This window comes from Hyphomonas sp., assembly GCF_965284475.1.
Classification (GTDB): domain Bacteria; phylum Pseudomonadota; class Alphaproteobacteria; order Caulobacterales; family Hyphomonadaceae; genus Hyphomonas.
Window position 1 is genome coordinate 905,775 of sequence record NZ_OZ260087.1, and the last position, 55,643, is coordinate 961,417.

General features: G+C 62.3%; 53 protein-coding genes and 1 pseudogene (2 of these 54 cut by a window edge). 26 read left to right on the top strand and 28 right to left on the bottom strand.

Annotation, left to right across the window (positions count from 1 at the left end; genetic code table 11):
• The 7 genes from glyS to ACQ66M_RS04230 all read right to left on the bottom strand — a co-directional run.
• Positions 1-1,639, bottom strand: the 5' portion of a protein-coding gene (glyS, locus tag ACQ66M_RS04200) for a glycine--tRNA ligase subunit beta (protein ID WP_430402091.1). The gene continues 482 nt to the left of window position 1, outside the view; the window shows 1,639 of its 2,121 coding nt (coding positions 1-1,639); its start codon is at positions 1,637-1,639; the stop codon falls past the left edge of the window.
• 82 nt (positions 1,640-1,721) lie between these two features.
• Positions 1,722-2,267: a hypothetical protein gene (locus tag ACQ66M_RS04205; protein WP_430402093.1), complete on the bottom strand. Its 546-nt coding sequence runs from the start codon at positions 2,265-2,267 to the stop codon at positions 1,722-1,724.
• A gap of 88 nt (positions 2,268-2,355) precedes the next feature.
• Positions 2,356-3,258 (bottom strand): glycine--tRNA ligase subunit alpha, encoded by a 903-nt coding sequence (locus ACQ66M_RS04210; RefSeq protein ID WP_430402095.1) that lies wholly within the window; start codon positions 3,256-3,258, stop codon positions 2,356-2,358.
• A 62-nt stretch (positions 3,259-3,320) separates the two neighbouring features.
• The gene (locus ACQ66M_RS04215) at positions 3,321-3,455 is read right to left on the bottom strand and encodes a hypothetical protein (protein WP_350174276.1); all 135 of its coding nucleotides are present in this window, start codon (positions 3,453-3,455) and stop codon (positions 3,321-3,323) included.
• A gap of 119 nt (positions 3,456-3,574) precedes the next feature.
• Entirely contained in the window at positions 3,575-4,303 is a 729-nt protein-coding gene (locus ACQ66M_RS04220; protein ID WP_350174278.1) for a tRNA1(Val) (adenine(37)-N6)-methyltransferase, read from the bottom strand.
• On the bottom strand, positions 4,300-4,506 hold the full coding sequence (locus tag ACQ66M_RS04225; RefSeq protein WP_430402097.1) for a DUF2007 domain-containing protein: 207 nt from the start codon (positions 4,504-4,506) through the stop codon (positions 4,300-4,302). Before ACQ66M_RS04225 ends, ACQ66M_RS04220 begins: the two co-directional genes overlap by 4 nt.
• Positions 4,506-4,985 carry a CC0125/CC1285 family lipoprotein gene (locus ACQ66M_RS04230; RefSeq protein WP_430402099.1) on the bottom strand — a complete coding sequence of 160 codons (480 nt, stop codon included), beginning with the start codon at positions 4,983-4,985 and terminating at the stop codon, positions 4,506-4,508. Before ACQ66M_RS04230 ends, ACQ66M_RS04225 begins: the two co-directional genes overlap by 1 nt.
• Positions 4,986-5,156: 171 nt before the next feature.
• On the opposite strand from ACQ66M_RS04230, the gene ACQ66M_RS04235 reads away from it, so the two are divergent.
• On the top strand, positions 5,157-6,170 hold the full coding sequence (locus tag ACQ66M_RS04235) for a polyprenyl synthetase family protein (protein ID WP_430402101.1): 1,014 nt from the start codon (positions 5,157-5,159) through the stop codon (positions 6,168-6,170).
• Here the strand turns inward: ACQ66M_RS04235 and ACQ66M_RS04240 are convergent.
• The 5 genes and pseudogenes from ACQ66M_RS04240 to ACQ66M_RS04260 all read right to left on the bottom strand — a co-directional run bounded on the left by ACQ66M_RS04240 (position 6,167) and on the right by ACQ66M_RS04260 (position 11,121).
• Entirely contained in the window at positions 6,167-7,201 is a 1,035-nt protein-coding gene (locus ACQ66M_RS04240) for a glycosyltransferase family 4 protein (RefSeq protein ID WP_430402103.1), read from the bottom strand. The two genes, ACQ66M_RS04235 and ACQ66M_RS04240, sit on opposite strands and share 4 nt — an antisense overlap.
• Positions 7,201-8,085 (bottom strand): 4-(cytidine 5'-diphospho)-2-C-methyl-D-erythritol kinase, encoded by an 885-nt coding sequence (locus ACQ66M_RS04245; protein ID WP_430402105.1) that lies wholly within the window; start codon positions 8,083-8,085, stop codon positions 7,201-7,203. The genes ACQ66M_RS04240 and ACQ66M_RS04245 overlap by 1 nt, the downstream gene beginning before the upstream one ends.
• Positions 8,086-8,094: 9 nt before the next feature.
• Positions 8,095-9,849, bottom strand: a complete 1,755-nt coding sequence (locus tag ACQ66M_RS04250; RefSeq protein WP_430402107.1) for a tetratricopeptide repeat protein — start codon at positions 9,847-9,849, stop codon at positions 8,095-8,097.
• 7 nt (positions 9,850-9,856) lie between these two features.
• Positions 9,857-9,922 (bottom strand): annotated as a pseudogene (locus tag ACQ66M_RS04255) (SEC-C metal-binding domain-containing protein); the annotation flags it as partial.
• Positions 9,919-11,121 carry an N-acetylmuramoyl-L-alanine amidase family protein gene (locus ACQ66M_RS04260; RefSeq protein ID WP_430402109.1) on the bottom strand — a complete coding sequence of 401 codons (1,203 nt, stop codon included), beginning with the start codon at positions 11,119-11,121 and terminating at the stop codon, positions 9,919-9,921. The gene ACQ66M_RS04260 and the pseudogene ACQ66M_RS04255, both read right to left, overlap by 4 nt.
• A gap of 428 nt (positions 11,122-11,549) precedes the next feature.
• Between ACQ66M_RS04260 and ACQ66M_RS04265 the strand changes: the two genes are divergently transcribed.
• Positions 11,550-14,153, top strand: a complete 2,604-nt coding sequence (locus ACQ66M_RS04265) for an Rne/Rng family ribonuclease (RefSeq protein ID WP_430402111.1) — start codon at positions 11,550-11,552, stop codon at positions 14,151-14,153.
• A 73-nt stretch (positions 14,154-14,226) separates the two neighbouring features.
• Here the strand turns inward: ACQ66M_RS04265 and ACQ66M_RS04270 are convergent, their stop codons facing one another.
• The 6 genes from ACQ66M_RS04270 to ACQ66M_RS04295 all read right to left on the bottom strand — a co-directional run bounded on the left by ACQ66M_RS04270 (position 14,227) and on the right by ACQ66M_RS04295 (position 21,831).
• Positions 14,227-16,461, bottom strand: coding sequence for a 3-hydroxyacyl-CoA dehydrogenase NAD-binding domain-containing protein (locus ACQ66M_RS04270; RefSeq protein WP_430402113.1), 2,235 nt, complete (start codon positions 16,459-16,461; stop codon positions 14,227-14,229).
• A gap of 28 nt (positions 16,462-16,489) precedes the next feature.
• Positions 16,490-17,695, bottom strand: a complete 1,206-nt coding sequence (locus ACQ66M_RS04275) for an acetyl-CoA C-acetyltransferase (protein ID WP_430402115.1) — start codon at positions 17,693-17,695, stop codon at positions 16,490-16,492.
• Positions 17,696-17,722: 27 nt separating this feature from the next.
• The gene (locus tag ACQ66M_RS04280) at positions 17,723-18,151 is read right to left on the bottom strand and encodes a PaaI family thioesterase (protein WP_430402117.1); all 429 of its coding nucleotides are present in this window, start codon (positions 18,149-18,151) and stop codon (positions 17,723-17,725) included.
• Between the two features lie 6 nt (positions 18,152-18,157).
• Positions 18,158-19,324, bottom strand: coding sequence for an acyl-CoA dehydrogenase family protein (locus tag ACQ66M_RS04285; protein ID WP_350174302.1), 1,167 nt, complete (start codon positions 19,322-19,324; stop codon positions 18,158-18,160).
• A 140-nt stretch (positions 19,325-19,464) separates the two neighbouring features.
• Complete coding sequence (locus ACQ66M_RS04290; RefSeq protein ID WP_350174304.1) at positions 19,465-21,249, bottom strand: acyl-CoA dehydrogenase C-terminal domain-containing protein; 1,785 nt, start codon at positions 21,247-21,249, stop codon at positions 19,465-19,467.
• A gap of 102 nt (positions 21,250-21,351) precedes the next feature.
• The gene (locus ACQ66M_RS04295; protein WP_350174306.1) at positions 21,352-21,831 is read right to left on the bottom strand and encodes a MerR family transcriptional regulator; all 480 of its coding nucleotides are present in this window, start codon (positions 21,829-21,831) and stop codon (positions 21,352-21,354) included.
• Positions 21,832-22,056: 225 nt separating this feature from the next.
• On the opposite strand from ACQ66M_RS04295, the gene ACQ66M_RS04300 reads away from it, so the two are divergent.
• The 6 genes from ACQ66M_RS04300 (at position 22,057) to truA (ending at position 29,989) form a co-directional block, all read left to right on the top strand.
• Positions 22,057-25,647, top strand: a complete 3,591-nt coding sequence (locus ACQ66M_RS04300; RefSeq protein WP_430402119.1) for a peptidoglycan-binding protein — start codon at positions 22,057-22,059, stop codon at positions 25,645-25,647.
• Between the two features lie 80 nt (positions 25,648-25,727).
• Positions 25,728-27,059: a DNA recombination protein RmuC gene (locus ACQ66M_RS04305; RefSeq protein WP_430402121.1), complete on the top strand. Its 1,332-nt coding sequence runs from the start codon at positions 25,728-25,730 to the stop codon at positions 27,057-27,059.
• A 45-nt stretch (positions 27,060-27,104) separates the two neighbouring features.
• The gene (def, locus tag ACQ66M_RS04310) at positions 27,105-27,635 is read left to right on the top strand and encodes a peptide deformylase (RefSeq protein ID WP_350174312.1); all 531 of its coding nucleotides are present in this window, start codon (positions 27,105-27,107) and stop codon (positions 27,633-27,635) included.
• A 182-nt stretch (positions 27,636-27,817) separates the two neighbouring features.
• Entirely contained in the window at positions 27,818-28,762 is a 945-nt protein-coding gene (fmt, locus tag ACQ66M_RS04315) for a methionyl-tRNA formyltransferase (protein ID WP_430405118.1), read from the top strand.
• A complete protein-coding gene (locus ACQ66M_RS04320) occupies positions 28,759-29,247 on the top strand; it encodes a GNAT family N-acetyltransferase (protein ID WP_430402123.1) in 489 nt (162 codons plus the stop codon). Before fmt ends, ACQ66M_RS04320 begins: the two co-directional genes overlap by 4 nt.
• 4 nt (positions 29,248-29,251) lie before the next feature.
• Entirely contained in the window at positions 29,252-29,989 is a 738-nt protein-coding gene (gene truA, locus ACQ66M_RS04325) for a tRNA pseudouridine(38-40) synthase TruA (RefSeq protein ID WP_430402125.1), read from the top strand.
• Positions 29,990-30,333: 344 nt separating this feature from the next.
• Here the strand turns inward: truA and ACQ66M_RS04330 are convergent, their stop codons facing one another.
• Entirely contained in the window at positions 30,334-31,173 is an 840-nt protein-coding gene (locus ACQ66M_RS04330) for a class I SAM-dependent methyltransferase (protein WP_430402127.1), read from the bottom strand.
• A gap of 28 nt (positions 31,174-31,201) precedes the next feature.
• Complete coding sequence (locus ACQ66M_RS04335) at positions 31,202-31,687, bottom strand: CinA family protein (protein ID WP_430402129.1); 486 nt, start codon at positions 31,685-31,687, stop codon at positions 31,202-31,204.
• Between the two features lie 102 nt (positions 31,688-31,789).
• Here ACQ66M_RS04335 and ACQ66M_RS04340 point away from each other — a divergent pair, with 102 nt between their 5' ends.
• Genes ACQ66M_RS04340 through ACQ66M_RS04350 form a run of 3 tightly spaced genes read left to right on the top strand, consistent with a single transcriptional unit; the run spans position 31,790 to position 33,103 of the window.
• Entirely contained in the window at positions 31,790-32,143 is a 354-nt protein-coding gene (locus ACQ66M_RS04340; RefSeq protein WP_430402131.1) for an ArsR/SmtB family transcription factor, read from the top strand.
• A gap of 3 nt (positions 32,144-32,146) precedes the next feature.
• A complete protein-coding gene (locus tag ACQ66M_RS04345) occupies positions 32,147-32,626 on the top strand; it encodes an ArsI/CadI family heavy metal resistance metalloenzyme (RefSeq protein WP_430402133.1) in 480 nt (159 codons plus the stop codon).
• A 57-nt stretch (positions 32,627-32,683) separates the two neighbouring features.
• Entirely contained in the window at positions 32,684-33,103 is a 420-nt protein-coding gene (locus ACQ66M_RS04350; RefSeq protein WP_430402135.1) for an arsenate reductase family protein, read from the top strand.
• A 12-nt stretch (positions 33,104-33,115) separates the two neighbouring features.
• On the opposite strand, the gene ACQ66M_RS04355 is transcribed toward ACQ66M_RS04350, so the two are convergent.
• Positions 33,116-34,123, bottom strand: a complete 1,008-nt coding sequence (locus tag ACQ66M_RS04355) for an SDR family oxidoreductase (RefSeq protein WP_430402137.1) — start codon at positions 34,121-34,123, stop codon at positions 33,116-33,118.
• Positions 34,124-34,201: 78 nt separating this feature from the next.
• Positions 34,202-34,879, bottom strand: a complete 678-nt coding sequence (locus tag ACQ66M_RS04360) for a nitroreductase (protein ID WP_430402139.1) — start codon at positions 34,877-34,879, stop codon at positions 34,202-34,204.
• 138 nt (positions 34,880-35,017) lie between these two features.
• On the opposite strand from ACQ66M_RS04360, the gene ACQ66M_RS04365 reads away from it, so the two are divergent.
• Complete coding sequence (locus ACQ66M_RS04365; RefSeq protein ID WP_430402141.1) at positions 35,018-35,383, top strand: EthD domain-containing protein; 366 nt, start codon at positions 35,018-35,020, stop codon at positions 35,381-35,383.
• Between the two features lie 79 nt (positions 35,384-35,462).
• On the opposite strand, the gene ACQ66M_RS04370 is transcribed toward ACQ66M_RS04365, so the two are convergent.
• Positions 35,463-36,617 (bottom strand): peptidoglycan-binding domain-containing protein, encoded by a 1,155-nt coding sequence (locus tag ACQ66M_RS04370; RefSeq protein ID WP_430402143.1) that lies wholly within the window; start codon positions 36,615-36,617, stop codon positions 35,463-35,465.
• Between the two features lie 147 nt (positions 36,618-36,764).
• Here ACQ66M_RS04370 and ACQ66M_RS04375 point away from each other — a divergent pair, with 147 nt between their 5' ends.
• Positions 36,765-36,995 carry a hypothetical protein gene (locus ACQ66M_RS04375; RefSeq protein WP_430402145.1) on the top strand — a complete coding sequence of 77 codons (231 nt, stop codon included), beginning with the start codon at positions 36,765-36,767 and terminating at the stop codon, positions 36,993-36,995.
• Between the two features lie 217 nt (positions 36,996-37,212).
• On the opposite strand, the gene ACQ66M_RS04380 is transcribed toward ACQ66M_RS04375, so the two are convergent.
• Positions 37,213-38,415: a methionine gamma-lyase gene (locus ACQ66M_RS04380; protein WP_430402147.1), complete on the bottom strand. Its 1,203-nt coding sequence runs from the start codon at positions 38,413-38,415 to the stop codon at positions 37,213-37,215.
• A gap of 110 nt (positions 38,416-38,525) precedes the next feature.
• Between ACQ66M_RS04380 and ACQ66M_RS04385 the strand changes: the two genes are divergently transcribed.
• The 11 genes from ACQ66M_RS04385 to ACQ66M_RS04435 all read left to right on the top strand — a co-directional run bounded on the left by ACQ66M_RS04385 (position 38,526) and on the right by ACQ66M_RS04435 (position 49,175).
• Positions 38,526-38,993: an Lrp/AsnC family transcriptional regulator gene (locus tag ACQ66M_RS04385; RefSeq protein ID WP_430402149.1), complete on the top strand. Its 468-nt coding sequence runs from the start codon at positions 38,526-38,528 to the stop codon at positions 38,991-38,993.
• A gap of 34 nt (positions 38,994-39,027) precedes the next feature.
• Entirely contained in the window at positions 39,028-41,877 is a 2,850-nt protein-coding gene (locus ACQ66M_RS04390; protein WP_350174341.1) for a [protein-PII] uridylyltransferase, read from the top strand.
• 22 nt (positions 41,878-41,899) lie between these two features.
• The gene (gene murJ, locus ACQ66M_RS04395) at positions 41,900-43,456 is read left to right on the top strand and encodes a murein biosynthesis integral membrane protein MurJ (RefSeq protein ID WP_430402151.1); all 1,557 of its coding nucleotides are present in this window, start codon (positions 41,900-41,902) and stop codon (positions 43,454-43,456) included.
• A 24-nt stretch (positions 43,457-43,480) separates the two neighbouring features.
• On the top strand, positions 43,481-44,515 hold the full coding sequence (gene trpS / locus ACQ66M_RS04400; RefSeq protein WP_350174345.1) for a tryptophan--tRNA ligase: 1,035 nt from the start codon (positions 43,481-43,483) through the stop codon (positions 44,513-44,515).
• Positions 44,516-44,606: 91 nt separating this feature from the next.
• Positions 44,607-45,065 (top strand): copper chaperone PCu(A)C, encoded by a 459-nt coding sequence (locus tag ACQ66M_RS04405; protein WP_430402153.1) that lies wholly within the window; start codon positions 44,607-44,609, stop codon positions 45,063-45,065.
• Positions 45,066-45,244: 179 nt separating this feature from the next.
• Positions 45,245-46,303 carry a hypothetical protein gene (locus tag ACQ66M_RS04410; RefSeq protein WP_430402155.1) on the top strand — a complete coding sequence of 353 codons (1,059 nt, stop codon included), beginning with the start codon at positions 45,245-45,247 and terminating at the stop codon, positions 46,301-46,303.
• Between the two features lie 80 nt (positions 46,304-46,383).
• Positions 46,384-46,965 (top strand): NifU family protein, encoded by a 582-nt coding sequence (locus tag ACQ66M_RS04415; RefSeq protein WP_430402157.1) that lies wholly within the window; start codon positions 46,384-46,386, stop codon positions 46,963-46,965.
• Between the two features lie 39 nt (positions 46,966-47,004).
• Complete coding sequence (locus ACQ66M_RS04420; protein ID WP_430402159.1) at positions 47,005-47,604, top strand: malonic semialdehyde reductase; 600 nt, start codon at positions 47,005-47,007, stop codon at positions 47,602-47,604.
• 13 nt (positions 47,605-47,617) lie between these two features.
• Positions 47,618-48,262: a tRNA (adenosine(37)-N6)-threonylcarbamoyltransferase complex dimerization subunit type 1 TsaB gene (tsaB, locus tag ACQ66M_RS04425; RefSeq protein WP_430402161.1), complete on the top strand. Its 645-nt coding sequence runs from the start codon at positions 47,618-47,620 to the stop codon at positions 48,260-48,262.
• 2 nt (positions 48,263-48,264) lie between these two features.
• On the top strand, positions 48,265-48,714 hold the full coding sequence (gene rimI / locus ACQ66M_RS04430; protein ID WP_350174780.1) for a ribosomal protein S18-alanine N-acetyltransferase: 450 nt from the start codon (positions 48,265-48,267) through the stop codon (positions 48,712-48,714).
• A 47-nt stretch (positions 48,715-48,761) separates the two neighbouring features.
• Positions 48,762-49,175 carry a Fur family transcriptional regulator gene (locus tag ACQ66M_RS04435; protein WP_350174357.1) on the top strand — a complete coding sequence of 138 codons (414 nt, stop codon included), beginning with the start codon at positions 48,762-48,764 and terminating at the stop codon, positions 49,173-49,175.
• Positions 49,176-49,221: 46 nt separating this feature from the next.
• On the opposite strand, the gene ACQ66M_RS04440 is transcribed toward ACQ66M_RS04435, so the two are convergent.
• Together ACQ66M_RS04440 and ACQ66M_RS04445 are read right to left on the bottom strand one after the other, a co-directional pair.
• On the bottom strand, positions 49,222-50,199 hold the full coding sequence (locus ACQ66M_RS04440; RefSeq protein ID WP_430402162.1) for an NAD(P)H-dependent flavin oxidoreductase: 978 nt from the start codon (positions 50,197-50,199) through the stop codon (positions 49,222-49,224).
• 99 nt (positions 50,200-50,298) lie between these two features.
• Entirely contained in the window at positions 50,299-51,726 is a 1,428-nt protein-coding gene (locus tag ACQ66M_RS04445; protein ID WP_430402164.1) for a DEAD/DEAH box helicase, read from the bottom strand.
• A 376-nt stretch (positions 51,727-52,102) separates the two neighbouring features.
• On the opposite strand from ACQ66M_RS04445, the gene ACQ66M_RS04450 reads away from it, so the two are divergent.
• Positions 52,103-53,608: a flavin-containing monooxygenase gene (locus ACQ66M_RS04450; RefSeq protein WP_430402166.1), complete on the top strand. Its 1,506-nt coding sequence runs from the start codon at positions 52,103-52,105 to the stop codon at positions 53,606-53,608.
• A gap of 18 nt (positions 53,609-53,626) precedes the next feature.
• On the opposite strand, the gene ACQ66M_RS04455 is transcribed toward ACQ66M_RS04450, so the two are convergent.
• Both ACQ66M_RS04455 and ACQ66M_RS04460 read right to left on the bottom strand, forming a co-directional pair.
• The gene (locus tag ACQ66M_RS04455) at positions 53,627-54,064 is read right to left on the bottom strand and encodes a c-type cytochrome (RefSeq protein WP_350174365.1); all 438 of its coding nucleotides are present in this window, start codon (positions 54,062-54,064) and stop codon (positions 53,627-53,629) included.
• Positions 54,065-54,123: 59 nt separating this feature from the next.
• Positions 54,124-55,041, bottom strand: a complete 918-nt coding sequence (locus ACQ66M_RS04460; protein WP_430402168.1) for a fatty acid desaturase family protein — start codon at positions 55,039-55,041, stop codon at positions 54,124-54,126.
• Positions 55,042-55,110: 69 nt separating this feature from the next.
• Between ACQ66M_RS04460 and ACQ66M_RS04465 the strand changes: the two genes are divergently transcribed.
• Positions 55,111-55,643: the 5' portion of a hypothetical protein gene (locus tag ACQ66M_RS04465; protein WP_430402170.1), read on the top strand. 271 nt of this gene lie beyond the right edge of the window; the window shows 533 of its 804 coding nt (coding positions 1-533); its start codon is at positions 55,111-55,113; its stop codon lies beyond the right edge, outside the window.

Genomic DNA, 55,643 nt, shown 5'->3' on the forward strand with positions numbered 1-55,643 from the left:
GGAGGACTTGCTTGAGACGGTCGGCAAAGAACGAAAGCAGAGTCGGATCAACCACAGCATCAAATGCTTTTGAAACGGCCGCTTTGACTGTGGCGGCCTTGCCGTCAACCGGTTTCGATTTGACCGCCGATGGTGATGCCAGAATTGCATCCTTTAGCTTCAACCGAACCTCATTCTCCAACACGATCCGCACAACGCCCAGCGCAGCCCGGCGCAACGCAAACGGGTCCTTCGATCCCGTCGGCTTCTCGTCAATCGCCCAGAAGCCGACCAGCGTGTCGAGCTTGTCGGCCAGCGCCACGGTGATGCTCACCGGGTCTGTCGGCACGGCATCGCTCGGCCCCTGCGGCTTGTAATGGTCGCGGATGGCATCGGCGACGCGGGCAGGCTCGCCCGCCTCAAGCGCATAATACCGCCCCATAACGCCCTGCAATTCCGGGAATTCGCCAACCATTTCCGACACAAGGTCTGCCTTGCAAAGCCGCGCGGCGCGCTCGGCCAGATCAGGGTCCGCGCCCACGGCCGGGGCCAGTTCGCGCGCCAGGGCCGCCACGCGCTCCACCTTGTCGCCAAGGCTGCCCAGCTCTTCCTTGAACGCAATCGTCGACAGCTTCTTGGCCATCTCGTCCAGCGGCGTTGCCTTGTCCTTCTCCCAGAAGAACCGGCCATCCTCGAGCCGCGCCGAGAGCACCCGTGCATTGCCCGCTGCAATCTGTTTACCACCATCAGACGCGTCGATATTGGCCACCACGATAAAATGCGGCGCCAGCTTGCCGGTCTTTTTATCGGTTACCGCGAAATATTTCTGGTGCGTGCGCATCGACAGTGTGATCACTTCCGGCGGCAACTCCAGGAAATCCGGGTCCATGTCGCCCAGCACCACGACCGGCCATTCGGCAAGCCCCGTCACCTCTTCCAGCAGGCCCGGATCGTCCACCCATGTCAGCCCCGCCTTCGCGCATACGTCCGCAATGCCCCTGGCGATCACCTCGCGCCGCGCATCGCGCGTCAGGCGCACATGGCCCTTGCCTTCCAGCTGTTCTGAATAATCGGCCCAGCCCGTCACCGTGAATGGCCCGCGCCCGTGCACGCGGTGGCCCTCGGTCTCGTTGCCGCTGGCGAGGCCGTCCACATCAAACGGCACGATCTCGCCATCCAGAACGCAGACGATCCGCTGCAGCGGGCGCACCCAGCGCAGCTCGCCGGTGCCCCAGCGCATGCTTTTTGGCCAATGGAAGCCTCGAATGATCGCTGGCACTGCCTCGGCCACCACATCCGCCGTCAGGCGGCCAGGCCTGTCCAGCATGGCGACATAGAAGTCACCCTTCTTGGGGTCGCTGCGCACTTCGGCCTGGTCGATGGAGGTCAGCCCCGCGCCCTTCAGGAAGCCCGCAATCGCCTGCTCGGGCGAGCCGACCTTCGGCCCCTTGCGCTCTTCGGAGACATCCGCAGATCTCACCGGAAGGCCCGTCACATTCACCGACAGCCGGCGCGGCCCGGAGGCCGTCTCCAGCGCGTCAAACGCAAGGCCCGCTGCCTTCAGCGCATCGCCCAGCGCCTTGCCGAGATCGGCCTCGGCCTTGGCCTGCATGCGCGCAGGGATTTCCTCGCAAAAGATCTCGAGCAACAGGTCAGCCATAGGGGGTCCAGCCGTTTGGAATTGAACCAGCACGGCATAGACGCGCCTGCGCCGGGGTCAAGACTTGCGGGCCAGATCAGACCTAGACCCCGCACGTCCCCTTCACCGGCACCGGCGTGCCAAGCGCCGGGCGGGTCACCTGGATCGTGCCCTCATAATCCCTCGACTCAAACCCCTCGCCGACCTCGGTCAGGATCAGTTCAACACCAAAATCCCTGTCGGCATTCTCGTAGACCCATTTCTCGATACCGTCTCGGGCATCCTTGGACACCTGGTCCAGCGCCACTGTTTTGCCATTCAACGCGACCGCCGCAGGCGCAGGCACGCCGGCAATCTCGGTGATGAACAGAAGCTCGCCTGTCTCACCGGCCGCATCCGCTCCGCCATCATCGACCTTGCGCAAGTGGCAATAGATCTCGTTCGTCGCCGGTGTCAGAGGCGTCAGCTGCCAGGAGTCCGACGTGGCCGGATCGTCGACAGACATTGGCGTCTGCGTCATGGCCGGGGTTTCGGCCTCCTCCGTTGCCGGCGGGTTCATGGCGGCGTCATTCGGTTCGGGCGATTGTGGACCACAGGCCGCGAGACCTGCAGCGAAGACAAGGGCGAAAAGGGCGGGCATCGGTTTCATGGGAGAAGTCTCCTTCAACCTCACAAACGCCGGGTTGCCCCTTTGGTTCAATCCGCCCGCCCGGCGCGCTCAGGATGAGCCATTGGGCTCAGGCCCCGGCGTGCGCCTCTTCCTGCTCGGCCCACTGCGCGGCGGCGCCGCGCGCAAGGTCCCGAACGCGGGCAATATAGGCCTGCCGCTCGGTCGGGCTGATGGCGCCGCGTGCATCGATCAGGTTGAACGTGTGGCTGGCCTTCAGCGCATAATCATAGGCAGGCAGCGGCTTGCCCGCGTCGCGAAGCGCGTTCGACTGGCTCTCGCAATCGGCGAACCAGCGCTTCAGCATCTCGACATCGGAATGCTCGAAATTGAAGGCTGACTGCTGGCGCTCATTCTCCAGGAACACGTCGCCATAGGTCAGCGGCACGGCGCTGTCCGGGTCGTTGAACGGCAGGTCATACACATTGTCGACACCGAATACATACATGGCGAGGCGTTCGAGCCCATAGGTCAGCTCGCCCGAGACCGGGAACACATCAAGCCCTCCGACCTGCTGGAAATAGGTGTACTGGCTGACTTCCATCCCGTCGCACCAGACTTCCCAGCCAAGCCCCCAGGCGCCGACGGTCGGGTTCTCCCAATCGTCTTCCACGAAGCGGATATCGTGCACCATCGGGTCAATGCCGATCTTGTAGAGGCTCTCCAGATAGAGATCCAGCAGGTTGGCCGGATTGGGCTTCAGGATCACCTGGAACTGGTAATAGTGGCCGAGCCGGTTCGGGTTTTCGCCATAACGCGCATCCTTGGGGCGCCGCGACGGCTGCACATAGGCCGCCCGCCAGTTCTTCGGGCCAAGCGCGCGTAGCACGGTGCCAGGATGCAGCGTCCCGGCGCCGACTTCCATGTCATAGGGCTGCAGGATGGCGCAGCCTTGCGCGGACCAATAGGCCTGCAGGGTCAGGATCAGGTCCTGAAAGGATTTCGGCTTGGGCTGAGCTTTCGGCGCAGGCATGGGACACGTCCGGAAATTGAGGTTCGCCCGGAACTACAGGCCAGCGCCGTGCGGCGCAAGCATTAGAGACCTTTGGAGTCCCGATGGTCAGCCGATCCACTCCGCCGCCCGGTCAGCGCGCGGTAAAAGGCGGGATGTCCCAGCATCGCAATGCCGATCCCGAAAAGGGCAAACCCGAAAAAGATTACGCCGAACATGGTACAACAGACCCTTCCTGTGACTCAGTCTGTGTATTGGAAGTGGGGATGATGCCTGCGGTTTCAAGCGACCGGCACCCGGTTGCCACCCACGGCCCCGCACCGCCCCCACATTCACCCTACCACACCACGCCACCTCCCGTGGTCACCACCTCCCCCGTTTCCGACCGCTCTCCGCTGGCCTCGTGCAGGTGGATCGGCGCCAGCAACCGGACAGGCCCGCGCTTGAGGCCTTTACGCCCCCTCACCAGCACGCGCCGGGCTTCCTGGCCTGGCTTCGGTGCCACGGGCAGGACCGTGATGTCGCCGGTCTGCCTGTCCAGCGCGGCCAGGATACGGGCCAGTTCCGCTGCCCGGTGGACAAGCACGACAGGTGCGCGCGGCCGGGCAGCGAAAACCATCGCTTTGACCCAACCGGAAACGTCAAGCGATTCAAGGTAGGCTGCAGCTTTCCCCTCGCCCGGCTGGGAGATCCGTCCCGGCTCGAAATAAGGGGGGTTGGCGAAGACCAGATCGAACTGGTTCTCATGAGCTTTCACCCAGACTGAAGCGTCGCCCGCCTCGACCATTACGCGACCGTCAAAGCCGTTGGCCGCGACGCCCGCTTCTGCCAGCGCCGCCATGCCTGCGTCGATCTCCACACCTGTGAATCGCATTCCCGGCATCCGGAACGCTGCCGGCAGCAGGGCCCCGCCGCACCCGCACCCGAGTTCCAGAGCCGTCCCGCCAGCCTTTTCCGCCAGCGCCGCCGCCAGTAGCAGGGAATCGCTTCCGGCGCGGAATCCCTTCAATGGCTGCATCAGTTTCACCCGGCCCTGATAGACCGTGTCTTCGGTCGTCGCAGTCACCCGCGCTCAACCTCTGCCAGTACCAGTTCAGCTGCCCTGACAGCGTCTTGACGCACCATGACACGCCGCGGAAAAGCTCCGATATTGCCCTCGACAGCTGAGATATGCTGGTCTGCCACGAAATAGGCGATGCCCGCTTCATGCAGCAAATGTTCAATATAGGAGAGCTTCACCAGGTCGTTGGTGCGGAAAACTTCCTCCATCAGGGCGCATTGCCCCGAAGATTGATATCCACAGACCGCGCATCATAAACCGATGGCCTGTCCGGCTTCGGGTTCTTGCCCGTCACGATATCAATCACGGTTGTCACTTTCGCCCTGCTCGACCCGACCGGGATGCCGAAACCCAGACCAACGCCAACACCGCTGCCATAGGAACCACTCGATCCGCCGACACTGATCGAGGACCGGCTACCGGAACCGGCGCCCTCCTGATCCGTGTAGCCACCGGTGATTTCGAACCAGTCATTTCCGTCCTGAAGGGTCAGCTCAGCCGCCCGCAGCAGCGCCATGTCATGCGCCCGGCCGGCATCATTGTCCGTATAGGAGACCCGGTAACGGCCGGTTTCGATCTTCTGGTGCGTGTATCCCGCCGCGCCACTGGACTTGGCCGGACCATAAGGAGAGTGGCTGGCACAGGCAGTGACCAGGATGAGGGAGGCAAGGGAGATGAGCGTTTTCATAAACGCAATAAAGCCCAGTTTGGCGGAACGTTCCAGCATTTCAGGCACTCCAGCTATGGCGTACGCGCAACACTTCGCCCATATAGCTGCGGCCCGGTGCCGCGTCGTGCTTTGCGACCGTATGACATAAGCCTAAAGACTGATGGTTATCGATCCAACAGGAGTGACCACTTGACCCTCGCGCCGAGACCCAGATCAAAGGCGGCCATCGGTTCGATCGTCGAGCGCATGCAGACGCTTGTCGCAGGCGATCTTGCGGCGGTTGAAGTCCTGCTGGCCGAACGAGCAGCAAGCCCTGTCGCCGTCATCCCGGATCTCTCCGGCTATATTGTCTCTGCAGGCGGCAAGCGGCTTCGGCCCATGATCACCCTGATTGCAGCGCACGCCGTGGGCACAGCCAATTCGGCGACGCATGCGCTGGCGGCGGCCGTGGAATTCATCCACACCGCGACCCTCCTGCATGACGATGTTGTCGACGAGAGCGACCTGCGCCGGGGCCAGCCTGCAGCCAAGGCGATCTGGGGCAACAAGGCGTCGATCCTGGTCGGCGATTTCCTGTTCGCCCGCGCCTTCAACCTTCTCGTCGAAGCCAACAGTCTCGAAATCCTGAATCGCCTCGCAACCGCCTCGACCACGATTGCCGAAGGCGAGGTGCGCCAGCTGGCGGCCATGCAGGCGCGCGACCTGCCCACCGAGGACTATCTTGCCATTGTCGAAGCCAAGACCGGCGCCCTGTTCGAGGCAGCTGCCGAAACCGGCGCCATGTCGGCCGGCGGCGACCAGCATGCGGCAGCCCTGGCGACCTATGGCAAGAATCTCGGCCTCGCCTTCCAGATCATTGATGACGTGCTCGACTATGGCGGCACGACAACGGTGATTGGCAAATCGGTCGGCGACGATTTCCGCGAGTGCAAGATCACCCTGCCGGTCATCATCGCCCGGCGTCGCGGGTCGGACGAGGATCGCGCCTTCTGGGATCGCGCGCTGCACCCCGATACGCAGTCCGAGCAGGACCTTGCACATGCCGTGCACCTGATCCGTGCCACGGGGGCAGCCGAAGCCACCGTGCAGGAAGCCGAGGCCTACGCTGCCCTGGCCAAAGGGGCGCTGCGCAGCCTGCCTGCCAGCGCGTATCGTGACGCGCTTGAGGATCTGGCCGATTTCTGCGTGGAACGGGTTTACTAGAGGCCTTTGGCGGCCAGCTGGCGGCCGAGCGTGGCACGCTGCCAGACCCACAACCCTATCCCGAGCGCCAGCAGCACGAAAATGACCTCTGCGCCAAAGAGCGGTCCGAGGGCCAGCAGCGCGGCGCCGGATACAAGGGTCATCGCGGCCCAGAGCAGGGCGACCTTCCAGTGCGGCCAGCCGGCCCTCAGGAATAATTGATACGCATGATCACGATGCGCCTCAAACAGGTGGCGCCCGGCGCGGGCACGCCAGATCAGCGTCATGAAGACGTCCACCAGGAATGGCAGCATCAGGATAACGGGCTCCCATACGGTGAGGCGGCAGGCGACCACCAGGCCGGCCGCGCCCAGCAGGGCCCCCATGCCCAGCGAGCCTGTGTCACCGACAAAAAGCCGGCCGGCCACATTCCAGGCTAGGAATCCCAATGTCGCGGCCGCGACCAGAGCCGTGACGTTGCTCATGGCGCGCTCGAGCCCGGTGCCGGGGTCCGCAATTGCCAGCCAGTTGAGCAGGACGGACAGGGCAATGAGCATCAGCGTCGCGCTGCCCATCGCGAGGCCGTTGGAGCCGTCCATGAAATTGGTTGCATTGGCCATCACGAACAGCCAAAGCCCGACACCCGCGACAGAAAGCCAGACAGGGAGCGGGTATCCGTCGCCGGGTCCGAACGGCAAATGGAAGAAGCCGAGGCGGGGCCCGAATGCAGCTGCGAGAAGGGACGCTGTGGCAAGAAGCAGGAGTTTCAGCTTCGGATTCAGGCCAATGAAATCATCAACAAAGCCAATAATGACTGATGCCAAAACGAACAAGAGCAGCGCCGGAAGGCCGTTTTCGGTGGCGACTGGCAGGACACCAACCAGGAACAGGCCGAGGATGGCGGAAACGGCAATTGCAGCGCCTCCGGCGGTCGGCACAGGCGCGCTCTGGATCTTGCGACCACCATCGGGCGCGTCTTCTACACCAAGGCGGATGACCACAAAACAAAACAGGACTGACAACAAAGGCAGGCCCAGAAGAACAGGAAACATCACAGATCGGCGCCTCCCAGCAGGGTCGCACGCACCCACCAGTCGGGATGCGAAGCGCTCAGCAATTCGGCAGATTCCTGCGCGGCGGCAAGGGTGGGGTAGAGGGCGAGAAAGCTTGCGCCCGATCCACTCATGCGGGTGAGCATGGGGAGCGGCAAGGGGGCGAGCGCGCGGGTGGCCCGGCCGAGGGCGGGTATGAGGAGGCGGGCAGGCGCCGCGAGGTCATTACGCTGGCCCGCAAGCCAGGTGATCAGCGCGTTGCTGTCCGCGAGGGGCGGCAAAGGTCCGGTCTCGGTAAACCCTGTCCCACCCGAAGCCTTGTCGAAGGCCTCGAACACCGGACCGGTCGGACAGGCAATACCCGGATTGTACAACACGGCAGGCAATGGCGCCGGCAAGGTGACAGCCTCGACGCGCTCGCCCTCGCCGCGCATGAAAGCAGGTGTTCCAAGGAGTGCGACCGGCACGTCGCCGCCCAGCCCCGGCGCCACGCTGCGGGCATGATGAGGGTTAATCCCCCACAGACGGGTGAGCAGATGAAGCGCGGCGGCGGCATCGGCTGAACCGCCGCCGATACCAGCAGCAACCGGCAGGTTTTTCTCAAGATGCAGTGCGGCGCCGCTGGTGATCCCAGCTTCGGCGCGCAGGGCGCAGGCCGCCTTGAGAACCAGATTGTCCGGCCCGGCCCCGGCATCGACCGCGCAGGGGCCGGTGACTGACAGGGTGAGAATGTCGGATGGCTCGACGCTCAGCCGGTCGGCGGCTTCCGGTCCGGCAAACACGACCAGCGAGTCGAGGTCATGCCGCCCGTTCGGCTTGCGCGGCCCGACATGCAGGAACAGGTTTACCTTGGCCGGGGCAAGCGCGCTCAGAATCTGGTGCATGGGCGCGCGTCAGGGCTGACGGGCGACCGCAAGCGGGGCGGGAGCGTCCGACTCTGCCTGGGTCAGCACGGCGATATCCGGGCCAGACACCATCTTGGCCTCTATGCGCACCCTGTCGGACTCGCTCGGATCGAGTTTGAGGGCCCGCTGCCACTGGAAACGCGCTTCGATCTTGCGGCCAACCTGCCAATAGGCATCGCCGAGATGGTCATTGAGAAGAGAGACGCCCGGCGACAGTTCCACGGCCCGCTCAAGGAAACGGGTCGCGAGATCGTAGCGGCCCATCCGGTAGTGCGCCCAGCCGAGGCTGTCGACGATGTAGCCAGAGTGCGGCTCAAGCTCGACCGCGCGGCGGATCATGTCCAGCGCCGCCCCATAATTGAGGCCACGGTCGATATAGGCATAGCCGAGATAATTAAGGATCGAGGCGTTTGTCGGCTGCAGGGCGAGCGCCATTTTCAGGTCGGCCTCGGCTTCAGGCCAGCGGCCCGTCTGCTCACGCGCCGATCCACGCGCATAGATGATCCGCCAGTCCTGACGGCTGGCTTTCGCGTCTGCGTCAATGATTTCGCTCAGCAGGCGCTCGGCTTCGCCATAGCGGTCGAGCGACCGATAGAGGTCTGCCAGCTGGATCTTGAGGCCCCGGTCCGGCGCGTGGGCGAGCGCTTCAGCCGCGATGGCAAGGGATTCCTGATTGCGGCCTTCGCGGCGCAGGGCCCAGGCCATCTGGCCACGCGCCGTCGCATAGAATTCCGAGGATTCCGGTATGCGCGACAGGATGGAAATCGCCTCCTGGCGGCGCCCGGCATTGTCGAGCGACTGGCCCCAGAGCGAACGGGCGACATGGAGATCGGGATCGAGCGCCAGCGCGAGGACGAAATACACTCCCGACAGGTCGTCATCGGTCTGCAGCATCAGCGCGGCGGCGGGTACATAGACAGCCAGCGCGGCGCCTTCCCGAGTCGACAGGCGCGTCGGCCGGATGCGTTTTCCTGCGAGAATGTCGGCCCTCAGGCCGTCAATGGCGGCGTTCTGGCCGATTTCATCCCGGAAGGTCTCGAGGACTTCGACTGCCCGCGACTTCTGGCCCGCCGCAGCAAGCAGCTGGGCATGCGCGTGAACGCCAACGGCAAGACGCGCGCCGGAATCCCAGAGCGCATCGAAGGTCGCGAGCGCCGCTGCATCATGCCTGTCGGCCATTTGCAGCAGGCCCATCATGTAGAGCGTTGCACTATCCAGGTCGGCATCACCGGTCAGGCCACGGCTCAGGTAATCCTCGGCCGTGTCGGCGCCCTGATCCTCTGCAATGCGCCAGGCCGACAGGCCGCGGGCAATGACCCGGTTGAACGGGCCATACTCGGTTTCGTCGAGATATTTCGCGGCTTCGGAATCCTTGCCCCGGACGAGCGCATCAACGCCGAGCGTGAGACGGACCAGCGTGGCCGTGCTGCCGACCTGGCTGGCGCGCTGCGAGAGTTCGACCCCGGCCCGATAATCGCCCGCCAGAAGGGCGGCAAAAACAGCCCGTTCGGCGATGCCGGACTTTTCAGGGGCGGTATCGATCGCGGCGGCGTAATATTCGGCAGCGGTCTCGGGGTCATTGGTCATCGCGGCAAAGCGGGCGACGAGGAAATCACCATAGGCACGCGCATCTGCCGGGCGACCATTGGCAAACAGCGCCTCGCTGAGCGCGTCTTGCGAGGGCGCGCTGACGCATGACCCGACCAGCAGGATGGCGGAGAGCGCGCAAAGGGGCCGAAGCATGTTCATCATGGCAATCTTTCAGCAACTGCGCGCTGCCGCAAGGGCAAAGCAGCGGTGCCGACGGACGAATCAGTCAGATGCGACAAGGATTTCCTGCCGGTCGAAGAACTTGTCGATACCGCGCTTGACCGCCTGCATGGACTTGGCGCGGCCGGACTCTGACTGCAGGCGCCTGGCGTCATCGGCATTGGTCAGGAACCCCATCTCGAGCAACACAGCCGGGACATCCGGGGCCAGCAGGACATAAAAGCCCGCATTGCGGTGGGTACCGCGCAGAACAGGGCCCGCCGCCGCCAGTTCAGGCAGCAGGTCTTCGGCAAAGGCGGCTGAGTGGGATTTCGTCTCACGCTTGACGAGGTCTTCAAGAATGCTGCCGACAACCCGTGATCCGCTGGTTTCGATCGGGATTTTCCAGTTATTCCTGTCGGCTTCCTTGTCGATGCGGCGTTCGCCGCGTTCCGAGATCGTGTACACAGACGCGCCCGAAACATCCGGTGAGCCGGCCGCATCAGCATGGATCGATATGAAGAGGTCAGCGCCCCAGTTGCGCGCAAGGGTGACGCGGTCCTCAAGTTCGATGAACTTGTCACTGTCGCGGGTCAGACGCACCACGTAGCGGGCGTCTTTTTCCAGTATATCCTTCAGGTAAAGTGCCGCTTTCAAGGTAATATCGCGCTCAAGCAGGCCCCTGGTAGACTGGGTGCCCGGATCCTTGCCGCCATGACCGGCATCCACCACGATAACATATGTCCCGTTGCCCCCGCGCTCACGGGGGCGAAGTGGTTCGGTGGGCGTAATTTCTGCTGCAGCCATTGCTATTGTGGCTTTGCGGGCATCGGATTCGGCGCGGGCCAGGCGCTGCATGTCGCGCCGGGCCATACTGGCAAATCGGGCCGCCGAGACGGTCTGGAGGTCGATAATGATGCGCCAGGCCTGCTCGCTGCCGGTCGGCGGCAGGGACAGGACGCGGGAGACGACTAACGGCCGGTCAAGCGAGAAGCTGAGACGGCCGCCCGACAGCGCCCAGCCCTCGATCCCGCCTGTCCCGGTTCCAACCCTGGTGCCGGATTCACCACTGAGGGGAAGAATCAGGCTGCGCTGGCCGCCGGATTCGGCCAGAAATGCCTGTGCTTCCTGCGAAATATCGCTCCAGACCGTAATCCGGGTCGGCGCCCCGTCGCCCACGACCCGCACGTCGCGGATATCCGCATGGGCGGCAAAACCCATCAGAATACAAGCGCATACAAGGCAAAGCTGGCGAAAGAGGGTCATCGTGTCCGAATGGCAGGATTGGCCCGCCCGATGCGGGTTAGCTCGCCTTTTCCCTAACAGACTGAATATTAACCCAGCATTGACCGGGCTCAGGTCATTCAACTGTGGTCTGCGGAATTTCTCCCTTTCAATTGCCCCTGAAATTGGGCAGTATCCATGAAGTAGCCAAATAACTGGGCTATCCAACAAGTTTCCCAATGACGCGTCAGCGATCGCGCTTCACCGAAAAGGCAAGCGGGCGCCGCGCTCCGGAAAGCAAAGCAATATGTGCACGGGTGCCGTGGCCATCGTCAGTTCTCCAATGCCGCCTCAGGGTGCATGGGACAGGCATGGCTGCACCCTCCCCCAACCAACACAGACCGGCCTGACCGATCGCTCGAGGCGTACTGCGCCCGTAGCGGCGTCGCCGGATCATAAGGTCATGTCCCATGAGCAAACTCATGCTAATCGACGCCGCCCACCCGGAAGAGACCCGTGTGGCCATCGTCAATGGCGGTCAGGTCGATGATTTCGACTTCGAAACAACCGGTAACGAACAGCTCCGCGGCAATATCTACCTCGCAAAGATAACGCGGGTCGAACCCTCGCTGCAGGCAGCTTTCGTTGAGTATGGCGGTAACCGCCACGGCTTTCTTGCCTTCAGCGAAATTCATCCCGACTATTACCAGCTTCCGGTCGAAGACCGCGAAGCGCTCCTGAAGGAAGCCGCTGAAGAAGCGGCAGCCGCCATCGAAGACGAAGATGATGATGATGACGTGGGTGATGATGATGCCCACGCGCACACCGACGACGACTCGGACTCAGATGATGACAGTGACGACGAGGATGATGACGACAGCGAAGGCGATAGCGACGAGGATGGCGAATCCCGGCCCGCCGCCAGGCCTGCCCGGGGCCGACGCCCGGCCCGCAAGGAATCATCGCGCTCGTCGATCTCCAAACGCTACAAGATCCAGGAAGTGATCCGCCGGCGCCAGGTACTTCTGGTGCAGGTCGTCAAGGAAGAGCGCGGCAACAAGGGCGCGGCGCTGACCACGTTCCTGTCACTGGCCGGACGGTATTCCGTGCTGATGCCGAACACGCCGCGAGGCGGAGGCATTTCGCGCAAGATCGTCAATGGAGCCGACCGCAAGCGCCTGAAATCCATCGTCGCCGAACTGGACGTGCCGGACGGCATGGGCCTGATCGTGCGCACGGCCGGCGCCAAGCGCACCAAGGCCGAGATTCGCCGCGACTATGACTACCTGTCCAAACTCTGGGAAACCATTGTCGAAAAGACGCTGACCTCCGAAGCGCCCATGCTGATCAATGCCGAAGGCGGCCTTGTTCACAGGGCGATGCGCGACATGTTCGACAAGGAGATCGAGGAAGTCTGGGTCCAGGGCGAGGAAGCCTATCGGGAAGCCAAGGACCTCGCCAAGCTGATCATGCCGAGCCAGGCGAAGAAGGTTCAGCAGTGGAAGGAAGACGATCCGCTCTTCGTCGCCGAAGCGGTCGAAGGCCAGCTCGATTCCATCTACTCCCCGACCGTGCAGCTGAAATCCGGCGGTTACCTGGTGATCAACCAGACCGAAGCCCTCGTCGCCATCGATGTGAACTCGGGCAAGTCGACCAAGGAACGCAATATCGAGCAGACTGCGGTACGCACCAACCTTGAAGCCGCCGAGGAAGCCTGCCGCCAGATGCGCCTGCGCGATCTGGCCGGTCTCGTCGTGATCGACTTCATCGACATGGACGAGAACAAGAACAATCGCGCCGTCGAGAAGAAGCTGAAGGAATGCCTCAAGGTTGACCGCGCCCGGGTCCAGCATGGCCGCATCTCGCAGTTCGGCCTGATGGAAATTTCCCGCCAGCGTCGCCGCCAGGGCGTGCTTCAGGCAACTTCTGACCCGTGCGAAGTGTGCAATGGCACCGGGCGCCGCCGCTCGATTCCGTCAGCCGCGCTGCAATTGATCCGCGCCATCGAGGCCCGCGCCTCGACGGGCGGTCTGAAAAGCATTTCGGTGAAGGCACCAACCGATGTGGCGCTTTACATCCTGAACAACAAGCGTGAAGCGCTTGTCGAGACCGAGCGGATGGCCGGCTTTGCCGTGTCGATCCATTCGTCGGAAGACCTGTTGCCGGGCGACTTCACGATCGAGGCCGAGCGTGACCCGAATTCCAAGCCGAAGAAAAAGTCACCCCCCCGTTCGCTGTCCAAACCATCGAAACCTGCTGTTTCCGATGAGGATGACGAAGACATCGAGGATGAGGACGAGGCTGCCCTCGCCGATACGGATGACGAGTCCGAGACCAGGTCTGAAGACACAGCGGACAAGCCGCGCAAGCGCCGCCGGCGCCGGGGTGGCCGCGGTCGCAACCGCGACAATCGCGATACGGGCCTTGAAGTGATCGACGGTGAGACGGCACCTGCCGCCGCTGAAGATGACGACACGGACGATGAGTCCGACGACGCCGAATCCAATGACGAACCGCGTTCAGAGGAGTCCGAAGACGGTACGCGCAAGCGCCGTCGCCGGGGCCGCCGGGGCGGACGCCGTCGGCGCAAGCCAGCTGGCGAAGAGCGTGCCGAAGGATCGGACGACGCCCCCACCGATGGCGGAGCCTATCTGGATGGCCTGTCAGCGAGTGCGCCGGAAATGCTCGACGCTGATGCACCAGGCGAAGCGAAGGCTGAGCCGGTTGCTGCGCCGGAAGAAGACGTGAAGGCAAGCGAGCCTGAAGCACCAGTCGAAGCGGATGCAGAGACCGCGCCCGAGAAGCCGAAACGCGCCCGCCGGTCACGCGCCAAGCCCAAGCCAAAGGCTGAGGCCGAAGCACCTTCCGAGACCGAGCCGGTTGCAAAGGAGGCCCCTGCCCCGGCGCCCGAGCCAGCCCCGGAGCCGGAACCTGCGAAAGCCGAACCGGTCAAGGAACCCGCACTGGCGGAAACGGTGCCCGAGCCCAAACCGGAACCGAAGCCCGAACCCGCCAAGACCGAAGACACCGGTCCGAAGCGCAAAGGCTGGTGGGCCCGCGCCCGCGGCGAATAGTCCAGTTACCTCACGACATAAAAAAGGCCGGAGCATCAATGCTCCGGCCTTTTATTTTGGTCTTTGGTGCCGATCAGGCCGCGGCCTTGGCTTTCACCTCGGCGGGCGGGAAGCGGTCGTAGAAGCCTTCGCCCTTGGCGGCCATGTCGCGCAGGAGCTTGCCCGGACGGAAGCGTTCGCCATAGGCGTCGGCAAGGCGGTCTGCCTCCTCGACAAAGGGCTTGATGCCCCAGATCAGGTCGACATAGCTCGCGCATCCGCCCGTGTACGGCGCAAAGCCCCAGGCGAGGATCGAGCCGATGTCGGCGTCGCGTGCATCGGTGATGACGCCTTCCTCAAAGCAGCGAGCCACTTCAATGGCCTGACGCACGAGGAAACGGTTGATCAGTTCCTTCTTCATGGCTGGCGGGCACTCGTCCACCTTGACCTCGATCTGGGTATTCAGTTCCGGCCAGAGGCGCGCCGGCTTGCCCTTATCGTCATAGTCATAGAAGCCCTTGCCCGCCTTGCGGCCGACCCGGCCCTGGTCTTCGACCAGCCAGGCCATCATCTGGCCGCGCGGATCATTGCCATAGTCGATGCCGGTGGCCTGCGCCATCTGGCGGCCGACCTTGAGGGCGGTATCCAGGCCGACAGAGTCAGACACTTCCAGCGGTCCCATCGGCATGCCGGACTGGCGGCCGACATTCTCGATAATGGCGGGCTTGATGCCCTCGCCAAGCATTTCGAGGCCTTCCTGCGTGTAGGTGCCGAAACAGCGCGAAGTGTAGAAACCACGGCTGTCATTGACCACGATCGGCGTCTTGCGAATGGCCAGCACGTAATCGATTGCCTTGGCGAGCGTTTCCTCGCTGGTTTCCTTGCCGCTGATGATCTCGACGAGGCCCATCCGCTCAACCGGCGAGAAGAAGTGGATCCCGATGAAATTGGCCGGACGAACCGAGGCTTCGGCAAGACCGGTAATCGGCAGCGTGGACGTATTGGAGCCCATGACGGCCGTATCGGACAGCTGGGCCTCGGCCTGTTTGGTGATCTGCGCCTTCAGTTCGGGGTTCTCGAACACGGCCTCGACGACAAGGTCAGCGCCTTTGAAGTCGTCATAGTTGGCTGTCGGCTTGATCAGGGCAAGGAGGGCCTCGCCCTTTTCCTTGGTCATCTTGCCGCGCGAGACGTTTTTCTCGACCAGCTTGCGGGAATAGTCCTTCCCCTTCTCCGCATTCTCGACCGAGACATCGACGAGAATGGTTTCGATGCCGGCACGCGCCTGTTCGTAGGCAATGCCTGCGCCCATCAATCCGGCGCCGATGACGGCAACCTTGTTCAGTTCGTATTTCGGATAACCCGCCGGACGGTTGGCGCCCTTGGACAGGGCCTGAGTCGACAGGAAGAGCGAGCGGATCATGGCTTTCGCTTCTGGTCGCTGCTGTGTGTTGATGAAATAGCGCGTCTCGATGCGCAAGCCGGCATCGATCGGCACCATGATGCCTTCATAGACGCAGGAGAGGATGTTCAGCTGGGCCGGATAATTGCCATAGGTCTTGGCGTGCAGCATGGCGTTTGCCATCGTTGCGACCTGGCCAGCGCCGGGGCTCTTGTGCGGCACGCCGCCCGGAACCTTGAAGCCTTTTTCGTCCCATGGCGCCTTGGCCTTCGGATTCGCCTTCACCCAGGCCTTGGCTTTGGCAACCGTTTCCGAGGATGGGGCAAGTTCATTGACGACGCCCATTGCAAGCGCCTTTTCGGCATTGAAGCTTTCACCCTGAAGGATCAGCGGCAGGGCCGTCTGCACACCGACGAGGCGTGGCAGGCGCTGCGTGCCACCGGCGCCCGGCAGGAGGCCGATCTTGGCTTCCGGCAAGCCGAATTGCAGTTTCGGATTGTCATTGGCCGCTACCCGGTAATGACCAGCCAGCGCCACTTCAAGGCCGCCGCCAAGGGCAAGGCCATTGAGAGCGACAGCGACAGGCTTGCCGCAGGTTTCAAGCTGGCGGAGCGTCTTGTTGAGCGAGAAGCCCGCATCGAACTGGGCCTTCTTGATCTCGGCCTCGCTCCTGGGTTCAGCGGCTCTGCCACTGCCGGCCCGGTCGCCCATTTCACCGAGGTCAGCCCCGGCGCAAAAGCCGCTGGCCTTGCCCGAGGAAATGACCAGGCCTTTGATTGCGTCATTGTTCGCGACTTCCTGCGTGAAGGCGATAATGTCGGCAACGGCCTTTCCGGTCAGCGTGTTCATGCTGCGGCCGGGTACGTCGAACACGGCATGGGCAATGCCGTCCGAGTCGATATCGAATGAGAATGTGTCGAGTTTCATATCAGTCTTCCAGTAATTCGGGTAAGGATTAAACGCGTTCGATGATGGTCGCGGTGCCCATGCCGGCGCCGACGCAGAGCGTGATCAGCGCCGTTTCCTTGCCGGACCGCTCCAGTTCGTCGATCATGGTGCCCATCAGCATGCCGCCGGTTGCGCCCAGCGGGTGGCCCATGGCGATGGCGCCGCCGTTTACGTTCATCTTGTCGTGCGGGATGTTGAGATTGTGCATCATCAGGAGAACGACCGAAGCGAAGGCTTCGTTCAGTTCATAGAGATCGATGTCTTCCGGGTTCATGCCGGCTTTCTTCAGCACTTTCTTCGACACGTCCGTCGGGCCGGTCAGCATGATGCCGGGCTCGGAACCGATAGAGGCCATGGCGCGAATGCGGGCGCGTGGCTTCAGGCCAAAGCGCTCGCCCATTTCCTTCGACCCGAACAGTACGGCCGAGGCACCGTCCACGATGCCCGACGAGTTGCCGGCATGGTGGACATGGTTGATCGCTTCCAGTTCGGGATAGCGCTGCTTGATGACTTCATCAAACCCCATTGCGCCCATGCCGATAAAGGAGGGCTGCAGCGCGGCGAGCGACTGCATGTCGGCTTCGGGGCGCATATGCTCGTCATGGTCGAGGCGGATGCCGCCCATCTGGTCCTTCACGGGAACGATGGATTTGGCGAACCGGCCTTCCTTCCATGCGCGGGCGGCGCGTTTCTGGCTTTCGACCGCGAACGCATCGACGTCGTCGCGCGAGAAGCCCCATTTGGTGGCAATCGTGTCGGCACCCACGCCCTGCGGCGAGAAGTATGATTTGATCGCGATCTGCGGGTCGGTTGACCAGGCCCCGCCAGCGGCGCCCATCGGCACGCGGCTCATGCTTTCAACGCCGCCGCCAATCGCCATATCGGCTTCGCCGGTCATGACTTTCGAGGCCGCCATGTTGCAGGCTTCAAGGCCCGAGGCACAGAAGCGGTCGACCTGCACGCCAGCCGTCGTGTCGGCATAGTCAGCGTTCAGCACCGCGATACGGGCAATATCGCCGCCTTGCTCGCCGACTGGCGAGACGCAGCCGAAGACAACATCGTCAACCATGGCGGTATCGATTTCATTCCGGTCACGGATCGCCTGCAACACCTGCGTGCCAAGGCTGAGCGCGGTGATTTCGTGCAGGGAGCCGGACGACTTCCCCTTGCCACGCGGTGTGCGGACGGCGTCATAGACATAGGCTTCATTCATGGGAGGAGCTCCTTTAAAACTGTTTGATCAAGGTGCCGGTGAATTCACCGGGTTAAGCGTCAGGCTCGCGGCGCAGCGGGCTGCTTCCTTGCCGCGGGAATCGTAGAGTTCGGCCTCGGCGAAGACCATCGCGCGGCCGATATTACGCAGGCGGGCAACCACTTCCACGACGCCGACACGCACGGGGCGCAGGAAATGCGTGTGCAGGTCCACCGTGGAGGGCAGCGCGCGTTTGCCTGCCTTCATGCCCGTAAGCATGCCAATCGTATCATCCATCATGGCCACGAGATAGCCGCCCTGGATCACGCCTGCCGGATTGCAGAATTCCGGCCGCCCCTCAAAGCGCACCCGTGTCTCCCATTTTTTCAGGTCGAGCGAGACGAGCTTGAAGCCGAGCGATGTCGAGGACGGGCTCGGCTGGGGAAAGACTTCGGTGATGCGCTTGCTGTCAGGCATATGTGGCTAGAGTGTCCTCGCGATCAGCATTTTCATCACTTCGTTAGCGCCGCCATAGATGCGCTGAACGCGGGCGTCGGCATACATCTGAGCGATGGGATATTCGTCCATATAGCCGAAGCCGCCATGCAGCTGGAGGCATTCGTCGATGATCTTGCACTGGAGATCGGAAATCCAGTATTTCGACATGGAGGCCGTGGCGGCATCAAGTTCGCCCTTCAGCAGCAATTCCGTACAGTGATCTGCAAACACTTTTGCGACAGTCGCCTCTGTCTTCGCTTCGGCGAGCTTGAACTGCGTGTTCTGGAAATCGAAGATCGACTTGCCGAACGCCTTGCGGCCCTTGACGTATGCAACCGTCTCGTGGATCGCGCGCTCGATCATGCCGATGCCCTGAAGGCCGATGACGTGGCGCTCCTGCGGCAGTTTCTGCATCAGCTGGATAAAGCCCTTGCCTTCTTCCTCGCCGAGGAGGGCGGTGGCCGGCACTTTCACATCATTGAAAAACAGCTCGGACGTATCGGCCGCGTGCTGGCCGACCTTTTCCAGATTGCGGCCGCGCTCGAAACCTTCGACCTCCTCTGTTTCCACGCACAGGATTGAGATGCCCTTGGCACCCTGCGACGGATCGGTCTTTGCGCAGACGAGGATGAGGTTCGCGGTCTGGCCGTTCGAGATGAAGGTCTTCGAGCCGTTGATGACATAGCCATTGCCATCCTTGATGGCGGTTGTCTTGATGTTCTGAAGGTCGGAGCCTGCGCCGGGCTCGGTCATGGCAATCGCGGTGACAAGTTCGCCCGACGCCATGCGCGGCAGCCAGCGGCGCTTCTGCTCTTGTGTGCCGAAGGCCGTGATGTAGGGCGCGATGATGGCATTGTGCAGCGTGATGCCGAAGCCGTCGACGCCCTTCCACTGCTGCTGCTCGATGATCACCGCTTCGTGGCGGAAGTCGCCCCCTGCCCCGCCATATTCTTCCGGTACAGAGGCACAGAGCAGGCCCATTTCACCCGCCTTGGTCCAGATGTCACGCGGCACAACGCCCGCCTTGCGCCAGGCCGGGACGTGCGGCGCACATTCCTTTTCGAAGAACTGGCCCACGGCGTCGGAGAAAATGTCCATTTCCTCGTCATTGCGCCAGTTGGATTTCGGCACGTTAAGCGGGCTCTCAAGCATGGGTAGGTCTTTCCTGTATTACCTAGCGGAAACTTCCGCTTACGTTCACGTAAACATGTAGGATATGCAGGCCCCTTTGCACAGCCGTCACGCAGCGTCAGGTTCGCAGGCTTCAGGCCTGCAAACCTGTTCGCCATGGATCAGAATGCCTCAGCCGGCAGGGCCATCATGGAATTTGCCCCCGTTTTCACTTTCGCGAGATGGGCGGCGGCATCCGGCAGCATGCGATCCAGGAAGTACTGGCCCGTCATCAGCTTTTCTGCATAGAAGGGATCACCTTCCGCCTTCCTCTCGATCGCCACCTTCGCCATGCGGGCCCACATGAAGGCGAGAGCCGTGAGACCGAACAGGTGCAGGTAATCGTGGCTGGAAGCACCGGCATTGTTGAAGTCCGACATGCCGTTCTGCATCAGCCAGTTGGTGCCTTCCTGCAGCTGGCCCTTCACCGTCGTGAGGCCGTCAATGAACGGCTTGAGTTCGGCATCATCACCGGCCATGGCGATGAAATCATCCAGTTCGGCGAAGAAGCTGAATACGGCCCGGCCGCCATTGCTGGCCAGCTTGCGTCCGACAAGATCGAGCGCCTGAATGCCGTTGGTGCCTTCATAGATCATCGTGATGCGGATATCGCGGACGTATTGCTCAAGGCCCCATTCACGGGTGAAGCCAGAGCCACCATGGACCTGGAGCCCGAGATTCGCGCTCTCCGAACCCTTGTGGGTCAGGTAGGCTTTCACGACCGGTGTCAGAAGGGCCATGTAATCTGCGGCCCGTTCCCGGAGCTTCTCATCCTGAGACTTGTGCTGCAGGTCGCCCTGGAACGCCGTCCAGTAGGCGAATGCGCGAGCGCCTTCGATAAAGGCTTTCTGGTCGAGCAGCATGCGGCGCACATCGGGATGCACGATGATCGGGTCGGCGACCTTTTCCGGCGCCTTCGCGCCGTTCAGCGAACGTCCCTGAACGCGATCCTTCGCGAAATCGACAGCATTCTGGTAGGCGACCTCTGCCTGAGCGAGACCCTGCAGGCCGACACCGAGGCGGGCTTCGTTCATCATGACGAACATGGTGCGCATGCCCTTGTGTTCCTCGCCGACGAGCCAGCCGGTCGCGCCGTCATAGTTCATGACGCAGGTCGCGTTGCCATGGATGCCCATCTTTTCTTCAAGGCCGCCGCAGGAACAGGCATTGCGCTCGCCAAGCGAGCCGTCATCCTTGACGATATATTTGGGCACCACGAAGAGCGAGATGCCCTTGATGCCTTCCGGCGCGCCCTCGATCCGGGCAAGCACAAGGTGAATGATGTTTTCGGTCAGGTCCTGCTCACCGCCCGAAATCCAGATCTTCTGGCCGGTAATCCTGTAGCTGCCATCGGCCTGGGGCACGGCCTTGGTCTTGATCAGGCCGAGATCCGTTCCGCACTGCGGCTCGGTCAGGTTCATCGTGCCGGCCCATTCGGCACTGGCCATTTTCGGGCCATACATCTTGCGCTGCGCATCTGAGCCGCCTGCCATCAGCGCCTCATAGGCGCCCGATGTCAGGCCGGGATACATGCCGAAGGCCATGTTGGCGGATGAAATCATCTCGCCCCAGGCGAGGTTCACGACATGCGGCAACCCCTGCCCGCCCATTTCCGGGTCTTTCGACAGAAGCGGCCAGCCATTGTCGACCAGCGCGCGGTAAGCTTCCGGGAACCCGTCGGGCGTCTTGACGCTGGCATCATCATTGCGCTTGCAGCCCTGGACATCACCAACATGGTTGAGCGGGAACAGGACTTCCTTGGCGAACTTGCCACCCTCTTCCAGGATCGCGTCGATCAGGTCGGGCGTGGCTTCCTCAAAGCCGGGCAGGTTTGAGTGGTTCTGCAATTGCAGGACTTCATGCAGAATGAACTGCATGTCGCGGACCGGGGCGTCGTAACGGGGCATTGAGAGAGCTTCCTTGTAAACAAAAACGGCAACTGACGCCATTCTAGACACATGTTCTAGAAAGGTCGTTCCAGTTGCCAGAACTCAAGAAAATAAGGGGAATCAGACTTCGTCGAGCTGGCGGCGGGCAACCGCTTCATAGGCCGCAACCTGTCGCTTGCCCTCTTCGTTGGGACCGACCTTCTGGATCAATTCCTCAAGCCACACGATGCCCTTGCGAAGTTCGGTCAGCGCCGTGTCGATGTCTTCGCGCTGGACTTCCAGCTCTTTGACCTGCTTGCGGAACTTGTCGAGCATCATGTATTTCTGAGCCCGTTCGCCATCGTCCAGCACGTAAAGATCAAGGATTTCACGAATATCCGCCAAAGGCAGTCCGAGACGCTTCAGGCGCACAATAATCGTGAGGCGAGCACGATCCCGGTTCGAATAGACCCGGGTCATGCCATCGCGCGCCGGATGCAGCATGTCCTTGTCTTCATAGAAACGAAGGGCACGCGGGGTGACACCATATTCCCGGGCAAGCTCGGAAATCGTGAAGGTGCGGCTATCGGCGGCGGAAATGTGAGATGTCTTGTGATGCATGCGTAGAGTTTAGACCATGGCTTCCGCGAACGTCAACGTCAACTTTACGCGAACGTACACGGAAACGTTCCCTATGGTAAATGCAACAGGCATATCCGTTACCAGATTGCGTGAAAATATTTACCTTTAACTTCGCTTTAAGACCCGACCTGTCATCACCGTAGGAATATGTGAACGAATCCGCCCGCTGCGTTAACTTCGCGGGCCGCGTGAGGAGAGTCCGGGATGAACCAGACAGGGCCCTGGAGTGTCAAAGGCATTGACCAGCGCGCACGCGATGCGGCGCGCGAAGCCGCGAGCGCGGAAGGTCTCACGCTGGGTGAATACCTCAACCGCCTGCTGATGGCTGATGAAGAAGAACAGCATAACGAAATCTCGTCGCTGTTCCGCACGCCCCGCCCCCGGCCGGAAGCCGCCTCCAGCACGCTGGACCGTCTGACCCGGCGGATCGAGGCGGCCGAAGCCCGCTCGACGCTCGCCATCACCGGCATGGACCATACCGTCCTCGGCCTGGTGGCAAAGCTGGAAAAGGCCGAAGGCAACAGCAATGCGGTGGTCGGCCATGTCGAAAGCCTGATGGACGAGATCCGCGACACGTATGAAGCGCTCCAGTCAAAGGTTCGCCGGCTTGAACAGGACGATACGGCCAGACAGAACCTTGAAGCGCTCAGATCGCTCGAGCAGGCGCTCGGCAAGCTGGCGAACCATGTCAATGAAGAGGGCGAACTTGCCCAGAACGAAGCCCAGGCCATCAAGGGCCGGGTAGAATCCGGCTTCTCCGACCTGACCGACCGGGTCGAGGGTGTCGAGACACGCGTCGAGTCGAAACTGTCAGAGGCTGCCGCCCGCGTTGAGCGCGCGGTTGAGCAGGCCGAAAAGCGCTCCGAGGGCACTGCGCGCGAAATGTCGACTCGGATCAACTCGCTGGAAAGCGATGTGAAGGCACGCTTCGCCAAGGTCGATGAGAGCGAGCAGCGGCTGACCTCTGTGGAATCAGACGTCTCAAGCGCGCTGGATTCCATGGAAAGCACATTACTGCGCATCCAGGAACGCCTCAACCGCGCCGAGACGACCACGGATGCTGCGCTGCAAAGCCTCGAGGCCACCTTCAACCATCTCGACAACCGCGTCGAGGCGCTGGCCGGGTCTGTCGATCCGGAACTTGCCACGAAACTGCGGACGGAATTCGAGGCCCGTTTCGAAGACCTGACCAAAACCCTGCGCGATACCGTGGACCAGACCCGGCTTGAACTGGCCGACGAGATTTCCCGTGCAGCCAGTATCCAGGACAATGAGGTCTTCACAAGCCTCGCGGCAGACGTTTCTGAGGTCCAGAAACGCCTTGAGACGACCGACGAACGCCAAACCCGCTCCATGGAAACCGTGTCCAGCCAGATCAGCCGGATGTCCTCGAGTTTCGACCAGCGCATCAGCGATGTGGAAGCCCGCGACGATGCCGCCGCCGGTGAAGCGATCCGCGAGGAAGTTGAACGCCTTGGCGAAACCGTGGGCGCGCGCATCGACTCACTGGCCGAGCAGATTGACCAGCGCGTGACCGACAGCGAAACGCGTAGCGCCGAGGCGATCGAACAGATCGGCGAACAGGTCGCATCCGCAGCCTCCCGGCTGCAGAAGCGCCAGGACGACGCCATCAAGACCATGGCAACGCAGATGGAAGAGAGCCGCAAGCGCACGGATGTCCGCTTGTCGGATGCCCTGTCAAACGTGTCGGAACGCCTGGAGCTCATGCAGGCCCAGTCGACGGCTTCCCTGTCACCGGTACAGCGGGCCATCGCGTCGCTGGCAACGCGGCTGGAGAGCCTGGAAGAGTTCAACGCGCCGCCTTATGCAGACCCTGCAGGTGCCGACGCGCTGCCTGATGCACCTGACTTTGCCGCTGAATCGCCGGACGTCTCGCCGGAGATGGATGACGAGGCGTTCGAACCCGGCCTTCCCGGGATTGACGAAGAAGACGACATTTTCGGCGACAGTCCTGTCGCATCGTCCCCGGAAGCCATTGCGGATGCCGAGAGCGAAGAGGACGATTCAATCTTTGCCGACATGCCGGAAGACCCCGTCAGCGACGACGTTTTCTTTGAGGCGGGCATCGCGGGCTGGGACGCTGCAGTCGAAAGCCAGGAGACACCGTACGAATCCGATTTTGAGGACATGCTGAGCAAGCGGTTTGAGAATTTTGCGACGGAGCACACGAGGCAGACCGAAGAAACCCCAGACCTGCCGGTGTCGCAGGCGGAACTGGGCCCTGAAACCTATTTCGATCCGCTGGCGGAACTTGACGGGATTGACGGGGTCCATGACAGCCATTCGGAATCCCGCGCATCAGACGTATTCGATACCGATGATTTCGACGACGAGGATTTTCTTGAGCTGATCACGCCGAAAGAGGACGCCGCCGCCGAAACCTTTGATGAGCCCGACAGTTTCCCTAATCCCTTCGAGGAGCCGATCGAGATTCGCGAAGGAGACACTAGCGACTATATTGCCCGGGCGCGCCGCGCGGCCATCGTCGCGGCAGGCACATCTGGCCAGCAACCGCACCAGCGCAATCGTCGCAGCACCGACAAGCCGAACTTCAATGGCGTGCGGGCGAAATCCAGTTCGAGCAAACTGCCGCTTTATGCGGCGGCCTCTGCGGTGGTGATCACCGGCGCGGCCGTGGGCGGCTACCTCTATATCCGCGGCAAGCAGGAAGCGCCTGTCGTTGCCGCATCGGTTGACACCTATGTTGACCCGGGTGCTGCTGCGAGCGATGCAGAGGTCGTCTCCGTTGCAGAAGAAGCCATCGCCGCCGCCACCATGACCGAGGCAGAAACGGCGAACGAAACACCGGGTGTGGTGGAAACCACTGCGACCGAAGCCGACCTGTTTGATGCCTCACCTTCCGTGATGTCCGTCTCTGCCCCTGCGGAGCGCGCGCCCCAGCCGGCACCTGAGACAGCCGAAATCGCTGCCGCCCCGGTGGCCAGTTTCCCGGCCATTTCGCCCTTTGTGACAGCTGAAAGCGCGGCAGCCTCCGGCAACCATATTGCCCAGTACCAACTGGCACAGGAACGCATTTCCGCTGGGGATTTCGCGGCCGGCGCCGCCCTGATGCGCAAATCTGCCGGCAAGGGCCTGCCCATTGCGCAGTACGGCCTCGCCAAGCTGCACGAGAAAGGCAATGGCGTGCCCAAGGACCTGACGCTGGCGCGCGAGTGGACCGAGAAGGCCGCCAATGGCGGCAATGTGAAAGCGATGCACGACCTCGCCGTGTTCATGGCCGAGGGTGAAGGCGGGCCCCAGAGCTATGCCGGCGCGGTTGAATGGTTCCGCAAGGCGGCCGAATTCGGCATCGTGGACAGCCAGTACAATCTCGGCGTTCTCTACGAGCAGGGCCTCGGCATCAGCCCGAACCTGACCGAAGCGCTCTTCTGGTTCCAGGTGGCCGGCAAGAATGGCGATCCGGGCGCGCCCGCCAAGATTGCTGACCTGACGGGCCGCGTGTCGGCAGAGGCTGCAGAACAGGCCAGCGCCCGCGCGGTATTCTGGGAAGCCTCACGCGACAACGCCATCAGCAATGGCCGGTTCGGGGCCCAGCCCTGGAACACGGGCAATCCGCTGCAGGTTCAGGGCGTTCAGGTCGCGCTATCAGCGCTTGGCTATGATGTCGGCACACCCGATGGCGTCGTCGGCGCCGGCACAGCCAAGGCGATCCGCGACTATGAGAAGGCCAACAAGCTTCCCGTCACCGGTGCAATCACCGCAGACCTGATTGAAAGCCTGAACGAACTGGCCGGCGCACCGACCAATGGCTAGACAAACGCGTGCCGCTCTCCACGCGTGACAGGTGACCTCGTTCTAGATATGTTCCACGAGAATCGTGGCAGGATATCGCAATGACACCTATCATTACCATCGGAAGCGCCGGTCTCGACGCCGTGCACATCATTCTGTTCCTGGGCGTGCTCGGGCTTGGCGGACTGGCCTGGGCGCTGCGCGGCAGCGCAGGCCTCGTGCGCCGCGACCTGGCACGTACCGAATCAGACCTCGAGACCACACGGCAGGCCCTGCATACGCAGCAGGAAGTCGCCCGGCAGGCCGAACTGGCGCTGGCCGAAGCGCGCGCCCGCAGCGAAGAGGACGAAAGCAAGTTTGCGCAACTGGCACAGGGCGTGCTGCAGCGGGCCAACGCCATGTTTCTCGAACGCGCAGACGAGACGTTCAAGCGCCACAGGGAAGGCGCGCAGGGCGAGCTCAAGGAATTGATGAAACCGATTGGCGAGAATTTCGACGCATTCAGGAAGCGCGTCGATGATCTCGAAAAGGTCCGCACCGAGGACAAGTCACTCCTGTCGGAACAGGTGAAGGCTATCGGGGAAAGCCTGCATCGCAACACCGCCGAGACCGGCAAGCTGGTCAACGCGCTGACGGCGCCGAAAGGTGGCGGGCGCTGGGGCGAGATGACGCTTCGCAACGTGATGGAGCAGGCCGGTCTCTCCGCGCATTGCGACTTCAATGAGCAGGTTCACGATGAAACCGAGGACGGCCGCCAGCGCCCGGACGCCATCATCCGCCTGCCGGGCGACCGTCAGATCGTGATCGATTCCAAAGTGTCGCTGGCGTCCTACATGGCGGCCACCAATACTGACGATCCGGTCGAACGTCTCGCCCACCTGAAGTCACACGCGACAAGCGTACAGCGTCACGTCAACACGCTGGCCTCCAAGGACTACCAGTCAAATCTCGGCAACCGGTTCGATTATATTGCCATGTTCATACCGGGGGAGAATTTCTTCGCCGCTGCGCTGGAACACTCACCGGACCTGATCGAAAAAGCCATGTCCCGTCAGGTCATTGTCACGACGCCGACCACGCTGATCGCACTGGCCCGGACGGTGGCGCATCTCTGGCGCCAGCATCACCAGAACGAGAATGCCATGGCGGCGGCCGAACTTGGCGCTGAATTGTATGGCCGGATGGGCGTCATGCTCGGCCATATCGAGAAGCTCGGGAAGACCCTGAATGGCTCTGTCGACCACTTCAATTCGGCCCTGGGATCGTTCGACAAGCGCGTCTTGCCGACATTGCGCAAATTCGAGGACATGGAAATCGCCCCGCCGAACAAGGCGTTGCCGGAGCCGAAACAGATCGAAAACCGGGCCAATACGCCGGAGCCGAGCGGCGAGCTGGACTTCGATGGCAAGAAGAAGGCGCTTGCCGCAGAATGATCCGTAACAGTTGACCTAAAGCGCTTCCCTTCATATCTGACACGAATGGCCATTCGCGAGATCCTCACCGTACCCGATCCACGCCTCAAGGAGGTGTCGAAACCTGTTGAAGGCGGCGTCACCGACGAGGTCCGCGCGCTGATGGATGACATGCTGGAAACCATGTATGACGCGCCGGGCATTGGCCTGGCCGCAATACAGGTTGGCGTGCCGCTGCGCGTCATCGTGATGGACCTTGCCCGCGAGGACGAGGAGCCCCAGCCGCGCTATTTCGTGAACCCGGAAATCCTCGAAACGGTTGAGGAAACGCTGCCCTATGAAGAGGGCTGCCTGTCAGTGCCGGACATTTTCGACCAGGTCGAACGGCCCGTACGCTGCCGGATCCGTTACATGGATTACAATGGCAACACGGTCGAGGAATGGGCCGAGGAGCTCTATGCGGTCTGTATCCAGCACGAGATGGACCATCTGGAAGGCACCCTGTTCATCGATTACCTCTCGCGCCTGAAACGCCAGCGTGCGGTCGACAAGGTGAAAAAGGCCAGGCTGCGCAGCCTGCGCGAAGACGCCGCCTGATGTTCCTAAAGGCCTGGGTGCGATGGCTTGTCGCCATCCTGCTGGCAGGCGCACTGGCAATCTGGCTGGGGTATCATGGCGTGGGCGGCATCGGCGGCCGCGTCCTGCTTTAGGCTGGCGAGCGATCCTTTACCTTTATTCCGCGCCAGCATCAGGCTAGAGCCCCTTTCATGACAGACCGCTTGCGCATCGCCTTCATGGGCAGCCCGCAGATTGCCGTGCACGTGCTCGCCGCGCTGGTGGCGGCGGGTCACGAGATTGCGTGCGTCTATTCGCAGCCACCTCGCCCCTCCGGCCGCGGCAAGAAACTGACGCCGACGCCGGTGCATGCCTGGGCCGAAGCACACGGGCTTGACGTGCGCACACCGAAATCCCTAAAGAAGGCAGAAGAGCAGGACGCCTTCGCGGCGCTGAGCCTCGATGCGGCCGTGGTGGTGGCCTATGGGCTGATCCTGCCGCAGGCCATTCTCGATGCCCCGCGCCTTGGCTGTCTCAACATGCATGCCTCGATTCTGCCGCGCTGGCGGGGGGCGGCACCGATCCAGCGCGCGATCATGGCGGGAGACCAAGAGACCGGCGTGGACGCGATGCTGATGGATGCAGGGCTCGATACCGGGCCGGTGCTGATGTCGGCCCGCACGCCGATCACGCCTGCGACGACGGCAGGCACATTGCACGACCGGCTGGCGGAACTTGCCGCAGAGCTTGCACCGGTCGCGCTGGCAAGATGGGCGGACGGATCCATCACCCCGCAAGCCCAGCCTGAAGCGGGCGTCACCTATGCCCACAAGATCAGTGCAGAGGACCAGCCGGTCGACTGGACGAAACCTGCTGGCGAAGTCGATTGCCAGATAAGGGGCCTGTCGCCCTTCCCCGGCGCCTTCTGCCACTGGACGCCCGAAGGCGAAGAGACGCCGGTGCGGCTGAAACTGCTGATGAGCGAAGCCAGTGGCGCAAGCGGCGGGGCCGCACCCGGAACCGTGCTGGACGACCGGCTGCTGGTGGCGTGCGGGGATGGCGGTGCGGTGCGGATCACGGTGCTGCAGCGCCCCGGCAAGGGGCCGATGAGCTCAAGCGTCTTTGTCAATGGCACACCTATTGCGCCCGGCACGCGGCTGACCTCATGAATTACTGGACCCGCCCTGCGCGCGACGAGGACATGGAACAGATCCTTGCCCTGAATGATCTTGCCTTTGGCGGCAGGGATGAAAGCCGGATCGTGACGGCGCTGGCAAAGTCAGGCGATAGCCTTCTCTCGCTGGTGGCGAACGATGAGGTGCGCATTGTCGGTCACGCGCAGTTCTTCCGCATACAGGTCGATGGTGAACCGCTCGCTGTCGGGCTCGGGCCCATGTCTGTGCACCCCAGCGTTCAGCAAAGGGGAATTGGCGGCGGCCTGATCCGCATGGGAATGCTGGCGCTGGAGGGGCGCGGAGAGAACCTGTTCTTCGTGCTGGGCCATCCCTCCTATTACCCGCGCTTCGGATACTCCGCCGAGGCCGCGGCACCCTTCACGTGCGAATGGTCCGGGCCGGCCTTCATGGCGATGCGGCTGGACGCGGCGGCGCCCGAAGCAGGGTCGCTGACCTATCCCGCCGCGTTCGGGGCCTGAAGCATTGGCCCGCTACAAACTCCTCATCGAATATCATGGCGGGGCCTATCAGGGCTGGATGCGGCTGCCCGGCAAACCGACCGTGCAGGGCGCGCTGGAAGAGGCCGCTGCGGCGCTGGATGGAGGCCCCGTGGAGATCTATGGCGCCGGGCGCACGGACAGCGGCGTCCATGCGATGGGCCAGGTGGCGCATTGCGACTTTGCGGTCGACCGGCCGGGCAAGGTGGCCGACGCATTGAACGCGCACCTGAGGCCCCACCCGATTGCCGTGCTGAAGGCGGAGAAGGTGGGCGAGGATTTCCATGCCCGGTTCAGCGCGAAGGCGCGCCACTATCGCTTTGTCATCATCAACCGCCGCGCGGACCTGACGGTGGAGCGCGGCCTCGCCTGGCGCATTTCACCGAAGCTCGATGCTCGGAAAATGCACGATGCCGCGCAGGGCCTGCTCGGCACGCATGACTTCACAACGTTTCGCGATGTGGAATGCCAGGCGCGCAGCCCGGTCAAGACGCTCGATAGGTTTGACATCGCACGCTATGGCGACCGGATCGAATGCACACTGTCGGCGCAGAGCTTCCTGCACAGGCAGGTGCGCTCGATGGTGGGGTCACTGGTGGAAGTGGGGCGCGGCAAGCGCGATGCGGCCTGGCTGCTGGACATCCTCGCCGCCGCCGACCGCACGGCCTGCGGCCCGGTCTCACCGCCGGACGGATTGTTCCTGGAGAAAGTGGATTACGACTGACGCTGCGCGTGCGGCGCCTGTGAAGGCGCTTGGAGGTGATGGTTTTTTAGGTTTTCGGGATCGGGTTTGCGGTCAGGTTTCCGGACTCGGCCCTGTTCAAACGCAGCCTTGGTTCCGGCGCTGGCCAGGGTCTGGAGTGGGGGCAAGCCCGGACAGGATTGAGAGAGGCCCCGGCGTGCGCCGGGGACACGGAGCCTGGGGACCAGAGCCGCCGCCAGCCGCGCCGAGACCGGCCGGACATCACCGAGAACGGTGACCTGCGATTTCGTGGCGAACGACTGCCTCGGAGTAACCCGCACGCTGGCTTTTGCGGATCGCGTGTCTTCCCTTGCGCCGCATACAGATCAGGCGTTATCGGCGGTCACGCGCCAGCAGGCGGATTTCATGGTGACGCGGCCGTCTGCCGCCTTGTGCTGCTGCAGCCGCTGGATGAGCGCGTCGCGGACTTGCGCCTCATCGATGCCTTGCGTTTCCAGCAGGCGCGAGAGCGGGCCGAGCTGCATCATGAAACCGGCCGTCGACATGGCATCATCGCCCGGCAGCACGATGGCCGTCTCCACCGGATCAATCATGACATCGTCCCAGCCTGCGTCTGACAGGATGCGGGCGACCCGGTCCTTATCCTGAAAAGCAAACGGGCCGGGCGCGGTCGGGTCTGCTGGCGCAGGTGCTTCCTTGAGGAAGGGCATGGCGGCCTGCAGCGGCGCCAGGGCCCAGTCATTGACGGTGAGCGCCTGCCAGCAGACGAATGCCAGCCTGCCGCCCTGCCGGACCGACTGGCGGATATTGGCGAAGGCAGCCGCCGGATCGTCGAAGAACATGACGCCGAAGCGCGAAATAACGCAATCGGCAGCCGGGCTGGCCATATATGTGCTGGCGTCGGCGAGTTCGAACCGGGCAGGCGCACCGGCCGCTAAAGCACGCTCGCGGGCGAGTGAGATCAGGGGCGCAGACACATCGACGCCAAGCGCGCCCTGCTGCGGACCGGCTTCGACCGCCGCACACAGGGTGAGCGCCCCGGCGCCGCAGCCGATATCCATGACAAACTCATCCGGTTGCAGGCCTGCATGGGCAATGACCGTATCGGCGAAGGGTGCGAGCATGGCATCCAGCCGGTCCGACTGGTCCACCCATTTCTGTCCGGCCGGTCCGTTCCAGTATTCGACCTGATCTTCATTATTCATCCGTGGCAGTCCTTTGTTGGGGGTGCGCTCAGAGCAGGGCCTCATGCAGCAGGGTCAGCGCTTCCAGCGCGAAGAGGCGCATATTGGCCTCGCGGTCCGGCAGGCCGGTTTCGAGCGTGCGGGAGATCTCGATCTGCGCGCCTGACAGGGCGACACAGGTGTGCCCCGCGGCATCGCCATAGCCATTGCCGGACGGGCCGGAGGCGCCGGTTTCGCAGAGGCCCCAGTCGGCATCGAGCTTGCCTCGGATCGTGCGGGCCATCATGCGCGCATAGGGTTCGGTGGACGAGCGCATGCCCTCCGGCATGTCAGCCCGGCCGAGCCCCATCAGGCCGCGAAAGGCCTGGGGCGTGTAGATCACACCGCCGCCGCGGTAATAGGCTGAAGCCCCGGCCACGGACAGGAGCGCAGCGGAGATCAGGCCGCCGGACGAGGATTCAGAGACCGCAACGGTTTCCCGCCGGGCCTTGAGCCGCATCCCTATGTCGGATGCCAGAGGAAGAAGTGTCTGCATGGCTGACATCAAGCAGGTGATGCGGTCAGGCGCAATAAGGTTCCCCGCGGCATGGCGCAGATTCCGGTTGACATACTTCATTATTTCCAGAATATTGGAAATATGGAAACCAGAACCGCTCTCGCCCAACTCTCCGCACTCGCCCAGGAAAGCCGCCTGGCCGTGTTCCGCCTGCTCGTGAAAGCCGGGCATGACGGCCTGCCGGCCGGTGACATTGCTGCCGCGCTCAACGTGCCGCCGAATACGCTGTCGGCGCAGCTCAACATCCTGTCCCAGTCCGGGCTGGTCACGGGGCAGCGGCACGGCCGGTCGATCATCTATACTGCCAGTTTCGGCTCGATCGGTGGCCTGATTGTCTTCCTCATGGAAGATTGCTGCGAAGGCCGGGCAGATGTGCGGGCGCCGGTGCTGGAATTGGCCGGTTCGGCCTGCTGCGACATTCAAAACAGAGGATAAACCATGAAACGCCTGCATGTTCACATCGCCGTCGACGACCTGACCCGTTCGATCGACTTCTATTCAACCCTGTTCTCGGCCGAGCCGACGGTGCTGAAAGGTGACTATGCCAAATGGATGCTCGACGATCCGCGCGTCAATCTGGCGATCAGTCAGCGCGGGGCGACGGCCGGTGTGGAACACCTCGGCATACAGGTGGAAACAGGCGACGAACTCGCCGAAGTCTATGAGCGGCTGCGGGACGCGGATGCATCCGTGCTTGAAGAAGGCGCAACAAACTGCTGCTACGCGAAATCGGAAAAGCGCTGGGTGCAGGACCCGTCCGGCGTGGCATGGGAAGTCTTCCATACGACCGGTGACAGCGCTGTGTATGGTGGCGGGCCAGAGGCCGCAGACGGTCGGCTCACCTCAACGCCGAGCGGGAGGGCGTTAGCGCCGGTGCCGCAGCCAGAGCCGCGCCCAGCAGCACCTGGCTGTTGCTAGCGGACCGGGGCACGTTCCCGGATTCCCGAGATCACATATTGAAGAGGCAGACCGTCCATGATCGTGATCCATCACAACTCCGATTGCGGCACATCGCGCAATGTTCTGGCGATTATCAAGGCGAGCGGCGCAGAACCGGTCGTCATCGAATACCTGAAAGCCGGCTGGACCCGTCCGCAACTGCTGGGCCTGTTCGCCGCTGCCGGGCTGACGCCGCGTACGGCCTTGCGCGAAACCAAGTCACCGGCCGCCGAGCTTGGCCTGCTCGCGCCGGGCGTCGATGACGATACGATCCTCAATGCGATGCTGGAGGCACCCGTGCTGGTCAACCGGCCGATTGTCTGTTCACCCAAGGGGGTCCGCCTGTGCCGCCCCAGCGAGGCGGTGCTTGACCTGCTGGACAGGTTGCCGCCAGGCCCCTTGCACAAGGAAGACGGGGCGCTCCTGATCGATGCAGAAGGCCGGCGCGTCGGCTGACGGGGCGGCGTGCTAGTCGAGCACGGCCTTGATCATCGGGCCGTAAGGCGAGTTGCCGAGCATGGCCAGTTGCTGGCGGGCCGAAACCTCGTTGATGGGTTCCTGAGGGCGCGACACCGGGTGCACCGCACGGCGCAGGGGGCGCGTGCCCGCAGGCATCGCGATGATCTCGGCAATATTGCGCGGAATGTCCATCGGATCGGTGCTGCCGCCACCACCGCCATTATCGGCGCCCATGGCCGCCGTCATCTGTGGATACGCTGCCAGCAATTCATCCGGAAGCCGCGCCTTTAGCGTGGCCGACAGGGCGACCTGGTTTTCCCATATCTCGGTCGGGTAGCCGCCGGGCTGGATGATCGTCACCTCAATGCCCTGCGTCACCGTCTCATAGGCAAGTTGCTCGCTGAGCGCCTCGAGCGCGAACTTGGTCGGGGAGTAATGCGCATAGCCCGGAACGATGACGCGGCCCAACTGGGATGTGACATTGAAGACCTGTCCGCTGCCAGCGGCGCGCATGGCGGGCAGCAATGCACGGATCATTCGTTGCGGGCCGAAGACATTGGTGTCGAAGATCAGCTGCGTGGCGTCCATGTCCTGGACTTCGATCGGGCCGGCAAAGGCGATGCCGGCATTGTTGACCAGGACATCGATCGACCCGCCCGCCTCCGCCAGCGCTTCGGCAACACCGGCCTCAACCTGCGCGTCCGAGGTGACGTCAATCTCGATCACGGTGATGTCGAGACCATCGCTTGCCGCGAGAGCCGTCAATTCATCCGCCTCCGGACGCGGAAGATTGCGCATGGTTGCAAACACTTTTGCCCCAAGCCGTGCATAATGCTCCGCGCCGAGACGGCCAAAGCCTGACGAACACCCGGTGATGAGGACCGACTTTCCGGACAGGTCCGGTGTGGTTGAATTCGCTTCGGCGTATGCCTGCGCGCCCGAGGCGGCGAACGCAGTCGCGGCCAGCCCGGCGCCCATCATCAGGTGACGGCGGTTGAGTTCCAGTGTCTTCGGCATGAGAGGCTCCCGTGTTTGCACCAGCTTACCATCACTGAACCGGCTGGTCACCCGCGCACATTCAGGACGAAAACCCGATCAGTCGTCGAAGCCGACAAAGGTGGCCGCCTCGTCGACCGACTTGCGGGTCGAGACGACGGCATTGGCAGGGAAGCTGTCATCGGGCCAGCCCATGGCAACGCAGGTCTGGATCACCTGATCATCGGGGATGCCGGCATGTTCACGCACGACGGGGCTTTGCATGATGCCCTGGCTGTTGATGACGCAGCCGAGTCCCTTCGACCAGGCCGCGTTGACGAGGCAATTGACGACACCGCCGCAATCGAATGGCGCAATGTCACTGCCCTGGATCGACTTGTCATAGGTGACCACGATCGAGACCGGCGCGTCGAACTGGCGGAAGCCGCGCAGCACCCAGTCCGTGCGCTTTTCCTTGTCGTGGCGCTCGATCCCCATCGCCTCAAAAAGCTGGATCGCAATGCCGATCTGGCGCTCGCGGTGGACGCCTTCATAGCCGGGGCCCATGCGGAACTCCCGGCTGTCGGGCACGCCGGCAAGGTTGCGTTCGACATTGCCCTTCCGGATGCGGTCAAGCACCTCACCGGTCACGACGTAGAAATTCCAGGGCTGGGTATTCAGCGAAGTCGGCGCACGGATGGCCATTTCCAGCACTTCACGGATCAGCGCCTCTGGCACGGGTTTCTTCTGGTAGCCGCGTATGCTGCGGCGACCCATGACCACGTCCTTGAATTCCACCGGTAACCCTCCAACAATTTACTGTTTCATATTCCGGAGGCTTTGTGGGGCAGCCGGCGCCCGCCTGCCAGACCTGTCGTTGCGGCAGGCGGATGGATTCCGGTCGACACAGCCGGCCTGCCTGAATAGGCTCCGGCCATGATCAAGCTCAGCTTCTGCCTTCGCCGCCTGCCCCATCTCAGCCGGGAGGAATTCCAGACATACTGGCGCGAGACGCACGCTCCACTGGTGGCCAGGCACGCAGAGACGCTGGGCATATTGCGCTATGTGCAGGTGCATACCGGGCACGAGGCCCTGAACGGGGCGATGCAGGGCTCACGCGGCGGCCCCGACGCCTATGACGGCGTGGCCGAGCTGTGGTTCGAAAGCGAAGAAGCCATGGCGGCGAACACGAGCGAAGCCGCCGCCGCAGCGGGCCGCGAATTGCTGGAAGACGAGAAGACGTTCATCGACCTTGCAAACTCGCCGCTCTGGTTTGGGGATGAGAATGTGGTGGTAGGCTAAGGCGTTCAGGCATTGATCAGGGGGCGGGCGCACGGGGCGAGGGCCTGCCCTGACCGAAATCGATCAGCGCAGACTTGTTTCAGAGAGCGCCCACCTCGGCTGCGAGCGCGGTTGCGAGTTCCGGCGAGGGCGCACCGTTCACGGGCATGTTGCGGCTGGCCTGGTATAGCGAGATCGCCCTGGACGTTTCGGCGTTGATTTTGCCGGTGGCCGGCCCGGGCTCGAATCCCAGTTTCGCCAGGTCGGTCTGGATCAGACGGATTAGTGTGGCGCTGTGAGCCGAACCACCGAGCGTGGTGATCATCGTATCGGCAAAGCCGGGATTGATCTCGATGTCCGTCGTGACGACCTCTACCGTCGCAGCGCCATCATTCACCAAACTTTCCAGCTGGGCCATCTGGGAGGCGAACATGCTTTCCATCATGGCGCGTTGCGAGGCGGGCATCTGGGCGAGCTGTTGTTTCGCGGATTGCAGCTCCTTCCGGGCCTTGGCAAGCTCGCGCCTGTCTTTGTCAGACATGATACCGCCAACCTTCATCACTTCCCGGTAGGGTTCGTAGAGATAGGTCACCCCGACGCGGCGGTAATCCTGGTTCTCACGCTCCATGAAGAAGGGCTCGGTTTTCCCACCGCGCTTGATAACGCCTTCCATTCGGAACTTGCGCCGAACGTAATATTCAGGGTCGAGCCAGATCGACATCTCGTTGATGGTCACCTCCGAACCATCGTCTAGCGTTTCCTTCATGCTGATCTCATCGACGACGATGTGCTTGGTCCTGTGACCATCGACCACTTCGTCGCCGACCAGTTTCGCGACCTTGTTTATGGCTTCCCGGGTTGCGGCCTGTGCCTGTGCGTAGCGTTCTGGTGTGATAGGATTCGGAACTCTGTCCAGTTCCTCGGCTGTCGCTGCAAGCATGCAGGCCGGCCCCATAACATAGAACATGGGGTAAATCCTTCCGTCAGGGCCGATCATACCCTTCATCTTCATATTTCCGGCAGCACTCGACTTATCATTGCTGTCCGGATCTGAGGCCACATTTTCCATGTTCCCGAAGTAATGATGGCATAGACTTTTTCCTTGGCCGTCGGCGATGGCATCTACAATCCGGTTTTCATCGCCCAGCAGCTCGCCAAAGCCAGCAGAACGTATGCCATCTCGCAATGCGGCACCGGTCAAGACGAACCCTTCGGCCATAACGTCCATTTCATCGGCAATGGCATCACGGCTCATTCCGGCTGCGCCTACTTCAAGTTCCCGTACCTCCTCTGGCGACATCTGTCTCACGAACTTTGACGTCGAGCCGTCAGGGTTCTTTACCTCCATCAATTGCCAATACTCAGTCCCGCCGCCGCCAGCGGCACCGGGAACATTCGGCATATGCTTTGTGAATTTCAGGACCTTCACGCCGCTGCGACTCAGGCGCTCCGACTGGACGACAGCTTCCTGCGCCAGAATATCGGCAACGTCTGCGTCATTGACGGGGATGATCCCGTTTTCCAAAAGCATTTCCTGGGTAACCTGATCATTCCAGTCGATGTCCTGCTGCGGGCCAACGAACTCGTCCGCCTGCGCCGCATGAAGAACGCACAGTACACTTGCCAGTCCTAGCACCGTCTTGAATTTTGAGATTCGCATTTCGGCTCCACCCTTTTATAGTATCTGCACTGACGTTTCCCAGTGTCCCCGAAACGTCGACTTAAGCGCATTCCGCTCTCGTTATTAATGGCAAATCCCTTGCTGGGATTAGCGCCATCGCAAATTACCAGCATAACATTTCAACCATGGACGGTCTTGTAAAGACTCGACCATAGTGAGAAGCGGTGGACTATGGGGCGTTCGCGCCCAGCGCGCTGGCCAGATCTTCCAGCAGGTCGGCCACATCTTCCAGTCCCACCGACAGGCGCACGAGGCCGTCACTGATGCCGTGGGCTGCGCGTTCTTCCGGCGAATAGGTGGAATGGGTCATGCTGGCCGGATGCTGGACAAGGGTTTCGGCATCGCCAAGGCTGACGGCGCGGCGGATGAGGGAGAGGCGGTTCATCATGGCGATGCCGGCCTCGTAGCCGCCTTCAAGCTCGAAGGCGATCATGCCGCCGAACCCGTCCATCTGGCGCCTGGCGAGTGCGTGCTGCGGATGGCTGGCAAGGCCCGGATAATGAACGGCGGACACACCCGGCTGGGCCGCAAGCCATTCGGCCACTTTCATTCCGCTCTCGCAGTGGCGCTGCATGCGCAGCTGCAGGGTTTTCAGGCCGCGCATTACCAGCATGGCATTGAATGGTGCCATGACCGAACCGGTCATGTCCTTGACGCCGACCATGCGGATGTCGTGGATCGCTTCAGCCCGGCCGCAGACTGCTCCCGCGACCAGATCACCGTGTCCGCCGAGATATTTGGTGGCCGAGTGGAGCACGAAGTCGGCTCCGAGGCTGATGGGGCGCGTCAGCATGGGCGAGGCGTAGGTATTGTCGACGACAACCAGCGCGCCGTGTTCACGGGCGATGTCTGAGACGGCGCGGATGTCGACGAGGCGCATGTTCGGGTTGGCGGGGGTTTCGAAATATACGATGCGGGTCTGGTCGCTGATCGCGGCGCGGAGGTTTTCCGGGTCGCGCAGGTCGACATGGGTGATCCTGATGCCGAAGCGGGACAGGCCATCGCGCATGAAGGCAAATGTGCAGCCATACAGCGTCTTGTCGGTGATGATCTCGTCGCCGGGTTTGACCAGCGTCCACATCGTGGCCGAGATCGCGCCCATGCCGGAGGCGGTGCAGAGCCCCGCCTCGGTGCCTTCCAGCTCTGCGATGCGCGATTCGAGCAGGGCGACCGTGGGATTGGATATGCGCGAATAGATGTGGCCCTCGGACTCGCCGGCGAACAGGGCGCCGCCCTGCTCCGCAGTCTGGAACGCGAAAGTGGAGGTGAGGTGCAGCGGCGGGGTCAGCGCGTTCTGATTGTCCTCGGGATGGTAACCGTGATGGATGGCGCGGGTGGCAAAGCCGAGCGGCCGCGATGTGTCATAGGCCATTAGCGTGTCTCCGGTGTTTGCACGAGTATAGCACACTCCAACAGGCGATTTTCGCCTCATTCTGCTGATTTTCAGTTGCAAATTGACATATTCTGCCAATAAAGTACGAAATGGATTCAACAGATGCCAAGATACTGAGCGCGCTGCAGCGCGATGGCCGCCTGACCAACCAGGAATTGTCGACCATGATTGGCCTGTCGCCTTCACCCTGCCTGCGCCGGGTGCGCAATCTCGAAGCGGCCGGTCTGATCACGGGCTATACGGCGCTGGTGGATGAAAAAGCCTGCGGCTTTCCCATTACGGGCTTTGTGCGCATTCGCCTGACCAACCATTCCGACGAGACCGTCCTGCGCTTCGAGGAACGCATTGCGCACACCGATGCGATTATCGATTGCTACCTGATGACCGGCAGCGAGGACTACCAGCTGCGTGTCGTCGCCCGCAGCCTCGACGATTATGAAAGGCTGGTACGCCAGACGATCCAGAAAATTCCGGGAATTGCCTCAATAGAAACCAGTTTTGCCTATGGTGTCGTCAAACAGTCGCGCAGCCTGCCTGTGTTGCCTGAAAAGCGGTGATAGTCGGCAGGCGCCGACCTGCTATAGGAATGGAATGACCGATACGTCGACCCCCGCCCCGAAAGCCCCCAGTCTTGTCGAGACACGCAGCCCGTCCAGACGGCGGCCGGGACGGTGGCGCATTTCAAACATTATCGATGGCCGCGCCCTGCGGGTGAAACTGACGGCGGCGGCCCAGAACAATCTGGGAGACCCTCAGACGGCACGAAAGATTGCGATTGATCACTTGCACGCGGCGCTGTTTCGCGGGCGCATGATCGCGCAGGAGCGCCTGCAGCAGGGCGCAGACGGACTGGATACGGCACGCCTGCTCTGCGCCGTCCAGGATGAAGTCATTCATGCGCTGTACGATTATACGACCACCCATGTCATCCGGGCGCGCAACCCCACCGAGGCAGAGCGGATCGCGCTGGTCGCGACCGGCGGCTATGGGCGCGGCGTGATGGCGCCGTCATCCGATACCGACCTTCTGTTCCTGCGCGCCTACAAGGTCAGCCCGCACACCGAAAGCGTGATCGAATACATGCTCTACGCGATGTGGGACATGGGCCTGAAAGTGGGCCACGCCTTCCGCACGCCGAACGATTGCGTGAAGCTGGCGGCCGAGGATGTCACCATCAAGACATCCATGCTGGACGCACGGTTCATCTGCGGCGACGAGGCGCTTGCCAATGACATGTTCGAGCTGTTCCAGCGCGATGCGGTGAAGGGCAAGGATGCCCAGTTCATCGCCGACAAGCTGGCCGAACGCGACGCGCGGCACAATCGCCACGGCGATGCGCGTTATGTGGTCGAACCGAACCTGAAGGAGGGCAAGGGCGGGCTGCGCGACCTGCAGACGCTCTACTGGATAACCAAGCACATGTATGGCGGCACGACGCTGGAAGACGTCATGCGCAATGGTCCGTTCACGCCGCATGAATATGCCGTCTTTATCCGGGCCGCGAAATTCCTGTGGACCGTTCGCTGCCACCTGCATTTCGTGACCGGGCGGCCGGAAGAGCGACTCGGGTTTGACCTGCAGCCTGAAATCGCCTCGCGCATGGGCTATCGCGATCGCGGCGAGCAGCAGGGTGTGGAGCGTTTCATGAAACGCTATTTCCTGATCGCCAAGGATGTCGGCGGGCTGACACGTATCCTGGCGGCCAAGCTGGAAGCTGATCACAAGAAGAAGCCGGAAGGCCTGCGCCGCTTCCTGCCGGTGCGCGCCCCGCAGGCCCTGCCGGAAATGGGCTTCACGCTGGATAATGGACGCATCAACGTGATCGGCGAAGACGTGATGGCGGACGATCCACTCAACATGCTACGCCTGTTCACGATTGCCCGCCGGGAAGGCAAGGACATCCACCCGGACGCGCTGACAGCCCTGACCCGCAACCTGCGCGGCATCAATGAGCCCGTGCGCGAATTGCCTGAGGCAAGGCGGCTGGTACTGGAAGCCATCATGGGCGGCGACAGGCCGGGCCAGGTTCTGCGCTGGATGAACGAGTCCGGCCTCCTGGGACGCCTGATACCGGAATTCGGCGGCATCGTGGCGCAGACCCAGTTCAACATGTATCATCACTATACGGTGGACGAGCACACAATCCGCGCCGTCGCTCATATTTCCGACATGGAGCACGGCCGCGGAGACAGGGTTGCGCTCGTCTCGGAACTGTTCCCGCTGCTTGAAAACCGCCGGGCGCTGTATCTGGCGATGCTGTTGCATGACACAGGCAAGGGCAAGGGCGACCAGCAGATCGAGGGCACGAAGACCTCGGCGCGCGCCTGCGAACGGCTGGGCCTGCCGCAGGCGGAAACCGAACTGGTGGCCTGGCTGGTCGGACACCATCTGGAAATGAGCGAGACCGCGCAGAAGCGCGACATCTCGGACCCGCGAACCGTCGCAAAATTTGCCGACCTTGTAGGCTCGCTGGAGCGGTTGCGCCTGCTCTACATTCTCACCGTTGCGGATATCAAGGCCGTTGGCCCCGCCGTCTGGAACGCCTGGAAAGGCCAGTTGCTGTCCGATCTCTACAACAATACCGCAGCCGCCCTGCGCGGCGGCCGCACGGATGAGGCCGGCGTGCTGGCCGAACTGGAAGCGCGGGCTGAACGCCGCCGCGAGGCGCTGGTGGATCAGATCGGCAGCGTGCCGGCCATCATGCTGGAAATGGAGACTGCCTACTGGACCGGGTTCGACCTTGAAGACCTTGCCTGGCAGGCGCAGGTGCTGACCGATTCTGAAGATACAGTTGCCCACCGTTACCTGACCGATGGCGGCGCTGTGGCGGTGATCGTGTCCGGCGCCGACAGAACCGGCCTGTTCGCAGATCTTGCAGGCACGCTGGCCCGCCTCGGCGCGAATGTCGTCTCGGCGCAGGTCTTCACCAGCCAGAGTGGCCGGATCGTCGATATCTTCATGCTGCAGGACCATGCCAAGGGCGCATTCGCCTCGGGCGATGCGCCGCGCATGGAGCGGCTGGAACAGGCAATGCGCGATGCCCTGGCAGGCAAGGCCATCAAGGGCGACGTCAAGACACGCGCGGGACGGCGCGAGGCGGCATTCCTTGTGCAGCCCTCTGTCCAGATCCGCGATGACCTGTCTGCCGACTATACGGTGATTGATGTCGGCGGCCGCGACCGCCCCGGCCTGCTGCATGAAGTCGCCGATGTTCTGGCCGATATGAAACTGTCGATCCATTCAGCGCATGTCGGGTCTTATGGGGAACGCGTGTTCGATGCATTCTATGTTCAGAACGCTCGCGGCCAGAAACTGGGCAAGGGCGCGCGCAGGGATACACTGAAGGAGCGTCTTGTCACTGTGCTCAGGCGCGAAGAACTTGAGGCACCGCAAACCCCGGCCCGGAAGCTGAAACGCTCCCGCGCCGTGGACAGTTTCTGAGAATTCACCGAAGGGGACGGGCATGAGCGTCGCGCGCAACACACTCGTGCAGTCTTCCCTGACGCTGGCCAGCCGTGTGCTGGGCATGGTGCGCGACATCCTGCTGGTCGCCAGGATCGGGGCCGGACCGGTGGGCGATGCCTGGGCCACGGCACAGCAATTCCCGAACCTTTTCCGCCGCATCTTTGCCGAAGGCGCCTTTGCTTCTGCCTTTGTGCCGACCTATGCGCGGACCCTCGAAGCTGAAGGCCCGGAAGCGGCCCGCGCCGTGGCGCAGGAGGCAATGCGTGTCCTGTTTGCGGCGACAGCTGCCCTGACGATCCTCGCGCAGATCTTCATGCCCTGGGTTCTGTTGCTGATCCATGGCGGGCAGGCCGACGACGCGGAGAACTATAATCTCGCTGTGTTCCTGACGCGCGTGACCATGCCCTACCTGACCTTCATGGCGCTGGCCGCGCTGCTCTCAGGCGTGCTGAATTCCTCAGAGCGGTTCATCCTGTCGGCGGGTGTGCCGACCATCCTGAACCTCTGCCTCATCCCGGCCGCCTTTGTCAGCCCGGACCCGGTAATTACGGCCAAGGCCGCATCCATTGCGTATTTCATTGCCGGCGTGCTGCAGGCGGGAGCGCTCTGGTGGGGCGTCAGGCGCCAGAAGGTGCATCTCAGCCTTATCGGCTTGCCGCGCCTGACACCGGCCGTGAAGAAGGTCATGCTGCTCGCCCTGCCCGGTACGATCGCGGCCAGCGGCACGCAGATCAACATCATTGTCAGCCAGTCGCTGGCGAGTTTCGAAGTAGGCGCCAAGAGTTGGCTCTATGCCGCTGACCGGCTGTACCAGTTGCCGCTGGGCCTCGTCGGTGTGGCGGTTGGCGTTGCGATCCTGCCGCGCCTGTCGCGCGCCGCCCGCGCGATGGATGATGCGTCCAGCCGCACGACCATGGATGAGGGCATCGGTCTGGCCATGGCGCTGACCCTGCCGGCGGCGGCATCGCTGATGATTGCGCCGGTCTTCCTGATAGATGCCTTCTTCGCGCGCGGTGAGTTTACCGCGTTCGATGCGCTGCAATCAGGCAGCGCGCTGTTCCACTTTGCCTGGGGTGTGCCGGCCTTTGTCCTGATCAAGGTTCTGGCACCCGCCTATTTCGCGCGGGAGGATACGAAGACGCCGATGCGCTATGCGCTTGTCTCGGTCGCCATCAACACGGCGCTGGGCGCGGGCCTGTTCTTCTGGATGAAATCGCTGGGCCAGCAGGGCTTTATCGGCCTTGCCATCGCAACCAGTGTAGCCGCCTGGGTGAACGTGATCCTGCTGTGGACGACTTTGGTGCAGCGGGACTGGTACCGGCCGGGGGCCCGGCTCGTCTCCGGCCTGGTACGGGCCGCGCTCGCGACGAGTGCGATGTCAGTCCTTGTCTGGCTGATGCTGGACAATCTCGAAGCCATGAAAGCGAGCCTGTATGACAGCAAGGCGCTGGCGGCGGCGGTGATCGTGCTGGCTGGCGGGTTTGCATATGCTGTCGCGGCCCTTCTGACCGGGGCGGTGCGGATCAGCGACATCCGCCGCACTATGCGGCGCTGATCAAACGCGCTATTGGCCCTGCCCATGACAGATACGACCCCCGCCTATACCGGCCCCGAGCGCGTCTTTTCCGGCGTCCAGCCCACCGGCAAGCTGCATCTTGGCAACTATCTTGGCGCGCTGAAAAAGTTCGTCGCCCTGCAGGACAGCCACGAGTGCCTGTATTGCGTCGTCGACCTGCACGCGATCACGCAGCCCGTGGACAAGGGCGCCCTGGCTGACCAGACCCGCCAGATCGCGGCGGCCTATCTGGCCTGTGGCATTAATCCCGCCAAATCCGCGATGTTTGCCCAGTCTTCGGTACTGGCACATGTCGAGTTGACCTGGATATTCAATTGCGTGGCGCGCATGGGCTGGCTGGAGCGGATGACCCAGTTCAAAGACAAGGCCGGCAAGGATGCCGAGCGGGCCTCGGTCGGCCTGTTCGATTACCCGGTGCTGATGGCAGCCGATATCCTCGCCTACAAGGCAACCCATGTTCCCGTCGGCGATGACCAGAAGCAGCACCTTGAACTGACCCGCGACATCGCCGAGCGCTTCAACCGCGAATATGACGTGCCGGGCTTCTTCCCGCTGCCGGAGCCCCTGATCCAGGGGCCGGGCGCGCGTATCATGAGCCTGAAGGACGGCACGAAGAAGATGTCCAAGTCGGATCCCTCAGACCTGTCGCGCATCAACCTTGTCGATACGGCCGACGAGATCGCGAAAAAGATCAAAAAGGCCAAGACCGATCTTCTGGGTGACATGCCGAGCGAGGTGGATGGCCTGAAGGGGCGCCCGGAAGTCGAAAACCTTGTCGGCATTTACAGTGCACTGTCGGGAGAGCCCGTCGAGGCGATCCTGCGTCAGTATGGCGGACAGGGCTTTGGCGTGTTCAAGCCTGCGCTCGCCGATGTGACCGTGGCACACTTTGCGCCCATTACCGAACGCTTCCGCGAGATTCTCGACGATCCGGCCGAAATCGACCGGGCGCTGGCGTCCGGCGCCGATCAGGCCCGCGCCATCGCCGCGCCAATCATGGACGAAGTGCGCCGCATTATCGGCTTCTGGCAGGTCTGACAGGTCGCTCTGCGGCGGCATGGCCCCTATCGGGGAAGTTCCGAAACGCGTAGTTTTTGCACCAGATGCAATTAACCCGAAAGGATGCAAGATGAGATTTCCCCTCCTTGTTGCCGGTTTGATCGGACTCACGATGGTGACGGCCTGTACTCAACCCCTCCCAGAGGGCGTCAGTGTCATCGAAGTATCAGATGCCTATGTGGTGAAGCCGGCGGAAGGGCGCGACGTGACGGGTGGCGGCATGATGATCACGGTCAGAGGTGCTGACGAAGCGCTGGTCGCTGCGACGGCGGATTTTGCGGACAGCGTGGAGATTCACACCATGTCCATGGACGGCGGCATGATGAAGATGCGCAAGCTGGATTCGCTTCCCGTAACCGAAAAGGAACCCCTGGTTCTCGAACGCGGCGGCAACCATCTGATGTTTTTCGGGGTCTCGTCTGACATCGCGATCGGCGACTCGGTCGATATCGTCCTGACCTTCGACAATGGTCAGGGCAAGGAACAGATGCTGGTCACAACGGCCGAAATCATTGGCCAGGGCGACTAGCTGCAATTTAATTGTGCAGATCACAGGAAAAAAACCAAAGGCCGACAAGGGTCTTGGCAACGCTCTTGCAACTGAAATTTCGTGTTGCGGAGATTTAACTGTTAAGGGACTGTTAATAACGGCGAAATCCTCGCATAGTGTCGCAATAGCAACAGTTCGAGCTTTTGAAAGTAGAGTGGATGGCATTTGATAGTCGCTTGCCTGCGGCCTACCAGGAGGAAGGCCCCGTCGTGACCCGGATCGGTACCGATCATCTCGTGACATTCGACTATGCTGAACCCAGCCCGATCATGCTGTTCTTCCAGCGCTGGTGGCGCCGGTCCATTCTGATGATGAAAATTGGCGTGGTCGTCGGCGCGGTTCTCGCCTACCCCGTGATGACCGTGACGTCCCACCGGATCGATGACCGTGACGTGGCGCTGGCCGCCAGCCAGAACTGGGCCTCTCCCGAAGCCGGCGTTGCCATCAACAAGATTGCCCGCGAACTGGAAGGTACCGGCTGGGCCGGTGACCGCGCCAGCTGGCACCCGCAGGCCCGCCTGACCGCAATGCCCGCATGGCAGAAGGCCACGGCCGACGCGCTGGCAGAGCATACGCGGCTGATGGCCGTCATGAGTTCGGTAAATGAGGAACCTGATGCAGACCTGACTGCCGCAGCCCGCCTGCTGCACGGCATGCCCGGTGATGACATGCGCCCGCGCCTGACATCAGCCGCAGAGGCCCTCAACCGTTTCGATACCCGTGCTGCACGCGGCCTGGCCGTCCAGCCGGACCGGATGGAATTCGTCAAGGCCGAATCCCGCCTGTTTGCGGGGTGGGCCGAGACCGACCTGACGGACCTGTCAGCCCAGATCAACCGCGACGTGGTCGAGTGGCCGGCCAGCCGGACGGATATTGTCGCCTTCTATGGCGCCAAGGCCCGCGCGCATGTGGCCCGCGAAATGCTGATGGCGGCAGAACGGTCCGATCCCCGCATCGGCCGGGAACCTGCGGTTCAGGACGCGATGATCAAGGCCAAGGATGCCTGGGGCCGCGCCGCACGCATGAAACCCCTCATCGTGTCAAACCAGCCCGGTGACGGTATGCTGATGGCCAATCACCTTGCCAGCATGGGATTCTTCCTCGCCGAGGCCAAGCGTTCATCATTGGCTCTGGCTGATGCACTGGAGGCTGTTCCGGGAGAAGACCTGGAATCGGTGGCTGCACTGGACCCTGCCCTGGCTGCAACCGCACCCTGATCAGCCTTTCCCCTTGAACGCACAGCCCCTTCGGGCCATCTGAGCAGGGTATCAGCCATGCGAGAGGGGCCACACAGCCCATGTTCATCCAGACCGAACCGACGCCAAATCCCGACACCGTGAAATTCCTGCCCGGCCAGCCGGTTGCAGGTGAGCTCGGCCCGTTTGATTTCCCCGATATCGCCAGCGCCCGCATGAGCCTGCTTGCGCGGGCCCTGTTCCAGGTGGACGGAGTTGACCGGGTCTTCCTTGGCAGTGATTTTGTTTCAATCAACAAGGACCCGGCCCGTGACTGGAAACACGTCAAGCCAATGGTGCTGGCGGCCATCATGGACCATTTCATGGCCGGTTTGCCGGTCGTGGAAGATGGCGCCGTTGCTGCAGGCGGCAGCGACGATGACGGGACGGTCTATGAGGGCGAAGCCGCTGAGATTGTCGAGGAAATCAAGGAATTGATCGAAACGCGCGTCCGCCCGGCCGTGGCGCAGGATGGCGGCGACATCATTTTCCACCGGTTCGAGCCCGACACCGGAATCGTGCATCTGTCGATGCGCGGCGCCTGTGCTGGCTGCCCCTCCTCGACAATGACGCTGAAGCAGGGCATCGAAAACATGCTCAAGACCTACGTTCCGGAAGTGACGGCGGTCGAAGCGGTCCTGTAGGACCATAGGACGACGCCAATAGCAGAAGGACATGCAGCCATGGCCCACCCGGTCAACGATCACGCCCTTGACGTGATTTTCCGCGACGCGCGCAGCCAGAACGGGTTTACCGATAAATCGGTGCCGGAAGTTCTGGTGCGTGCCGTCTACGATCTCGCCAAGATGGGCCCCACCAGCGCAAACTGTTCGCCCGCCCGTTTCGTGTGGGTGACCAGCGAAGAGGGCAAGAAGCGCCTGGCGCCGCACATGTCGGATGGGAACCGGGACAAGACGCTGACCGCGCCCTGGACCTGTATCATTGCCTACGACCTGCACTTTCAGGAAAAAATCCCGAAACTCTTCCCCCACGCCCCCGGTGCGAAGGACTGGTTCAATGCCAATCGCGACGAGACGGCCTTTCGCAACGGTTCGCTGCAGGGTGCCTATCTGATGATCGCCGCACGGGCGCTGGGCCTTGATTGTGGTCCGATGTCCGGATTCGATGCGGATGGCGTGAACCGGGAATTTTTCGAAAGCCAGGACGGCGAGATGAACCATTGGCGCGCCAATTTCATCTGCAATATCGGCCATGGCGACAAGTCCAAGCTGTTCGACCGCAGTCCGCGCCTGGACTTCGACGAAGCCTGCCGGATTCTCTGAAGCCATACACGCGATGCTGGTTCTCGCCCTGAACACCGCCTTTGCCGCCCTGGAGGGCGCAGTGGTGCGCGATGGCGAAATCCTTGCTGATGCACGCGACCCGATGGCGCGGGGACAGGACAGGCAGCTGCCGGACTTCGTGGAAAGACTGTTGGCTGAGGCCAGTGTGCCGCTGGACGCAATCGACCGGATCGCGGTTGTTACCGGACCGGGTAGTTTTACCGGTATCCGGATCGGCGTCTCCTATGCCCGCGGCCTCAGCCTGGTGACCGGCGCCGAATGTGTCGGCGTTACAAGTCTCGAAGCGGCCATTCCTGCCGGCATGGCGGGCAATACGCTGGGCGCGCTGATGGCGCAGAAGCGCCCGCCGGACCAGACATGGTGGGTGCAGGGGCTTGAGGGCGATGAGGGCATTGCAACGCCTGTCGAGGTCAATCTGACGGACCTGAAAGCCATGCTGGAAGGCTTTAGCGTGCCTGTCTTCATCGACGGGGTTGAGGCCCTGGGCGAAGCGACAGCAGGTATTGACGTTCGTCCGATGCGTCCGTCGGCCATTACCGCTGCACTGAAAGCCGCAGGGTTCGATCCCGCAGCACACCCGCCTGCCCCCGTCTATGCCCGCGAACCGGACGCGACTTTGCCGGGCGGGAAGCCTTGACCATGCCGCTGGTCGTGCTGCGTCCGGATGATGCCGGTCGGGTCGCGATGCTGCATGCGGCGGGCTTTCCCGATCCATGGCGCCCTTCCGCATTTCGCGACCTTCTGACCGAAAGCACGTCCCTTGGGCTCGGTATCGAACAGCATGGCGGCCTGGTGGGCTTTGTGCTGGTGCAGATCGCGGCAGGTGAAGCCGACATTCTGACGATCGCAACAGCGCCGGAACTGAAGCGCACGGGCATCGCGACGCAATTGATGCAGGGCCTCGTGTCGCGGCTGGGCGAGCGCGGCATTGCGCGGATCACCCTGGACGTTGCCGAGGACAACGCGCCGGCGCGGGCATTGTATGACAGGCTGGGCTTTGCCGAGGATGGTCGCCGGCCCAACTATTACACAACGGGCCGGGACATTCCGGCAGCCGCCATCCTGATGTCCCGCAACCTGTCGGTTTGATACGGGCATGTATGGACTTCCCCTCGCGTTAAAGGCAGAACATCTCCATGGATAGACTCGAGAAACTTTGCGCCGAAAAAGGCCTTCGAATGACAGAGCCACGCCGCGTGATCGCGCGTATCCTGTCCACGTCAGATGATCACCCCGACGCAGAAGAGCTGCACCGGCGTGCCAACTCCATGGATGCGTCGATTTCACTTGCGACCGTCTACCGGACGGTGAAACTGTTCGAGGATGCCGGCATCATCGAACGTCACGATTTCCGCGACGGGCGTGCGCGCTATGAAGAAGTTCCCGACGAACACCATGACCACCTGATCGACATCAAGACAGGTGGCGTGGTCGAGTTTCATTCAGATGAGATCGAGGAACTGCAGATCGAGATTGCCCGCAAGCTCGGCTACAAGCTCGTGGATCACCGGCTCGAACTCTACGGCGTGCCGATCAAGGACGGCGAATAAAAGCCGCCGCCTCTCCCTGCAGGGAGAGGCGGCAGGCAATGCGGGCCTAAGCGTTCAGGAAGCGACCCAGACGACCATTGATGATCTCTTCGGCCTCGGCCATGATCCGGTCGATCAGTTCCTTGCAGGTCGGGATATCGTGGATGAGGCCGGCGACCATGCCGCAGCTCCAGGCCCCGGCATCCATGTCACCGTCCATCATGATGCGCGGATAGACGCCCGCCACTTCCTCGGCAATATCCTTGAATTCCAGCTTCGAACCCAGTTCCTTTTCCTTGACGAGAAGACGCTCAACCGCAGCGTTCGTCAGCACACGCTCGGTATTCCGGAGCGGGCGCATGACGAGGCGCGTGTCGAGTTCCGACGCAGCGACAATCGCGTCCTTCACGTTCTGGTGCACGGGCGCTTCCTTGGTCGCGATGAAACGCGTGCCCATGTTCATGCCTTCCGCGCCCATGGCGAGCGAGGCAACGAGGCTGCGCCCGTCGGCCTGACCGCCCGACGAGACGAACGGAATGTCGAGTTCATCCGCTGCGCGCGGCAGAAGGATCATGTTCGGAATGTCATCTTCACCGGGGTGGCCGCCGCATTCAAATCCGTCAACGCTGACCGCATCACAGCCGATTGACTGGGCCTTCAGAGCATGGCGGACGGCGGTGCATTTGTGGATGACCTTGATGCCGTGTTCCTTGAGGATCGGCAGGACCTGGACCGGGTTGTTCCCGGCGGTCTCGACGGCCTTCACGCCGCCGTCGATGATGGCTTTCACATAGCCCGGATAGTCAGGGGCATTGACGACCGGCAGGAAGGTGAGGTTCACACCAATCGGCTTGTCCGTCATGTCGCGGCAGCGGGCGATCTCGTTGGCGAGATCAGCCGGTGTGCGCTGGGTCAGCGCGGTGATGATGCCAAGCCCGCCGGCATTCGACACGGCCGCTGCCATTTCGGCGAAGCCGACAAAGTGCATGCCGCCCTGGATGATCGGGTGCTGGATACCGAACATTTCGGTGATACGGGTCTTCATGGGTCGCCTCCAAATACGATTTTGCGCCATCCTTGAACAAGGACGGCGCAACTCGCAAGGCTTACGATGGGTAAAGGGCGCGTGGCCCCCCAGGCTTACCTAGCTGGACGCAGGCGACCAGGAGCCACGGCTGCGCGCAGCCGCCGGAGCGACACTGCCGCCGCCATTGCCGGAACGCTGGCCACCCGGCTTGCCGCCCTGTTTGCGACCGCCATTGGACGATCCGCCGGATTTCGGCTTGCCGCCATGGCCGTGTGCGCGGGGCTTGCCGCCGCCACTGCCACTGCGGGCATGACCGCCACGACCACCACCGCCGCTGCCGCCCGGACGGCTACGGCCGCCATTGCGCTGCTGCTTGTGCGGGCCCTCTTCCTCCGGAAGCGAAAGGTCAAGCGCTGTACCCGCTGGCGGATCAAGGCGCGGAATGGACTTGCCGGTCAGCTTTTCGATATCGCGCAGGTAGGCGCGCTCGTCATTTCCGACGAGCGAAATCGCGATACCCGAATTGCCCGCACGCGCGGTACGTCCGATGCGGTGAACATAGGATTCCGAAATGTTGGGCATGTCGAGATTGAACACGTGGCTGACGCCGTCGACGTCGATGCCGCGCGCCGCAATATCGGTCGCGACCAGGATTGGCGCCTTGCCGCTCTTGAAGGCTTCCAGTGCACGAATGCGCTGGTTCTGGCTCTTGTTGCCGTGAATGGCTTCAGCATAGAGGCCGTTATTGCCAAGGTGTTTCACGATCTTGTCAGCGCCATGCTTGGTGCGGGTAAAGACGATGGCACGGTCCATGTCATCAGCCGACAGCAATTCAGCCAGAAAGTCGGGCTTTGCATTGCCCTTGATCATGTAGACGGCCTGGTTGATGCGTTCGACAGGCCGGGATTCCGGTGTCACGGCAATCTCGACCGGGTCGCGCAGGAAATCGTCTGCCAGCGCGCGGATCGGCTTCGGCATGGTTGCCGAGAACAGGATCGTCTGGCGCTTGTTCGGTACCGCCGCCATGACCTTGCGGATGGCCGGCATGAAGCCGAGATCCATCATCTGGTCCGCTTCGTCTAGCACGACAGCGGTCGTATCGGCGAGGCTGATGGCCTTGGTGTCCATATGGTCCAGCAGGCGGCCGGGGGTGGCGATCAGGAAATCGACGCCGCGCGACATGGCCTTGATCTGTGCGCCGGGCTTCACGCCGCCGACGACAACCGCAACGCTTGGACGCATGTGGCTGCCATAGGCGCGGACGCTGTCGGCGATCTGGGCTGCCAGTTCACGGGTGGGTGCAAGGACCAGCACGCGCGCGGTGCGCGGGGCCGGGCGCGATGGCCGGGTTGCAAGCAGGCTGAGCAGTGGCAACACAAAGGCAGCTGTCTTTCCGGTACCCGTCTGGGCGATGCCGACAACATCACGGCCTTTGAGCAGGGATGGAATGGCCTGGGCCTGGATAGGCGTAGGTGTGGTATAGCCCTCAGCTGTAATGGCTTTGAGGACGGGCTCGGCGAGGCCGAGTTCGGTAAATTGGGTCAAAATGACTCTTTCATGTTCAGGCGCAGCGTGAGGCTGATGCCCGCGCGCGCTATTGGCTCTAATTGTTTAGGAAGCCTGTTGTGATCGGCATCCCGGTTCTTGCGCGCACTCGACGCGAAACCGGACAGGCTTACGATCAATGCGAGAGCAGCGGCACGCCTTTATGGGGCGCTGTCCCTGCTGCGTGAGCGTATGACACGCTTTGCTGCGCCGCACAAACGGTTTTAACGGCGGGAGTGTTAACGCTGCGGCACCTGCCGTTTCACCGCAACTAGGGGAATTTCCGGAGTGTACGTGCATACCTGAATGCGCTTCTATGGCTGTAAACAGAACAGCCACTCGCATGGCTGGCACTTCAGGGACGGAAACGAAACGCATGGCAGACACACAGACGCTTGAACGCAAATCCAGTGACACAGCGACGGAACATTTCGATGTGCTGATCGCGGGCGCGGGGATTTCCGGCATCGGGGCGGCCTATCACCTCAAGACCCAGACGCCCGGCAAAAGTTTCGTGATACTTGAATCCCTGGAGAGCTTTGGCGGCACATGGCTGACGCACAAGTATCCCGGCATTCGGTCTGACAGCGATCTCTACACGTTCGGCTACCGTTTCAAGCCATGGACCGGCCAGCCCATCGCCGCAGCCGACAAGATCCTCACCTATATGCAGGAAGTGATCGACGAGAACGATATCACGCCGCACATCCGCTATCACCACACGATCCTGTCGGCGAGCTGGTCCTCGCAGGACAAGCGGTGGACCATAGCGGCACGTCGTTCCGATACCGGTGAGACGGTCCAGATCACCGCGAACTTCCTCTGGATGTGCCAGGGCTATTACGACCATTCCAGGGGCTTCACACCCGAATGGGAGGGCATGGATGATTTCAAGGGCCGGATCGTGCACCCTCAGACATGGCCGGAAGACCTGGACTATAAAGGCAAGCGCGTCATCGTGATCGGCTCCGGCGCCACGGCGGCGACGCTCGTGCCCGCGATTGCCGCCGACTGCCAGCATGTCACGCTGCTGCAGCGTTCGCCGACCTATTTCATCCCCGGTCGCAATGAGAACGAACTGGCCGACGAGCTGCGCAAGCTGCAGATCGACGAGACCTGGATCCACGAAATCGTACGCCGCAAGGTTCTGTTCGACCAGAACGAGTTCACACGCCGCGCCGTGGAGGAACCCGACGTCGTGAAGGAAGAACTGCTGGCCGGTGTGCGTGAATTCCTGGGACCGGATTTCGACGTGGACAAGCATTTCACGCCCGCCTACCGCCCGTGGCAGCAGCGCATCGCGTTCGTACCGGATGGCGATCTTTTCCAGGGCATTGCCAGCGGCAAGGCATCTGTCGTCACAGACCATATCGACCGGTTCACGGAAAAGGGCATAATGCTGAAATCAGGCGAGGAACTGGAGGCCGACATTATCGTCACTGCCACCGGCTTCAACCTGTCCGTCCTTGGCGGCATTCCCTTCACGGTCGACAACAGGCCGGTCGATTTTTCCGACACGGTCACCTATCGCGGCATGATGTTCACAGGTGTGCCGAACATGGCCTGGGTCTTCGGCTATTTCCGCGCCAGCTGGACCCTGCGCGTCGACCTGATGGGCGACTTTGTCTGCAAGCTGCTGAAGCATATGGATGCAAAACATGTCCGCCAGGTCGAGGTGGCACTGCCACCTGAGGACAAGGACATGGAGCGCCTGCCCTGGATTGATGCGGGCAATTTCAATCCGAACTATCTGATGCGGTCCATTCACCTTATGCCGAAGCGCGGCACCAAACCGGAATGGCAGCACAATCAGGACTATTGGGCCGAGAAGGACGAAATCCCGCTGATCGACCTCGACGCGCCGGAATTCATCTATTCCTGACACCCTTTCGCCGCCGGCCTACAGGTCGTGCGGCGCCTGGATGCTCTCGATATAGGTCAGCAGCGAGTCGATATGGTCCGCCTCGAACTCGAAGACCGGCATGTCCGGATGGCCGACCATGATGCCTTCAGCCAGTGGTTCGGCGAGATCCTCAACCGGATAGTTTTTTGACAGGTTGCGGAAAGGAATTGCATCGGGATGCGGGCTGTCGCCTTCCGGTCCGATGGCGTGACAGGTCGCACAGATCGTCTCGGCAATCTCGCGCCCCTGTCCCAGTTTTTCCGCATGTGTATTGGCAAAGGGCCCGTCCGGACGCTCGGTCGGCTCAGCGACCGGCAGCGAGGGTTCGGCTGGTGTGGGCGCCTCAGGCACGGCTGCCGGGGCTTGCCTGGTACAGGCGGAAAGCAGGCAGGCCGCCGCCAGCAAGGGGGCCAGAATCAAACGGGTGCGAATCATAAACGTGTCTCCTGCGTTTGGCGCACACCCTAAGCCAGTGCGCCCACAAGGGACAGGCCTCAGGCTGCTACGGCGCTTTCGGCCTCGTCATGACGCACGGCGCGCTTCAGCACATCGAGATAGCCATGCGAGATGCAGTCATGGTTGCGGTAATAGCCACGTGAGGACAGCAGCTTGTGCAACCGGGGGAGGTTATAGCCCGGCACGGCAGCAAAATGGTGATGCTCGAGGTGATAGTTCACCTGGTTGGGCGCAATCAGCAGCCGCTCCCACCATGACGCCAGTGTCGTACTTGTATTGTCGCGCGGGTCGAGACTGTCGCGATTGATCGCGACACCATGCTCGCCGATCTGGCGCACGCGCGTCAACACGGGATAGACGAAAATCTCCGCTGCCCACCACATCAGGTAGGCCCATGGCGCGCCGACGGCAGTCAGCACGGCCAGCAGGCCGACATGGAAGACGAGCCAGGGATAATGTTTCTTCAGCTTGAATCCCTTCAGCTTCATCATCGTGTCGCGAAAGCCTGTACGGCCAGTCACATCACGTAGCAGCTTGCGCTTGAGGCTGTCCTTCGAGACCGGATAATTCTTCACGAAAATCCTGTCCGGATCCTGTTCGGTGCCGGCATATTTGTGATGCTTCAGGTGATAGGCGCGATAGGCATAGACCGAGATGTTCATCGGCGCGCCGCACAGCCAGTGCCCGATGAAATCATTGCCTCCCTTGCTTTTGACGAAAGCATGGTGGGCGCAGTCATGGTTGAGAATGCCGAGACCGAGCTGGCGCCCGCCGAGGAACACGATCGCCGCGAAAATGGTCAGCGGGTTGGTCCAGATGATCGGCACGGCGAAGGCCGCCACGATCAGCGCCCAGTTGAACAGGAGTGACGCAATCGCTTTCACGTCGGAAGGCGTCGACAGGACGCGCAATTCTTCCTTCGTAAGCGCATCAGACAGGCGTATGGCTTCAGTCATGTTCAGGCGTCTTCCCTTCGACTTCATTATCTTTTTGTCTTTGTAACATAATTATGCACAATACGTCAAATGTCGTTACGTTTTAAACCGACTGCCGCCGAAGACGTGTCCGCGCGCACACTTGTCCTGTCTCTGATGAGCGTGCCGGGGCGACGGCCGCAGACGCTGGCCTATCTCTCGCGCGCCGGCAGCCTGTTCGGCATGGAGCCGACGGCCATCCGTATGGCGGTGACGCGGCTCGTGAAGGAAGGCCTGCTGGAAAGCGTCGACCGCGGTGTCTATGCGACTGGCCCGAAGGCCGCTGCCTTCACCGCCGAAATCAGCGACTGGCGGGGCGCCCCCGCCCGCACCCGTCCATGGACCGGCGGATGGATCGGCGTCATCACCAATCATCTTGGCCGCACAGACCGGAAAGACCTGCGCGCCCGCATGCGGGCCCTGCGCCTCTATGGTTTTGCCCAGGCCGAAGCGGGCCTGTGGGTGCGGCCCGACAATCTGCGCCAGTCACTGACGCAACTGCGCGCCGCGCTGCTGCGCATTGGCCTGCAGGAAGACGCACTGCTCGTGGCCATTAGCGAGACCGCCATGCCGGCGGGCGTGAA

What these genes read in the sequence shown, in the direction of transcription:
- rimI (WP_350174780.1), top strand. Translation starts at nt 48,265, where the DNA reads ATGCCGCTGGTCGTGCTGCGTCCGGATGATGCCGGTCGGGTCGCGATG.
- ACQ66M_RS04390 (WP_350174341.1), top strand. Translation starts at nt 39,028, where the DNA reads ATGACCGATACGTCGACCCCCGCCCCGAAAGCCCCCAGTCTTGTCGAG.
- ACQ66M_RS04345 (WP_430402133.1), top strand. Translation starts at nt 32,147, where the DNA reads ATGAAACGCCTGCATGTTCACATCGCCGTCGACGACCTGACCCGTTCG.
- ACQ66M_RS04265 (WP_430402111.1), top strand. Translation starts at nt 11,550, where the DNA reads ATGAGCAAACTCATGCTAATCGACGCCGCCCACCCGGAAGAGACCCGT.
- murJ (WP_430402151.1), top strand. Translation starts at nt 41,900, where the DNA reads ATGAGCGTCGCGCGCAACACACTCGTGCAGTCTTCCCTGACGCTGGCC.
- ACQ66M_RS04260 (WP_430402109.1), bottom strand. Translation starts at nt 11,121, where the DNA reads ATGACCCTCTTTCGCCAGCTTTGCCTTGTATGCGCTTGTATTCTGATG.
- ACQ66M_RS04385 (WP_430402149.1), top strand. Translation starts at nt 38,526, where the DNA reads ATGGATTCAACAGATGCCAAGATACTGAGCGCGCTGCAGCGCGATGGC.
- ACQ66M_RS04340 (WP_430402131.1), top strand. Translation starts at nt 31,790, where the DNA reads ATGGAAACCAGAACCGCTCTCGCCCAACTCTCCGCACTCGCCCAGGAA.
- ACQ66M_RS04280 (WP_430402117.1), bottom strand. Translation starts at nt 18,151, where the DNA reads ATGCCTGACAGCAAGCGCATCACCGAAGTCTTTCCCCAGCCGAGCCCG.
- ACQ66M_RS04285 (WP_350174302.1), bottom strand. Translation starts at nt 19,324, where the DNA reads ATGCTTGAGAGCCCGCTTAACGTGCCGAAATCCAACTGGCGCAATGAC.
- ACQ66M_RS04305 (WP_430402121.1), top strand. Translation starts at nt 25,728, where the DNA reads ATGACACCTATCATTACCATCGGAAGCGCCGGTCTCGACGCCGTGCAC.
- ACQ66M_RS04320 (WP_430402123.1), top strand. Translation starts at nt 28,759, where the DNA reads ATGAATTACTGGACCCGCCCTGCGCGCGACGAGGACATGGAACAGATC.
- ACQ66M_RS04405 (WP_430402153.1), top strand. Translation starts at nt 44,607, where the DNA reads ATGAGATTTCCCCTCCTTGTTGCCGGTTTGATCGGACTCACGATGGTG.
- ACQ66M_RS04330 (WP_430402127.1), bottom strand. Translation starts at nt 31,173, where the DNA reads ATGAATAATGAAGATCAGGTCGAATACTGGAACGGACCGGCCGGACAG.
- ACQ66M_RS04215 (WP_350174276.1), bottom strand. Translation starts at nt 3,455, where the DNA reads ATGTTCGGCGTAATCTTTTTCGGGTTTGCCCTTTTCGGGATCGGCATT.
- ACQ66M_RS04270 (WP_430402113.1), bottom strand. Translation starts at nt 16,461, where the DNA reads ATGAAACTCGACACATTCTCATTCGATATCGACTCGGACGGCATTGCC.
- ACQ66M_RS04370 (WP_430402143.1), bottom strand. Translation starts at nt 36,617, where the DNA reads ATGAGCCGTGATGCCATTGCCGATGAAATGGACGTTATGGCCGAAGGG.
- ACQ66M_RS04295 (WP_350174306.1), bottom strand. Translation starts at nt 21,831, where the DNA reads ATGCATCACAAGACATCTCACATTTCCGCCGCCGATAGCCGCACCTTC.
- ACQ66M_RS04365 (WP_430402141.1), top strand. Translation starts at nt 35,018, where the DNA reads ATGATCAAGCTCAGCTTCTGCCTTCGCCGCCTGCCCCATCTCAGCCGG.
- def (WP_350174312.1), top strand. Translation starts at nt 27,105, where the DNA reads ATGGCCATTCGCGAGATCCTCACCGTACCCGATCCACGCCTCAAGGAG.
- ACQ66M_RS04455 (WP_350174365.1), bottom strand. Translation starts at nt 54,064, where the DNA reads ATGATTCGCACCCGTTTGATTCTGGCCCCCTTGCTGGCGGCGGCCTGC.
- ACQ66M_RS04225 (WP_430402097.1), bottom strand. Translation starts at nt 4,506, where the DNA reads ATGGAGGAAGTTTTCCGCACCAACGACCTGGTGAAGCTCTCCTATATT.
- ACQ66M_RS04230 (WP_430402099.1), bottom strand. Translation starts at nt 4,985, where the DNA reads ATGAAAACGCTCATCTCCCTTGCCTCCCTCATCCTGGTCACTGCCTGT.
- ACQ66M_RS04450 (WP_430402166.1), top strand. Translation starts at nt 52,103, where the DNA reads ATGGCAGACACACAGACGCTTGAACGCAAATCCAGTGACACAGCGACG.
- tsaB (WP_430402161.1), top strand. Translation starts at nt 47,618, where the DNA reads ATGCTGGTTCTCGCCCTGAACACCGCCTTTGCCGCCCTGGAGGGCGCA.
- ACQ66M_RS04335 (WP_430402129.1), bottom strand. Translation starts at nt 31,687, where the DNA reads ATGCAGACACTTCTTCCTCTGGCATCCGACATAGGGATGCGGCTCAAG.
- ACQ66M_RS04435 (WP_350174357.1), top strand. Translation starts at nt 48,762, where the DNA reads ATGGATAGACTCGAGAAACTTTGCGCCGAAAAAGGCCTTCGAATGACA.
- ACQ66M_RS04245 (WP_430402105.1), bottom strand. Translation starts at nt 8,085, where the DNA reads ATGCACCAGATTCTGAGCGCGCTTGCCCCGGCCAAGGTAAACCTGTTC.
- ACQ66M_RS04300 (WP_430402119.1), top strand. Translation starts at nt 22,057, where the DNA reads ATGAACCAGACAGGGCCCTGGAGTGTCAAAGGCATTGACCAGCGCGCA.
- ACQ66M_RS04380 (WP_430402147.1), bottom strand. Translation starts at nt 38,415, where the DNA reads ATGGCCTATGACACATCGCGGCCGCTCGGCTTTGCCACCCGCGCCATC.
- ACQ66M_RS04250 (WP_430402107.1), bottom strand. Translation starts at nt 9,849, where the DNA reads ATGCTTCGGCCCCTTTGCGCGCTCTCCGCCATCCTGCTGGTCGGGTCA.
- ACQ66M_RS04420 (WP_430402159.1), top strand. Translation starts at nt 47,005, where the DNA reads ATGGCCCACCCGGTCAACGATCACGCCCTTGACGTGATTTTCCGCGAC.
- ACQ66M_RS04460 (WP_430402168.1), bottom strand. Translation starts at nt 55,041, where the DNA reads ATGACTGAAGCCATACGCCTGTCTGATGCGCTTACGAAGGAAGAATTG.
- ACQ66M_RS04375 (WP_430402145.1), top strand. Translation starts at nt 36,765, where the DNA reads ATGCTTTGTGAATTTCAGGACCTTCACGCCGCTGCGACTCAGGCGCTC.
- ACQ66M_RS04210 (WP_430402095.1), bottom strand. Translation starts at nt 3,258, where the DNA reads ATGCCTGCGCCGAAAGCTCAGCCCAAGCCGAAATCCTTTCAGGACCTG.
- ACQ66M_RS04240 (WP_430402103.1), bottom strand. Translation starts at nt 7,201, where the DNA reads ATGTTTCCTGTTCTTCTGGGCCTGCCTTTGTTGTCAGTCCTGTTTTGT.
- ACQ66M_RS04290 (WP_350174304.1), bottom strand. Translation starts at nt 21,249, where the DNA reads ATGCCCCGTTACGACGCCCCGGTCCGCGACATGCAGTTCATTCTGCAT.
- ACQ66M_RS04410 (WP_430402155.1), top strand. Translation starts at nt 45,245, where the DNA reads ATGGCATTTGATAGTCGCTTGCCTGCGGCCTACCAGGAGGAAGGCCCC.
- ACQ66M_RS04350 (WP_430402135.1), top strand. Translation starts at nt 32,684, where the DNA reads ATGATCGTGATCCATCACAACTCCGATTGCGGCACATCGCGCAATGTT.
- ACQ66M_RS04355 (WP_430402137.1), bottom strand. Translation starts at nt 34,123, where the DNA reads ATGCCGAAGACACTGGAACTCAACCGCCGTCACCTGATGATGGGCGCC.
- ACQ66M_RS04205 (WP_430402093.1), bottom strand. Translation starts at nt 2,267, where the DNA reads ATGAAACCGATGCCCGCCCTTTTCGCCCTTGTCTTCGCTGCAGGTCTC.
- ACQ66M_RS04415 (WP_430402157.1), top strand. Translation starts at nt 46,384, where the DNA reads ATGTTCATCCAGACCGAACCGACGCCAAATCCCGACACCGTGAAATTC.
- ACQ66M_RS04440 (WP_430402162.1), bottom strand. Translation starts at nt 50,199, where the DNA reads ATGAAGACCCGTATCACCGAAATGTTCGGTATCCAGCACCCGATCATC.
- ACQ66M_RS04275 (WP_430402115.1), bottom strand. Translation starts at nt 17,695, where the DNA reads ATGAATGAAGCCTATGTCTATGACGCCGTCCGCACACCGCGTGGCAAG.
- trpS (WP_350174345.1), top strand. Translation starts at nt 43,481, where the DNA reads ATGACAGATACGACCCCCGCCTATACCGGCCCCGAGCGCGTCTTTTCC.